This is a genomic window from Paractinoplanes toevensis (assembly GCF_018332695.1).
Taxonomy (GTDB): Bacteria; Actinomycetota; Actinomycetes; order Mycobacteriales; family Micromonosporaceae; genus Actinoplanes; species Actinoplanes toevensis.
Genome location: NZ_BOQN01000058.1, coordinates 1 through 57,422 on the forward strand (window position 1 = coordinate 1; position 57,422 = coordinate 57,422).

The 57,422-nt window shown below is 69.9% G+C and carries 49 protein-coding genes (1 of these 49 running past the window's edge); 21 read left to right on the forward strand and 28 right to left on the reverse strand.

The window, feature by feature from the left end; translation table 11 throughout:
* From Ato02nite_RS21525 to Ato02nite_RS21545, 5 genes are all read right to left on the reverse strand, one after another.
* Nucleotides 1-979: S1C family serine protease (locus Ato02nite_RS21525; protein ID WP_213008400.1), on the reverse strand; the 979-nt coding region annotated here is incomplete at its 3' end.
* Between the two features lie 39 nt (nt 980-1,018).
* Complete coding sequence (locus tag Ato02nite_RS21530; protein ID WP_213008401.1) at nt 1,019-2,590, reverse strand: sensor histidine kinase; 1,572 nt, start codon at nt 2,588-2,590, stop codon at nt 1,019-1,021.
* A 7-nt stretch (nt 2,591-2,597) separates the two neighbouring features.
* Complete coding sequence (locus Ato02nite_RS21535) at nt 2,598-3,311, reverse strand: response regulator transcription factor (RefSeq protein WP_213008402.1); 714 nt, start codon at nt 3,309-3,311, stop codon at nt 2,598-2,600.
* Between the two features lie 107 nt (nt 3,312-3,418).
* Nucleotides 3,419-4,180, reverse strand: a complete 762-nt coding sequence (locus Ato02nite_RS21540; protein ID WP_213008403.1) for a lysophospholipid acyltransferase family protein — start codon at nt 4,178-4,180, stop codon at nt 3,419-3,421.
* The gene (locus Ato02nite_RS21545; RefSeq protein ID WP_213008404.1) at nt 4,177-4,938 is read right to left on the reverse strand and encodes a GNAT family N-acetyltransferase; all 762 of its coding nucleotides are present in this window, start codon (nt 4,936-4,938) and stop codon (nt 4,177-4,179) included. The genes Ato02nite_RS21540 and Ato02nite_RS21545 overlap by 4 nt, the downstream gene beginning before the upstream one ends.
* Before the next feature lie 151 nt (nt 4,939-5,089).
* Here Ato02nite_RS21545 and Ato02nite_RS21550 point away from each other — a divergent pair, with 151 nt between their 5' ends.
* The 5 genes from Ato02nite_RS21550 to Ato02nite_RS21570 all read left to right on the forward strand — a co-directional run bounded on the left by Ato02nite_RS21550 (nt 5,090) and on the right by Ato02nite_RS21570 (nt 11,645).
* Nucleotides 5,090-6,007, forward strand: coding sequence for an ABC transporter ATP-binding protein (locus Ato02nite_RS21550; protein ID WP_213008405.1), 918 nt, complete (start codon nt 5,090-5,092; stop codon nt 6,005-6,007).
* Nucleotides 6,004-6,822, forward strand: a complete 819-nt coding sequence (locus Ato02nite_RS21555; RefSeq protein WP_213008406.1) for a DUF2705 family protein — start codon at nt 6,004-6,006, stop codon at nt 6,820-6,822. Before Ato02nite_RS21550 ends, Ato02nite_RS21555 begins: the two co-directional genes overlap by 4 nt.
* Before the next feature lie 145 nt (nt 6,823-6,967).
* On the forward strand, nt 6,968-10,678 hold the full coding sequence (locus Ato02nite_RS21560) for a multifunctional oxoglutarate decarboxylase/oxoglutarate dehydrogenase thiamine pyrophosphate-binding subunit/dihydrolipoyllysine-residue succinyltransferase subunit (protein ID WP_213008491.1): 3,711 nt from the start codon (nt 6,968-6,970) through the stop codon (nt 10,676-10,678).
* A 57-nt stretch (nt 10,679-10,735) separates the two neighbouring features.
* Nucleotides 10,736-10,915: a DUF6104 family protein gene (locus Ato02nite_RS21565; protein ID WP_213008407.1), complete on the forward strand. Its 180-nt coding sequence runs from the start codon at nt 10,736-10,738 to the stop codon at nt 10,913-10,915.
* Nucleotides 10,902-11,645 (forward strand): AAA family ATPase, encoded by a 744-nt coding sequence (locus Ato02nite_RS21570; RefSeq protein ID WP_213008408.1) that lies wholly within the window; start codon nt 10,902-10,904, stop codon nt 11,643-11,645. Before Ato02nite_RS21565 ends, Ato02nite_RS21570 begins: the two co-directional genes overlap by 14 nt.
* A gap of 29 nt (nt 11,646-11,674) precedes the next feature.
* Here the strand turns inward: Ato02nite_RS21570 and Ato02nite_RS21575 are convergent, their stop codons facing one another.
* Together Ato02nite_RS21575 and Ato02nite_RS21580 are read right to left on the reverse strand one after the other, a co-directional pair.
* Entirely contained in the window at nt 11,675-12,340 is a 666-nt protein-coding gene (locus Ato02nite_RS21575; protein WP_213008409.1) for a helix-turn-helix domain-containing protein, read from the reverse strand.
* Nucleotides 12,341-12,609: 269 nt separating this feature from the next.
* Complete coding sequence (locus Ato02nite_RS21580) at nt 12,610-12,873, reverse strand: hypothetical protein (protein WP_213008410.1); 264 nt, start codon at nt 12,871-12,873, stop codon at nt 12,610-12,612.
* Between the two features lie 1,414 nt (nt 12,874-14,287).
* Between Ato02nite_RS21580 and pta the strand changes: the two genes are divergently transcribed.
* Both pta and Ato02nite_RS21590 read left to right on the forward strand, forming a co-directional pair.
* Entirely contained in the window at nt 14,288-16,366 is a 2,079-nt protein-coding gene (gene pta, locus Ato02nite_RS21585) for a phosphate acetyltransferase (protein ID WP_213008411.1), read from the forward strand.
* Nucleotides 16,363-17,478 carry an acetate/propionate family kinase gene (locus tag Ato02nite_RS21590; RefSeq protein WP_213008412.1) on the forward strand — a complete coding sequence of 372 codons (1,116 nt, stop codon included), beginning with the start codon at nt 16,363-16,365 and terminating at the stop codon, nt 17,476-17,478. The genes pta and Ato02nite_RS21590 overlap by 4 nt, the downstream gene beginning before the upstream one ends.
* Here Ato02nite_RS21590 and Ato02nite_RS21595 read toward each other — a convergent pair whose 3' ends face one another.
* Nucleotides 17,479-17,643 (reverse strand): hypothetical protein, encoded by a 165-nt coding sequence (locus Ato02nite_RS21595; RefSeq protein ID WP_213008413.1) that lies wholly within the window; start codon nt 17,641-17,643, stop codon nt 17,479-17,481.
* A gap of 133 nt (nt 17,644-17,776) precedes the next feature.
* On the opposite strand from Ato02nite_RS21595, the gene Ato02nite_RS21600 reads away from it, so the two are divergent.
* Both Ato02nite_RS21600 and Ato02nite_RS21605 read left to right on the forward strand, forming a co-directional pair.
* A complete protein-coding gene (locus Ato02nite_RS21600; RefSeq protein ID WP_213008414.1) occupies nt 17,777-19,252 on the forward strand; it encodes an alpha/beta hydrolase in 1,476 nt (491 codons plus the stop codon).
* A gap of 162 nt (nt 19,253-19,414) precedes the next feature.
* Nucleotides 19,415-20,377, forward strand: a complete 963-nt coding sequence (locus Ato02nite_RS21605) for an alpha/beta hydrolase family protein (RefSeq protein ID WP_213008415.1) — start codon at nt 19,415-19,417, stop codon at nt 20,375-20,377.
* Between the two features lie 7 nt (nt 20,378-20,384).
* Here Ato02nite_RS21605 and Ato02nite_RS21610 read toward each other — a convergent pair whose 3' ends face one another.
* From Ato02nite_RS21610 to Ato02nite_RS21620, 3 genes are all read right to left on the reverse strand, one after another.
* Nucleotides 20,385-21,335: a zinc-binding dehydrogenase gene (locus Ato02nite_RS21610; protein WP_213008416.1), complete on the reverse strand. Its 951-nt coding sequence runs from the start codon at nt 21,333-21,335 to the stop codon at nt 20,385-20,387.
* Nucleotides 21,336-21,674: 339 nt separating this feature from the next.
* On the reverse strand, nt 21,675-22,913 hold the full coding sequence (locus Ato02nite_RS21615; RefSeq protein ID WP_213008417.1) for an NAD(P)-dependent malic enzyme: 1,239 nt from the start codon (nt 22,911-22,913) through the stop codon (nt 21,675-21,677).
* A 139-nt stretch (nt 22,914-23,052) separates the two neighbouring features.
* A complete protein-coding gene (locus Ato02nite_RS21620; protein WP_246607289.1) occupies nt 23,053-23,361 on the reverse strand; it encodes a S26 family signal peptidase in 309 nt (102 codons plus the stop codon).
* Between the two features lie 86 nt (nt 23,362-23,447).
* On the opposite strand from Ato02nite_RS21620, the gene sodN reads away from it, so the two are divergent.
* Genes sodN through Ato02nite_RS21635 form a run of 3 tightly spaced genes read left to right on the forward strand, consistent with a single transcriptional unit; the run spans nt 23,448 to nt 24,773 of the window.
* Nucleotides 23,448-23,852, forward strand: coding sequence for a superoxide dismutase, Ni (gene sodN, locus Ato02nite_RS21625; RefSeq protein WP_213008419.1), 405 nt, complete (start codon nt 23,448-23,450; stop codon nt 23,850-23,852).
* Nucleotides 23,849-24,358, forward strand: coding sequence for a GNAT family N-acetyltransferase (locus Ato02nite_RS21630; protein ID WP_246607290.1), 510 nt, complete (start codon nt 23,849-23,851; stop codon nt 24,356-24,358). Before sodN ends, Ato02nite_RS21630 begins: the two co-directional genes overlap by 4 nt.
* Nucleotides 24,359-24,368: 10 nt before the next feature.
* Nucleotides 24,369-24,773: an ATP-binding protein gene (locus Ato02nite_RS21635; protein ID WP_438873061.1), complete on the forward strand. Its 405-nt coding sequence runs from the start codon at nt 24,369-24,371 to the stop codon at nt 24,771-24,773.
* Here the strand turns inward: Ato02nite_RS21635 and Ato02nite_RS21640 are convergent.
* Nucleotides 24,751-25,473 carry a FadR/GntR family transcriptional regulator gene (locus Ato02nite_RS21640; protein ID WP_213008420.1) on the reverse strand — a complete coding sequence of 241 codons (723 nt, stop codon included), beginning with the start codon at nt 25,471-25,473 and terminating at the stop codon, nt 24,751-24,753. The genes Ato02nite_RS21635 and Ato02nite_RS21640 overlap by 23 nt on opposite strands.
* A gap of 38 nt (nt 25,474-25,511) precedes the next feature.
* Entirely contained in the window at nt 25,512-25,907 is a 396-nt protein-coding gene (locus tag Ato02nite_RS21645; RefSeq protein ID WP_246607291.1) for a hypothetical protein, read from the reverse strand.
* Between the two features lie 52 nt (nt 25,908-25,959).
* On the opposite strand from Ato02nite_RS21645, the gene Ato02nite_RS21650 reads away from it, so the two are divergent.
* Together Ato02nite_RS21650 and Ato02nite_RS21655 are read left to right on the forward strand one after the other, a co-directional pair.
* The gene (locus Ato02nite_RS21650) at nt 25,960-26,910 is read left to right on the forward strand and encodes a diacylglycerol/lipid kinase family protein (RefSeq protein ID WP_213008421.1); all 951 of its coding nucleotides are present in this window, start codon (nt 25,960-25,962) and stop codon (nt 26,908-26,910) included.
* Between the two features lie 406 nt (nt 26,911-27,316).
* Entirely contained in the window at nt 27,317-27,571 is a 255-nt protein-coding gene (locus tag Ato02nite_RS21655; RefSeq protein WP_093619131.1) for a WhiB family transcriptional regulator, read from the forward strand.
* Between the two features lie 439 nt (nt 27,572-28,010).
* Here Ato02nite_RS21655 and Ato02nite_RS21660 read toward each other — a convergent pair whose 3' ends face one another.
* The 3 genes from Ato02nite_RS21660 to Ato02nite_RS21675 form a co-directional block, all read right to left on the reverse strand.
* A complete protein-coding gene (locus tag Ato02nite_RS21660) occupies nt 28,011-28,823 on the reverse strand; it encodes a sirohydrochlorin chelatase (protein WP_213008422.1) in 813 nt (270 codons plus the stop codon).
* On the reverse strand, nt 28,805-29,557 hold the full coding sequence (locus Ato02nite_RS21665; protein WP_213008423.1) for a phosphoadenylyl-sulfate reductase: 753 nt from the start codon (nt 29,555-29,557) through the stop codon (nt 28,805-28,807). The genes Ato02nite_RS21660 and Ato02nite_RS21665 overlap by 19 nt, the downstream gene beginning before the upstream one ends.
* 151 nt (nt 29,558-29,708) lie before the next feature.
* The gene (locus tag Ato02nite_RS21675) at nt 29,709-31,400 is read right to left on the reverse strand and encodes a nitrite/sulfite reductase (RefSeq protein WP_213008424.1); all 1,692 of its coding nucleotides are present in this window, start codon (nt 31,398-31,400) and stop codon (nt 29,709-29,711) included.
* Between the two features lie 325 nt (nt 31,401-31,725).
* On the opposite strand from Ato02nite_RS21675, the gene Ato02nite_RS21680 reads away from it, so the two are divergent.
* Entirely contained in the window at nt 31,726-33,165 is a 1,440-nt protein-coding gene (locus tag Ato02nite_RS21680; protein WP_246607292.1) for a glycosyltransferase family 39 protein, read from the forward strand.
* 31 nt (nt 33,166-33,196) lie between these two features.
* Here the strand turns inward: Ato02nite_RS21680 and Ato02nite_RS21685 are convergent, their stop codons facing one another.
* The 6 genes from Ato02nite_RS21685 to Ato02nite_RS21710 all read right to left on the reverse strand — a co-directional run bounded on the left by Ato02nite_RS21685 (nt 33,197) and on the right by Ato02nite_RS21710 (nt 47,876).
* Complete coding sequence (locus Ato02nite_RS21685) at nt 33,197-33,667, reverse strand: SUKH-3 domain-containing protein (protein WP_213008425.1); 471 nt, start codon at nt 33,665-33,667, stop codon at nt 33,197-33,199.
* Complete coding sequence (locus Ato02nite_RS21690) at nt 33,646-34,185, reverse strand: hypothetical protein (protein WP_213008426.1); 540 nt, start codon at nt 34,183-34,185, stop codon at nt 33,646-33,648. The genes Ato02nite_RS21685 and Ato02nite_RS21690 overlap by 22 nt, the downstream gene beginning before the upstream one ends.
* A gap of 10 nt (nt 34,186-34,195) precedes the next feature.
* Nucleotides 34,196-40,807: a polymorphic toxin-type HINT domain-containing protein gene (locus Ato02nite_RS21695; protein WP_213008427.1), complete on the reverse strand. Its 6,612-nt coding sequence runs from the start codon at nt 40,805-40,807 to the stop codon at nt 34,196-34,198.
* A 14-nt stretch (nt 40,808-40,821) separates the two neighbouring features.
* Nucleotides 40,822-45,099: a LamG domain-containing protein gene (locus Ato02nite_RS21700; RefSeq protein WP_246607302.1), complete on the reverse strand. Its 4,278-nt coding sequence runs from the start codon at nt 45,097-45,099 to the stop codon at nt 40,822-40,824.
* Nucleotides 45,100-45,264: 165 nt separating this feature from the next.
* A complete protein-coding gene (locus Ato02nite_RS21705) occupies nt 45,265-46,812 on the reverse strand; it encodes a sensor histidine kinase (RefSeq protein ID WP_213008429.1) in 1,548 nt (515 codons plus the stop codon).
* 26 nt (nt 46,813-46,838) lie between these two features.
* Nucleotides 46,839-47,876, reverse strand: a complete 1,038-nt coding sequence (locus Ato02nite_RS21710) for an SIS domain-containing protein (RefSeq protein ID WP_213008496.1) — start codon at nt 47,874-47,876, stop codon at nt 46,839-46,841.
* Between the two features lie 153 nt (nt 47,877-48,029).
* Between Ato02nite_RS21710 and Ato02nite_RS21715 the strand changes: the two genes are divergently transcribed.
* Nucleotides 48,030-49,553 (forward strand): tetratricopeptide repeat protein, encoded by a 1,524-nt coding sequence (locus tag Ato02nite_RS21715; protein WP_246607293.1) that lies wholly within the window; start codon nt 48,030-48,032, stop codon nt 49,551-49,553.
* Here Ato02nite_RS21715 and Ato02nite_RS21720 read toward each other — a convergent pair.
* A complete protein-coding gene (locus tag Ato02nite_RS21720; RefSeq protein WP_213008431.1) occupies nt 49,550-49,765 on the reverse strand; it encodes a biotin/lipoyl-binding carrier protein in 216 nt (71 codons plus the stop codon). The two genes, Ato02nite_RS21715 and Ato02nite_RS21720, sit on opposite strands and share 4 nt — an antisense overlap.
* A 127-nt stretch (nt 49,766-49,892) precedes the next feature.
* Between Ato02nite_RS21720 and Ato02nite_RS53305 the strand changes: the two genes are divergently transcribed.
* A complete protein-coding gene (locus tag Ato02nite_RS53305; RefSeq protein WP_369814844.1) occupies nt 49,893-49,967 on the forward strand; it encodes a 50S ribosomal protein bL37 in 75 nt (24 codons plus the stop codon).
* Between the two features lie 46 nt (nt 49,968-50,013).
* Here Ato02nite_RS53305 and rsrA read toward each other — a convergent pair whose 3' ends face one another.
* From rsrA to Ato02nite_RS21745, 5 genes are all read right to left on the reverse strand, one after another.
* On the reverse strand, nt 50,014-50,301 hold the full coding sequence (gene rsrA / locus Ato02nite_RS21725; RefSeq protein ID WP_203812518.1) for a mycothiol system anti-sigma-R factor: 288 nt from the start codon (nt 50,299-50,301) through the stop codon (nt 50,014-50,016).
* 6 nt (nt 50,302-50,307) lie between these two features.
* Complete coding sequence (locus Ato02nite_RS21730) at nt 50,308-51,087, reverse strand: sigma-70 family RNA polymerase sigma factor (RefSeq protein WP_213008432.1); 780 nt, start codon at nt 51,085-51,087, stop codon at nt 50,308-50,310.
* A gap of 67 nt (nt 51,088-51,154) precedes the next feature.
* Nucleotides 51,155-51,757 carry an alpha/beta hydrolase family protein gene (locus tag Ato02nite_RS21735; RefSeq protein WP_213008433.1) on the reverse strand — a complete coding sequence of 201 codons (603 nt, stop codon included), beginning with the start codon at nt 51,755-51,757 and terminating at the stop codon, nt 51,155-51,157.
* Between the two features lie 33 nt (nt 51,758-51,790).
* On the reverse strand, nt 51,791-52,186 hold the full coding sequence (locus Ato02nite_RS21740; protein ID WP_213008434.1) for a WhiB family transcriptional regulator: 396 nt from the start codon (nt 52,184-52,186) through the stop codon (nt 51,791-51,793).
* A 192-nt stretch (nt 52,187-52,378) separates the two neighbouring features.
* The gene (locus Ato02nite_RS21745) at nt 52,379-53,059 is read right to left on the reverse strand and encodes an SOS response-associated peptidase (protein ID WP_213008435.1); all 681 of its coding nucleotides are present in this window, start codon (nt 53,057-53,059) and stop codon (nt 52,379-52,381) included.
* Between the two features lie 78 nt (nt 53,060-53,137).
* On the opposite strand from Ato02nite_RS21745, the gene aroA reads away from it, so the two are divergent.
* The 4 genes from aroA to Ato02nite_RS21765 form a co-directional block, all read left to right on the forward strand.
* Nucleotides 53,138-54,430: a 3-phosphoshikimate 1-carboxyvinyltransferase gene (gene aroA, locus Ato02nite_RS21750; RefSeq protein WP_213008436.1), complete on the forward strand. Its 1,293-nt coding sequence runs from the start codon at nt 53,138-53,140 to the stop codon at nt 54,428-54,430.
* Nucleotides 54,431-54,432: 2 nt separating this feature from the next.
* Nucleotides 54,433-55,503 (forward strand): ribosome small subunit-dependent GTPase A, encoded by a 1,071-nt coding sequence (gene rsgA, locus Ato02nite_RS21755; protein ID WP_213008497.1) that lies wholly within the window; start codon nt 54,433-54,435, stop codon nt 55,501-55,503.
* 259 nt (nt 55,504-55,762) lie between these two features.
* Entirely contained in the window at nt 55,763-56,566 is an 804-nt protein-coding gene (gene hisN, locus Ato02nite_RS21760) for a histidinol-phosphatase (RefSeq protein ID WP_213008437.1), read from the forward strand.
* Between the two features lie 145 nt (nt 56,567-56,711).
* On the forward strand, nt 56,712-57,422 hold the 5' portion of the coding sequence (locus tag Ato02nite_RS21765; protein WP_213008498.1) for a hypothetical protein. Its footprint extends 156 nt past the window's final position; the window shows 711 of its 867 coding nt (coding positions 1-711); the start codon lies at nt 56,712-56,714; its stop codon lies beyond the right edge, outside the window.

The window sequence follows — 57,422 nt, forward strand, 5'->3', positions numbered from 1 at the left end:
CCAGCACGGTGTCGCCGACCTGCATGTCGGAGCTCTTGCCGAACTTCGCGGCCTTAAGGCTGGAAACGCCGGTGGCCTTGACCACGGCCAGGTCGGTGCGGGGGTCGGTGCCGACGATGGTGGCCGAGGCCTTCTTGCCGTCGGCGAAGATGACCGTGACGGTCGAGCCGGTCGCGGTGGCGACCACGTGGTTGTTGGTCACGATGTAGCCGTCGGCGGTGAGCACGACACCGGAACCCTCACCGGAGTCGGTGGTGATCGAGACGACGCTGTCCTGCACGGCCGAGGCGATCTGGGCCAGCGAGGAACGGTCGACCACCCGGGTCGTCGACGAGTTGCCGGTCTGCACGGTCGGGCTGTTGCTGTCGTTGTCGAAGGCCAGTGCCGTCGCGGCGCCGACCCCGCCCGCGCCCAGCGCGATCAGCACGGCCGCGGCGCCGGCCACGAAAATCTTGCGACCCCGGCCGGAGGACGGTGGGCGCTGGTCGGTGCCGACCGGCGCGGCCCAGGCCGGCAGGCCGGTCTGCTCGGTGGACTGCCAGTCCGGCTGCCCCTCGACGGCGGGCTGCGCGGTGGTCTGGGTGGCGGCCGACCAGCCGTTCGCGTAGGCCGGCTGCTGAGCGTACTGCTGGTAGGGGTGCTGCTGGCCGTAGCCGGCGGGCTGCTGGTAACCCGGGTGCTGCTGGCCGTAGCCGGGCTGCTGCGGGTAACCCGGGTGCTGTTGGTAGCCGGCCGGCTGCTGCCACGGGGACTGCTGCTGCCACGGGGTGCCGGATTGCGGGGCGGCCGACGCCGGCGACGCCGACGCCGGAGCCACCGACGCCGGAGTGGCCGACGGTGCGCTCCACTGCGGGGCGGCCGGCGCAGGTGTGGCGGCCGGCTGCGCGGCGGCGGCCGGCTGCTCAGACTGTCCCCGCTCCGCGCTGCTGCTCTCGGAAGCGGCGTCCGCGGGCCGCGGTTCGGTCTCGTTCTCGTTCATGGCACTCACTTTGCCCCGCTGTGCTCGTATCAGACTGTGTTACGGCTGGATGTTTTCTGTGAAGCTTTTGTCGGGATTCAAGGCGGGCAAAGTGACCTTGAAGGTCGCTCCACTGCCCTTTTCACTGATCACCTCGACGGTTCCGTGGTGTGCCCGGACGATGGCCGCCACGATGGCCAGCCCGAGCCCGGTGCCGCTCGCCTCCCGCTCGGTGTGCCGGGTGCGCGCCTCATCGGCCCGGTAGAACCGCTCGAAGACGTGCGCTTTCTGCTCGTCGCTCAGGCCGGGGCCGGTATCGGAGATCTCCACCACCGCCCGGTTGCCCGACTCGGCGTAGATCCGCAGGGTGATCGACGTGTCCGGCGGCGTGTGCACCAGCGCGTTGGTCATCAGATTGCCGATGACCTGGCGCAACCGGGCATCGTCGCCGTACGCCACCAGCTGCTCCGGCTCGTCGCGCACCTCGAGCTCGATCCGGCGTTCCGGTGCGATCGCCTCGGCCGCCTGCACCGCGTCGAGGCCGAGCACCGGCAGCTCGACCGGGGCCAGCGTGAGCGGCCGCTCCCGGTCCAGCCGGGCCAGCAGCAACAGGTCCTCGACCAGGAGGCCCATCCGGGACGCCTCGTCCTCGATCCGGCGCACCAGACGGGCCACGTCGGCCGGATCGGCGACCGCACCCTGGCGGTACAGCTCGGCGAAGCCGCGGATGGTCGTCAACGGCGTACGCAACTCGTGCGAAGCGTCCGCGACGAACTGCCGCATCTTGGCCTCGGAGGCCAGCGCCCGGCTCTCGGAGAGGCGGGCGGCCTCGGCCGCCTCGCGGGCCGCCGTCTCGGACTGCGCCCGGGCGATGAAGGCCGCCTCGATCTGGGCGAGCATCGCGTTCAGGGCGCGGGAGAGCCGGCCCAGCTCGGTGGTCGGTTCACCCCCGTTCTCCTCCGGGTCGGGCACCCGCTGGGTGAGGTCGCCGGCACCGATCGCGGCGGCGGTGCGCTCGATCTGCAGCAGCGGGATCAGGCTCTGCCGCACCAGCGCGGCGCCGACCGCCGCCAGCGCGATCAGCACCCCCACGCCGACCAGCACGTCGGCCCGGACCAGCCGGGCGATGGCGTCGTCGATGCCGGTCATCCGCTGCCCGATATGCAGCACCGAGTCGTTGCTGAGGCGGATCACCAGCATCCGCCACATGTACTTACCGTTGGTCGAACGCGCCGTGTACGGCGTGCCCGCATGCGCGCTGATCTGGTCGAGGCCGGACAGGATCTTCGGCAGATCGGCGGCGGTCAGGTTGCCACCGGCGTAGACGTCGCCGACCCCGGTCACCGATTTCACCGAGGCGAGGTAGTCCGGCGGCACAACCACCCAGTAGTGCGTCAGCGCCCGGTTGTTGGTGGCGGCGGTCTCGACCGAGGTGTCCGCGAACGAGCGCAACTGCTCGTCCATCCGCGAGATCAGGTAGCTGTGCAACGCGTACGTGCTGGCCAGGCTGATCAGGGTGAGCGCCGCGAAGACCAGCACGAGCACCGACGCCACCAGCTTGGTGCGCAGGGACACTCGGCGCAGGCTGGGCTGCGGCGGGATCGCTGTGCGAACCCGCTCGGTCAGCGTCACGGCGGGCCTAGACGGCCGGTTTGCGAAGTACGTAACCCACGCCGCGCAGCGTGTGGATCAGGCGCGGCTGCACGTTGTCGACCTTGCGCCGAAGGTACGAAATATACGACTCGACGATGTTGTCGTCACCGCGGAAGTCGTACTTCCACACGTGGTCGAGGATCTGCGCCTTGGAGAGCACCCGGTTGGCGTTGAGCATCAGGTAACGCAGCAGCTTGAACTCGGTCGGCGAGAGCTGCACGCGGTTACCGGCCCGGTAGACCTCGTGCGTCTCCTCGTCGAGCTCGAGGTCGGCGAAGACCAGCCGGGACGGCTCCTCCTCGCCCTGGGTGGTGCGGCGCAGCACGGCCCGGATGCGGGCGGTGAGCTCCTCGAGGCTGAACGGCTTGGTCACGTAGTCGTCGCCGCCCAGCGTCAGGCCCCGGATCTTGTCCTCGGTGCCGTCGCGAGCGGTCAGGAAGACCACCGGAGTGCGCTGGCCGCCCTCGCGCATGAGCCGGATGACCTCGAAACCGTCGAGGTCGGGCAGCATGACGTCGAGAACGACCAGGTCGGGTGTCGCGTTCTTGGCCGCGCTCACGGCGGCACTGCCACTGGTCGCGGTGCTGACGTCGAACCCGGCGAAGCGGAGGCTGGCGGAAAGCAGCTCGAGAATGTTCGCGTCGTCCTCGACGACGAGGAGCTTTGCCTCGCTCTGCTTGGGCTGGGTCTGGATGGCCATGACGGCCATTGTTTATCAGTACGCTGCAGCTTCGCTGCACACTGGCTGAAAGTTGTCTGGGAGGATGGCCTTCAGTCCGCCCAAGGAGGTGGCGGGGCCGGTGGGGGTCAGGCGGCGAGCCTGTAGCTGGATGGTCCCAGGGAGGACTGGACGGCCCGGGCCAGGGTGCGGCGGTCGGCCTCGCCGGTGGGGCGCAGGGCCGGGGCGGTCACCAGGGTCACCGTCAGCGACCGTAGCGCAGCCACCCGCCGGACCGAAGCCCAGAGCGTGTCCTCGCCGATGAACGCGGCCGCGGTGCTGTCGTACCGGATCGAGGCGGGCACCACCGGCGCGTTCGCGTCGATCGCCGCCTGGAACAGAGCGGGACGGAAACGCCCGTTCTTGGCACCGCAGAACGTCGTACCCTCCGGGAAAGCCGCCACCGACCGCCCGGCCTTCAGCGCGGCAGCCACCTCGGCCACCGTCTGGGGCAGCGCCTTCGGGCGCGACCGATCGATGAAGATCGCTCCGGAGAGGCCGGCCAGCGCGCCGATGCCCGGCCACGCGCCCACCTCGCCCTTCGCCACCAGCCGGACCGGCGCCACCGCGAGCAGCACCAGGATGTCCAGCCAGGAGACGTGGTTGGCGGCGAGCAGGCTGCCCGGCCGCAGGGCCGGGCCCTGCCGGACCAGCTTGATCCCGAGGACCGCGAGCATGGTGCGGGCCAGGGTCCGCAGCGCGCCGCCGCGCAGGAGCGGCACCATCAGAAAACCACCGAGGAGTACGCCGGCCAGAGTCACCACGCGCAAGGTCGCCACACCCCGGAACGCGCGTACGTCGGCGCCGTCCCGGCATTCGTCTCCGCATCCGGAGACCGGTTGCCACATCATCGGGCCGCTCCCAGGAAGTGCCGGCGGTACCGCGGGTCCAGCCGGTCCATCGAGAACAGGACGTAGAAGTCGGCGCACTCGAAGTCCGGATCGTAGGCCGGCTCGCCGCAGATCCAGCTGCCCAGTCGCAGGTAGCCCTTGAGCAGCGCGGGGGGCTGCGTCTTCGGGTCGCCGACCAGCTCGGTGCCCGCCAGCCAGCTCAGCCGCGGGGTGACCCGCAGTGCCGGCGGCGCGAGGTGTTTCGCCTGCACCCGGGCCCAGACGCCGGCCGCGGTCGCGCCGCCGTCGGCCAGCGGCACCGAGGCGCACCCGCCGAGCCAGCGCAGGTTCTTCAGGTGCATGTAGCGGGCGATGCCGGCCCACATCAGGTTGACCACGGCGCCGGTGCGGTGGTCCGGGTGGACACAGGAGCGTCCGGTCTCGACCAGTTGGTCGCGCAGCGGGCGCAGGGCGCTCAGGTCGAACTCACCGTCGCCGTACCGGCGGCCCGCCTGCTCGGCCGCCTTGGGGGGAAGCATCCGATAGGTCCCGACCACCTCGCCGGTCGCGTCGTCGCGCACGATCAGGTGGTCGCAGTGCTCGTCGAACTCGTCGACGTCCCGTCCGTCCACGGCGCCGGTCAGGTGGGCGCCGAGTTCGCCGGCGAAAACGTCGTGGCGCAGCCGCTGCGCGGCGGCGACCTGGCTGGGGTCGTCGGCGATGAGCAGGGTGTAGCCGCTGGTCCCGGTAGATGCGGGGGCGGTCAGTAGAACTGCCATGTGATCTGTGTAAGGGCGAGAACTGCCGATGGAATGTCGGCCTTGGTGGGGATGAATGGCCGAAACATGAACGCCTTGTGCTTTCCGCCACGGGCCCACGCGGATGGCGCTCAACTAGTACGTTGATCCCTTTCGAGAAGGGGGCTGCTCGATGACCGGGCCAGCGAGCGACGCGATAGTCGTCGATCACCTGAGCAAGCAGTACAAGAAGCTTCGAGCCGTCGACGACCTGAGCTTCAGCGTGCGGTCCGGGCGGGTGACCGGTTTCCTCGGCCCGAACGGCGCCGGCAAGACCACCACCCTGCGCATGTTGCTGGGTCTGGTCACGCCGACCTCGGGCAACGCCACCATCGGCGGGGAGCGCTACACCGAGCTGCACGAACCGATCAAGCACGTCGGCGCGGTCCTGGAGGCATCCAGCGCGCACCGCGGCCGCACCGGCCGCAACCACCTGCGGATGATCTGCCGGGCCGCCGGCCTGCCCGACTCGCGGGCCGACGAGACGCTCGAGTTGGTCGGGCTCACCCCGGCCGGCAAGCGCAAGTTCAAGGGCTACTCGCTCGGCATGAAGCAGCGGCTCGGCATCGCCGCGGCGATGCTCGGCAACCCGCGGGTGCTGATCCTCGACGAGCCGGCCAACGGTCTCGACCCCGAGGGCATCCGCTGGATGCGCGACCTGCTCAAGGCGCTCGCCGCCGAGGGCCGCACGGTGCTGGTCTCCAGCCACCTGCTCGGCGAGATGCAGGTGCTCGCCGACGACGTGGTGATCGTGGCGGCCGGCAAGCTGGTCCGGCAGGGCCCGGTCGACGAGGTGCTCGGCTCGATGGGCACCTCCCAGGTGCGGGTGCGCACCCCGCAGCCGGCCGAGCTGACCACCGCGCTGACCTCCCTGGGGGCGTCCGCGACGCCGCAGGCCGACGGGTCGCTGCTGGTCAGCGGCGCGGAGGCGGCCGCCATCGGGCACGCCGCCTTCACCGCCTCGGTCGAATTGCACGAACTGGTCGCCGAGCGCGGCGATCTCGAACAGGTCTTCCTGCAGCTCACGGCCGGAATGGCGGGCATCCGATGAACCTGATCAACGCCGAGCTCTTCAAGCTCCGCACCACCGCGATCTGGTGGATCATGGGCATCGTCCTGCTCCCGCTGTACGCGGCGAGTGTGCTGGCCAACTGGGCCCAGTTCGCCTCGACCAACCCCGACCAGGTCAGCGATCCCGACCAGGCCGAGCAGGTCCGGGCGGCGCTCGAGCCGATCAACGTGGCCACCACGCTCTACACCAGCGGTCAGTACTTCGGCGTACTGATCGTCCTGTTGCTTTCGGCGATCATCGTGACCAGTGAGTTCTTCCACCTCACCGCGACCGCCACGTTCCTGGTCACTCCCAAGCGGGAATCCGTCATCCTGGCCAAGTTCGGCGCCGCGGTGATCGTCGGCGTGCTGCTCTGGCTGCTCACCACCCTGATCAACCTGATCGTGGTGCCGCCGATCATGAGCAACCTCGATCTGAGCAACCAGCTCGGCGAGCCCGCGGTGTGGCGGGCCATCGGGCTCAACCTGCTGGCCTTCGTGCTGTGGGCGGTGCTCGGCGTCGGGCTGGGTGTGCTGATCAAGAATCAGCTCGCGGCGACGCTCATCCTGGGCATCGTCTACGTGGTCGGCACCTCGGCCATCGGGCTCATCTTCTTCCTGCTCACCGAGTACGTGGCGCAGTGGTTCGAGAACCTTCAGGTGCTGATCCCGACGAGCGCGTCGCAGCTCATGATCTCGGGTACCGATCTGCCCGGTAACCCTCCGCGCTGGGTCGGTGCCGTCGTGCTGATCGGTTACGCGGTGGTCGCCGGCTTCTTCGGTACGTGGCTCACCAAGCGCCGCGACATCAGCTAGCGCAACATAATCTTTAAGTGTCCGTAGAGCCGACGCGGGGGCGGATCTTGCCCCCGCACGGCGTAGCCTTGACACCGAATTCTTCCCGTCCCATGTGACGACCCGGTCGCGTGCTGACAACATGGTGAAAGAGGCGAACACGAAAGTGTCGACCCAGCAGACTTCGCATGACAACCCACTCGCGGACTTCGGCCCCAACGAGTGGATCGTCGATGAGATGTACCAGCGCTACCTGGCCGACCCGACCAGTGTTGACCCCGCCTGGCACGATTTCTTCGCCGACTACAAGCCGGCGATGGCAACGGGTTCGATCGTCACCCCCGACGAGGCGAAAGCGGCCAACGCCACCGCCTCGGCGGCCAAGGCCGGCACGGACGCCCCCGCCGCCACCACCGTCGCCCCGGTGAAGCCGACAGTTCCCGACGCTGCGAAGCCTGCATCGAAGCCCGCGCCGGCCGCCAAGCCGGCTCCGGCCGCCGCCTCCAACGGCAAGGCGCCCGAGGGTGCGAAGGTCACCACCCTGCGCGGGGTGGCCGCCAAGATCGTGCAGAACATGGACGCGTCGCTCGAGGTGCCCACCGCCACCTCGGTGCGAGCCGTCCCGGCCAAGCTCATGGTCGACAACCGCATCGTGATCAACAACCACCTCGCCCGCGGGCGCGGTGGCAAGGTCAGCTTCACCCACCTGATCGGGTGGGCGCTGGTGCGGGCGGTCATCAAGCACCCCGAGATGAACAACTCGTTCGCCCAGATCGACGGCAAGCCGGCTCTGGTGCAGCCCGAGCACATCAACCTCGGCATCGCCATCGACCTCGCCAAGAAGGACGGCAGCCGCACCCTGGTCGTGCCCTCCATCAAGAACTGCGAGCAGATGGACTTCCGCAAGTTCTGGCAGGCCTACGAGGACGTCGTGCGGCGGGCCCGGCGCAACGAGCTCACCATGGACGACTACTCCGGCACCACGATCTCGCTGACCAACCCGGGCGGCATCGGGACGGTCCACTCGATCCCCCGCCTGCTGCAGGGCCAGTCCGCGATCATCGGTGTCGGCGCGATGGAATACCCCGCGCCCTACGCCGGGATGAGCGACGAGACGCTGACCGACCACGGCGTCAGCAAGGTCACCACGCTGACCAGCACCTACGACCACCGGGTCATCCAGGGCGCGCAGTCCGGCGAGTTCCTCAAGGGCATGCACGAATACCTGCTGGGCGACCACGGGTTCTACGACGAGATCTTCACGTCGCTGCGCATTCCGTACGAACCGGTCCGCTGGGTCCGCGACGTGGCCCGCACGTCCGAGGGGCAGATCGACAAGGCCGCGCGGGTCGTCGAGCTGATCCACGCCTACCGCGTGCGCGGTCACCTGATGGCCGACACCGACCCGCTCGAGTTCGAGATCCGCCGGCACCCCGACCTCGACGTGCTCCAGCACGGCCTCACCCTGTGGGACCTGGACCGCACGTTCCCGGTCGGCGGCTTCGCCGGCAAGCAGCGGATGAAGCTGCGCGACGTGCTCGGCGTCCTGCGGGACACCTACTGCCGCCGGGTCGGCATCGAGTACATGCACATCCAGGGCCCCGAGGAGCGGCGCTGGATCCAGGATCGCATCGAGATCAAGTACACCAAGCCGGACCAGGACGAGCAGAAGCACATCCTCAACCGGCTGAACGCCGCCGAGGCCTTCGAGACCTTCCTCCAGACCAAGTACGTCGGTCAGAAGCGGTTCTCGCTGGAGGGCGGCGAGTCGCTGATCCCGCTGCTCGACGCCGTCCTCGAGTCGTCGGCCGAGGCCGGTCTCGACGAGATGGTCATCGGCATGGCCCACCGCGGCCGCCTCAACGTGCTGGCCAACATCGTCGCCAAGCCGTACGAAAAGATCTTCAGCGAGTTCGAGGGCCAGATGGACCCGAAGTCCTCGCACGGTTCCGGCGACGTCAAGTACCACCTGGGCCAGACCGGGAAATACACCACGCCCGACGGCGAGCACTCGACCACCGTCAGCGTGGTGGCCAACCCGTCCCACCTGGAGGCCGTCGACCCGGTCCTGGAAGGCATCGTCCGCGCCAAGCAGGACCGCCTCGACCTGGGCCTGCACGGCTACACGGTGCTCCCGCTGCTGGTGCACGGCGACGCCGCGTTCGCCGGCCAGGGCGTGGTCGCCGAGACGCTCAACCTGTCCCAGCTGCGCGGTTACCGCACCGGCGGCACGGTCCACGTGATCGTCAACAACCAGGTCGGCTTCACCACCGCCCCGGAGTACAGCCGCAGCTCGATGTATTCGACCGACGTGGCCCGGATGATCCAGGCGCCGATCTTCCACGTGAACGGTGACGACCCCGAGGCCGTCGTGCGGGTCGCCAAGCTGGCATTCGAGTACCGCCAGGCGTTCAACAAGGACGTCGTTATCGACATGGTCTGCTACCGCCGCCGTGGTCACAACGAGGGCGACGACCCGTCGATGACCAACCCGCGGATGTACCAGATCATCGACACCAAGCGCTCGGTCCGGAAGCTCTACACCGAGGAGCTGATCGGCCGCGGCGACATCACCGTCGACGACGCCCAGGAGCAGCTGCGCGACTACCAGTCGCAGCTGGAGCAGGTCTTCAAGGCCACCCGCGACGCGGCCGGCACGCCGCCCCGCCCGCGGGTCATCTCCGAGGAGCCGGAACCGCAGGTCGACACCGCGATCGACGCTGCCGGGGTCGGCGCGGTCGGCCAGGCCCACATCGAGCTGCCCGAGGGCTTCACCCCGCACAAGCGGGTGCAGCAGCTGCTCGAACGGCGCGCCAAGATGGCGAACGAGGGCGGCATCGACTGGGCGTTCGGCGAGCTGATCGCGTTCGGATCGCTGCTCGCCCAAGGCGTCACGGTTCGCCTCGCCGGTCAGGACTCCCGCCGTGGCACGTTCGTGTCCCGGCACGCGTCGATCGTCGACTCGAAGACCGGCAAGGACTTCCTGCCGCTGTCCACGCTGGCCACCGGCAACTCCCGGTTCTTCGTCCACGACTCGCTGCTCAGCGAGTACGCGGCGATGGGCTTCGAGTACGGCTACTCGGTGGAGAACCCGGACGCTCTGGTTCTCTGGGAGGCCCAGTTCGGTGACTTCGCCAACGGCGCCCAGTCGATCGTCGACGAGTTCATCTCCTCCGGCGAGGTGAAGTGGGGCCAGCAGTCGTCGCTGGTGCTGCTCCTGCCGCACGGCCAGGAGGGGCAGGGCCCCGACCACTCGTCCGGCCGCCCCGAGCGGTTCCTGCAGCTCTGCGCGCAGGACAACATGCGGGTGGCCAACGTGACCACCCCCGGCAACTACTTCCACCTGCTGCGCCGCCAGGCCCTGTCCAGCAAGCGCAAGCCGCTGGTGGTGTTCTCGCCGAAGTCGCTGCTGCGGCACAAGCTGGCGGTGTCGCCGGTCGCCGACTTCACCACCGGCACGTTCCAGCCGGTCCTCGGTGACGCCGGCGTCAACGGCACGCCGCTGGACGCCGGCTCGGTGAAGCGGGTCCTGCTCTGCTCGGGCAAGGTCTACTACGACCTGTTCCAGGCCCGGGCCGAGCGCGGCATCACCGACACGGCGATCATCCGGATGGAGCAGATCTACCCGCTGCCGGTGGCCGAGCTCAAGGCGATCCTCGCCCAGTTCCCGAACGCGGAAGACTTCGCCTGGGTGCAGGAGGAACCGGCCAACCAGGGCGCCTGGACGTTCGTGGCGCTCAACCTGCTCGAGCATCTCGAGGGCGTCCGGCTGCGCCGGATCTCCCGCCCCGCGGCGGCCGCTCCCGCGGTCGGCTCGGCCAAGATGCACGACGCCGAGCAGTCGGCACTGATCGAGGCCGCTCTTCCGCGCCCTTGATGTTGATTTGAAGGGGGCGCTCCGCTTCGGCGGGGCGCCCCCTTTTACTATCCGGTCATGTACTTCACCGATCGGGGCATCGAGGAACTGGTCGAACGGCGCGGCGCGGAGACCGTCACGCTGGAGTGGCTGGCCGACCAACTGCGCACGTTCGTCGACATCAACCCCGAGTTCGAGACCCCGATCGAGCGCTTCGCCACCTGGCTGGCCCGCGCCGACGAGGATGACGAGGAGTAGCGCGCCGCCCCCGATCCGCCGGATCGAGCCGGCGCCGGACGTCCCCTACGACCGGAACGCCTGGTGGGCGAAGATCCCGGCGGTGGCGGCGGTCCTCGAGCACGGCCTCAACCTTCCCGCCGGGGTGACTTTCCTGGTGGGCGAGAACGGCTCGGGCAAGTCGACGCTGATCGAGGCGCTGGCCGGCGTGCACGGCCTGAACCCGGAGGGCGGCTCCCGCGGCGCCATGCACTCCACCCGGGTCACCGAGTCGCCGCTGGCCGACGCCCTGCGGGTGATCCGAACCCCCGGCAAGCGGGCCAACTCGTACTTCTTGCGGGCCGAGACCATGCACGGCTTCTACACCTATCTCGAAGGTCTCCCCGACTCGCCGGACCACGACCTGCACGACCGCAGCCACGGCGAGGGCTTCCTGACGCTGCTGGAACGCAAATTCCGCGGGTTCGGCTTCTATCTCATGGACGAGCCGGAGGCTCCGCTCTCGTTCACCTCGACGCTGCGCCTGACCGCCCACCTGGACACCCTGCGGCTGGCCGGCGCCCAGGTGATCGTGGCCACCCACTCCCCGCTGCTGACCGCCCTGCCCGGCGCCACCATCCTGGAACTGGGCGATCACGGCATCCGCCGGGTCACCTGGACCGACCTGGAGCTGACCAACCGCTGGCGGCTGTTTCTCGCCGACCCGGAAACATACCTGCGGAGAACCTTGAACAGCGGCCCACCGCGATGATGCGGAGGGCCGCGGTCCGGTGCTGCGTTCTACGGCGCAGGGTCGGTGCCGAGTGCCTCGCGAAGCAGCTTGTATTCACTGGATTCTTGGTTCCAGCCTTCGATGGACTCGGCGTCGGGAGCGGCGCCGCCGGGTTCCATCGCCATGTGCCAGCCGACGTGCCGGGTGTTGTCGACGACCCAGGCTCCACATTTCGGGCAGGTGTGGCCGACCGGACCGGCCGCCGCGAGCTCGGCGCCGGTGGCCGGCGACTCGGTCACGCCCATCGAAGGACCGCGGCCCTTCTGGCGGTAGGTATCCGCGGCGATCCACAGCGGATGCCACTCCTGGGTCAGCACCGACTGCGGAACACGAAACTCGACCGCGAGCTTGCGAACCAGCGCCCAAGCCGGCTGCATCTTCCCGTTGAACACCTTCGACAACGTGGCTTTGCTGTAGCCCACCGAACTGCCGAGCGTGTCCAACGACGGTTTGCCCGCCTGCTGATGGGCGAATCGGAGCCGATCGGCGAGATCAGTGCCGGCCGTCTCGCCGTCCATGAACTTGGCCTTCATACGCGCCAGTTCGTGCTCACGGGCAGCGGGCGAGGCTGCCCGGTCGGCGCGAGGCGGCGAGGGCGTCGACACCTGTCGCGCCAGCTCGATTCGCACCGCGGCGAGACGCGCTTCCGCCCGGGCGGCCTCGCTCGCGGCCATGCGCGCCCGGTCCTCCAAGGCTTGAACATGTGCTTCAAGTTCCGCTGCGCGGCTTTCCCGAAGACGGAGTTCGACAAGGCGGTCCTCAAAGGTTCGCCGAGACCTCGGATCGAGAATTCGGGTCGGCGCCGCAAGCGGGTCGCCGGCCCCCGCTCGACCCGGGCCGGGTTGCTCGTCTCGGATCACGCCGGCGGGCTTGATGGCGGCCGGGTCGGCCCGGTGGCGAGGGCCACCAGGCCGACCCGGGTCGGGCGTTGCCCCAACCTCAGTCACGGGCGCGGTCCCGGGTAAATGGATCCGATTGCCGGCAGCGGTACGTCATCGATCACCCATCGAGCGATAGTCGCGGCGGCCAGGCCCACCCCGAGCAGAGTGAGCAGGACGGTTTGCAGATCTCGGCCGGCGCCGAGCAGCACACCGCCGAAGAGGATCACGACCACGAAGATGATGATGCGTCGCCGGGCGCGCCGGTCCGCGAGGCCCGGGGACGGATCCCATTGGCGGTAAGGCATCGGCAGGTGCTTGTGGGGCATGAATATGCCCACCTTTCTGTGCTTGGTTGATCCCTGGGCCGAAGTCCAAAGAATTGCGTAATAGCAGCGCTGACGCCCCGTTGGGTAGGCCAGGCATCAGCGCCGGGAAGACATTCTGCCGCATCGGGACGACGGAAACCAGCACAGAGCAGCGCGGAACGGGAGATCAGGAAACGGCCCTCTCGTGCAACTTGCACGGAAGCCACGGATGAGGTGAGATGCGCCCGCGAGCTCCGTTTGATCAAGGCCCGGGATAATCCGAACAGGGCTCGGGTTCCGGGAAATAAATAAGGGGCCGGCGCAGACATCATTGATGCCGCACCGGCCCCTTACTCTTTTCCCCGGAGAGTGGCCTACCACAGCTCTTTCCGGGTCTTGCTATCCGAACCGGCCCAGGGATCAAACCAGACACAAGATCGGATTAGGAGGACCGAGCCCTCCTGCTTTTAGCGTACCGGGAAGCGATCCCTCCCGCTAGATGATCAACGCCATCGACCACTCACACGATCGAACTCCCCCGCAGGCGCTAACGAGAGGGTGCTGGTGTGAGCCACTCGCGCGCCAGAGTTAGGAAACAACGCGAACCTCGGGCCGGACGAACTCGGCCCCCTGCCTGCACCAACTCCAGCAAGATGATCGTCCCGGTACGAAACGCTACGAAACAGTAGGGAACAAAACTAAAGGCGAAACCGAAAGTGGTAGGCCTTTAGTGCATGCGAAGCTGCCCGATCAGACCACCCCCGAGAATAACTCGACACCCGCACCATCCTTCCGAATCGGATGATCAATTACAGCGGCGATCACGCCTCCTTTGGGAGGCGTTTGATTTGAGCCGCTTTATTCAATCACGAGATTCCTTCACGTCGCCGTGCTGCAAATTGCAGGAGAATTGCGCTACCGTGGGCGCGGCCCGAACAATGAGAAGCATCGATCACACACCCGGTGGCGCGACCGGATAAATGCCGATTATCGAAGTGGCGGGCCGTCGCATTATTTCGGACATAAGGTTCATACTGCGCATTTGGTTCTAATAGCTTTGTAAGGGAGATAATGGCCACTATTGCGGAGGCCGAATCGACGCCCACGAGGTCCGCGTTTCGGCACACGTTTCCTTGTTGAATAGGTTCCCTGTGGGCGTGTCGCGAAATCCGGCCGCGCGGGAACGCTCCCACGACATCCGCCGCATATAGATCATTACGCTTTGAAATTTTAGGTCAGTTTAGAGATAGATTTCCCAGCCATCGCCAAGCGCTGGCCTGACCGCACGGTAATCGAGCTCAGTCGGCGCCGGGCGTGCCGAGCTCCAGCCTGTGGATAACAGGTGTACCAGTGCCTAGTGTGCACTGGACAAGCTCCGTCCACAAGAGGACTTTTGGCCCGGCGGGCTTCGTCCTCTCGCCGGTAGCTTGAACACGTGGCACGAAGCGTTTATGTGGCCGGGCTCGGGCCTGGCGTCGGCAAGAGCACCGTTGCACTCGGCCTGGTCGAGTTGCTCTCTCGCCAGGTCGCCCGCATCGGGGTGTTCCGCCCGCTGCTGTCCGGCCCCGGCGAGGACACTCTGCTGACCCTGCTCACCGAGCGATACCCGGTGGTGGCTCCCTACGCCGACTCGTTCGGCGTCACCGCGGCCGAGGCCGGTCAGCTGGTGGCCGACGGCAAGTGGGAGGAGCTGATCGGCCGGATCGTCGAGCGCTATCGCGAGGTGGAGCGGCGCAGCGCCTCGGTCGTCGTGATCGGCAGCGACTTCGCCGGCAGCCCGGCCGGCGGCGGCGACGAGATGCCTCGTGAGCTGGGCTTCAACGCCCGCCTGGCGACCGAGTTCGGCAGCGTCGTGATCCCGGTGATCAGCGGCGAGGGGCGCGGTGAAGAGGCAATCGGCGCGGCCGCCCGAAGTGCGTACCATTCGCTCGTCGACCTCGACGCCACCGTGCTGGCGGTGATCGCCAACCGGGTGCCGTCGGGGGTTCCGCTCCAGCCGGCTGCCGGCCTGCCGGTGCCGATGTGGTCGATTCCCGAGGTCGCGGCCGTGGCCGCGCCGACCGTTGCCGAGGTGGCCGCCGCACTCGGCGCCACCGTGGTCAGCGGCTCGGAGAACGCCCTCGACCGCGACGTGCTCGACTACGTCGTCGGTGCCGCCCACGTGCCCGCCCTGCTGGAACACCTGACCGACGGCGCGCTGCTGATCACCCCCGGCGACCGGGCCGACCTGCTGGTCGCCGCGAGCGCCGCGCACGCGGCCGGCAACGTCACGTTGTCCGGGCTGGTGCTGACCCTCGGTGAGGCGCCCGACCCGCGCGCGGTCGCGGTGATCGAGAAACTCAACACCGGGCTCGCGATGCTGGTGGTCGACTCCGACAGCTATCACACGATCGCCTCGGCCTCCCGCATCGAGGCCCGGCTGAGCACCGGCACGCCGCGCAAGGTCGAGGCCGCGCTCGGCGCGTTCGAGGAGAATGTCGACACCGCCGAGCTGGCCCGCATCCTCGACGTGGCCCGCTCGGCCCGGGTAACCCCGCTGATGTTCGAGAACGATCTGATCGACAAGGCCCGCGCCGAGCGACGCCACCTGGTGCTGCCCGAGGGCACCGACGAGCGCATCCTGCGGGCCACCGAGACCCTGCTGCGCCGCGGCGTCGCCGAGCTGACCCTGCTCGGTGACCGCGCCGAGATCACCCGCCGGGCCCGCGAGCTCGGCGTCTCGATCGGCGGCGCCAACCTGGTCGACCCGGAGACCAGCGAGTGGCGCGACCGCTTCGCGTCGCGCTACGCCGAGCTGCGCAAGAAGAAGGGCGTCACGCTCGATCTGGCCTACGACGTGGTCCGTGACGTCAACTACTTCGGCACCCTGATGGTGGAGGAGGGTTACGCCGACGGCATGGTCTCCGGAGCCAACCACACCACGGCCGCCACCATCCGCCCGGCCTTCGAGATCATCCGCACGGTGCCCGGGCTGACGGTCGCCTCCAGCGTCTTCTTCATGCTGCTGGCCGACCGCGTGCTGGTCTACGGCGACTGCGCGGTAAACCCCGACCCGGACGCCGCCCAGCTCGCCGACATCGCACTCTCCTCGGCCGACACGGCCGCCGCGTTCGGCATCGAGCCCCGGGTGGCGATGCTTTCCTATTCGACCGGCAGCTCCGGCGCGGGCGCCGACGTGGAAAAGGTCGCGGCGGCCACCGCGCTGGTCCGGGAGCGCCGGCCCGACCTGCCGGTCGAGGGCCCGATCCAGTACGACGCGGCGGTCGACCCCGCGGTGGCGGCCACCAAGCTGCCGGACAGCACGGTCGCCGGCAAGGCGACGGTCTTCGTGTTCCCCGACCTCAATACTGGGAACAACACCTACAAGGCGGTTCAGCGGTCGGCCCATGCGGTCGCCGTCGGGCCGGTCATGCAGGGGCTGCGACGGCCGGTCAACGACCTGTCCCGCGGTGCGACGGTCAAGGACATCGTCAACACGGTGGCGATCACGGCGATTCAGGCGGCGGCTCGATGACCAGGATTTTGGTGCTCAACAGCGGTTCCTCGTCGGTGAAATACCGACTCTTCGACGGCACCGAAACGCTGGCGAAGGGGCTGGTCGAGAAGATCGGCGAACCGGGCGGCAACACCTCCGACCACCGCGAGGCGCTCCAGAAGATCATGTCGGAGACCGATCTGGACGGCCTGGCCGCGGTCGGTCACCGGGTCGTGCACGGCGGTTCCGACTTCACCGAGCCGACCGTGGTCGACGACGAGGTCGTGGCCCGCATCGAGTCGCTGATCCCACTGGCGCCGCTGCACAACCCGGCGGCGGTCACCGGCCTCGAGGTGGCCCGCAAGCTGCTGCCCGACGTGCCGCAGGTGGCGGTCTTCGACACGGCGTTCCACGCGACCATCCCGCCCGAGGGCGTGACCTGGGCGATCGACGCCGAGTTGGCGGCCAAGTGGCAGATCCGGCGATACGGATTCCACGGCACCTCACACGCGTACGTTGCTCGCCGCACCGCCGGGATCCTCGGCCGTCCCGTCGAGGACACCAACGTGATCACCCTGCACCTGGGCAACGGCGCCAGCGCGGCCGCCATCCGGGGCGGCCTGAGCGTGGCCACCTCGATGGGGCTGTCGCCGTTGGACGGCCTGGTGATGGGCACCCGCAGCGGCTCGATCGACCCGACCGTGATCTTCCATCTGCACCGGGTGGCCGGCCTGCCGATCGACGAGATCGAAAGTTCGCTGACCCGGCACGGCGGCCTGCTCGGCCTCTGCGGCGACAACGACATGCGCGCCGTCGCGGAACGCCGCGAGGCCGGCGACCCGGCTGCCACCCTGGCCTTCGACGTCTACATCCGGCGGCTGCGCGAGTGCATCGGCTCCTACCTCGCCGTGCTCGGCCGGGTCGACGCCATCACGTTCACGGCCGGCGTCGGCGAGCACTCCCCCCAGGTGCGGGGCGCGGCCCTGGCCGGCCTCGAACCGCTGGGCATCGCGGTCGACCCGGCCCGCAACGAGGCCGCCGAGAAGATCATCTCCCCGGACGGCTCGCGCACTGCGGTGTGTGTGGTCCCCACGGACGAGGAGTTGGAGATCGCCAACCAGTCTCGCGCCGCTCTCGGGCTGGCCGACTGATCAGGAAACCAGCCAGACGATCAGGGCGATGAGCACGACGGCGACGACCACGCCGGTGACGATCAGCGGGGTCTTGGAGGCTGCGGCGGGCTCCTGCGGGGTGTCCTGAGTAAAGGCCCGGAACGCCTCGGTGTTGCCGCTCGGATCGACGCTGTTGTCAGACATGGCCAAGACCATAGCGAAAAGAAGCCCGTCCGCCGACCACCCCACCCCCGCGACCATGTCGCCTACCAGTAGCGATGCACCCGGTCCGGCAATTTCACCCCTTCGTGGGAGTGTTGCGCCGTAACGTCGGATCATGGGAACGCGGCGGCTGGCGGGCACGGCGGTGACCCTGATTCTCGCTCTGGCGGCCGGCGGCTGCTTCAGCGAACCCGCCCAGCGACAGCCGATCTCCCGGCCCGCGCCACCTCTGCTGGTAGCGCCCCCCGCGCCGACCGCCCACCCGGTCTGGCCGGTCGGCGTCCGAACGCTTGACCTGCAGCGCGGCCCGAACCGCCCACTGCCCACCCTGGTCTTCTATCCCGCCGCCGCCGACCCCGACCAAGCCGAACTCACCAACCGCCGGCGCCTCCCCCGGCCCACCGACGGCCTGTTCGCCCCAGCAAGCCGTCCCGAACAGACCACCCCTCCAAATGCCGTCCCCCCAGCCGATTTCGCGGCCCGCCCGAAGGTTGCCGCCTTGGCCGAGGTCGCGACGCGCCCGCAAGCCGCTGGCAGGGACGAGCTCACGGCCCGACCGAAAGCCGCCGCCAAGGACAAGGTGGCGGCTCAGTCAAAGGGCACCGCCACAGGCGAGGGAGCGGTCCGCCCGAAAGCCACAACCCCGACTGACCTCGGGGCCCATCCGAAAGTCGCCGCCAAGGACAGGCACGCCACCCGAACCGGCCAGACCGCCAGAACGGCCCGCACCGCCGGCGCCGAACGCACCGCCCAGGCCGAACGCACCACCCAGGCCCGACGCACCGCCAAAGCCGAACGCACCACCCAGGCCGGACGCGTCCAGGCCGGACGCACCGCCCGGGGCGGCGGTTCTGGGCGGGTCAGCCGTCCGGTTCCGGCTGACCTCGTTGCTCGGGTTGCGGCCTCTGCTCGAGCCGGGCTTGCGCCGGCGACCGGGCGCTTTCCGTTGGTGCTGTTCAGTCACGGGCTGTCCGGGTCGCCGGAGCGGTATGCCCCGGCGCTGGCCGCATTTGCCGCGGCCGGTTTTGTTGTGATCGCGCCGACCTACCCGAACACCAGCGAGTTTGCTGTTCGGTTCCGGCGGGCCGATATCGTGCGTCAGCCAGCTGACGCTCGCTTTGTGCTGTCTCGGGTGTTGCGCCTCAACTACACGGCGGGTGATCCGCTCTGGCATCGGATCGACGCCGAGCACATTGCGGCGGTCGGCCACTCGGCCGGGGGCTACACGACGACCGGGCTGTTCACGGCGGGGCACGACCCTCGGCTGCGGGCCGGGGTGGTCATGGCCGGGTGGGCGGCGCCGGGTGCGTTCGCAGGTGCGCCGGCCAGCATGCTGTTTCTCCAGGGTACGGCCGATCCGGTGGTGCCGATGGCGGTGAGCCGGGCGGCCTGGAAGCAGGTGCCGTGGCCCAAGGCCTACGTGCTGCTGCGCCGCAACTCGCACTCCACCTACCTGCAGCCGGGCGATCTCGGTTACCCCACCATGAAGTCCACAGTGATCGACTTCCTGCGCTGGACCCTGAACGGCGACGAGTCCGCCGCCCACCGCCTGCCCCGCATGGTCTACCCCGGCCCAACGGCCAGGAGGTAACTCCCGGCCCGGAAACAACCAGCCAGCCCGAACGCAACCGCCAGCCCGAGGAACCCAACAGCCCGGTGGCTGCGGCCACGGCAGCCTGCGGCGGCAAGCAGGCGCACGGGTCGCGGTCGCAGATCGGCGGGCTCCACAGGTAACGACGGCACAATGGGCCGGGTGCATCGGCGTACCGTGATCAAGGCCCTTGTCGTGGCCGGCGCAGCCGCGTCGGCCGGCGCATGTTCGACGAGCGCGCAACCGGCAACCGACCAGCCGAAAGCGTCGCCCAGCAAATCAGCGCCGGGCACAGGCTCGCCCGGCGGCACGACACCCACACCCGGCACCACCCCACCCGGCGCCACCCCACCCGGCACCACCGCACCCGGCACAGCACCCGCTGGCACCGCCCCGACCAGGACTTTCTCGCTCAAGACCAGCCAGGTCGCATTCAGCCGCGGCGACCGGCCGCTGCCCACGACGATCTGGCAGCCGAGCGGGAACGGTTCCTTCCCGCTGATTCTGTTCAGTCACGGGCTGACCGCTCGCCCGCGCGACTACGCCGAGATGATCACCGCCTGGGCGAAGGCCGGCTTCGTGGTCGCGGCGCCGGCCTATCCGTTCACCGCCGGTGGGGTCAGTGACTTCAACCCGCTCGACGTGGTCAACCAGCCGGCCGACGCCAGCTACGTGATCACGCGGGTGCTCGAGCGGCTCGGCGGGGCGGTCGACGCCGGACGGATCGCTGCGGCCGGGCATTCGGCGGGTGGGATGACGACGCTTGGCATGTTCAGCGGCAACCGGGACGCTCGGCTGCGGGCCGGTGTGGTGCTGGCCGGGCGGCAGATCGTCGCGACCCCGTTGACGGGCGCTCCGTCGCCGTTGCTCTTCGTGCACGGCAAGCTTGACAACACGATCGCCTATGCCGATGGCCGGTCGGTCTTTGACGCCATGAGCTGGCCGAAAGCCTTCCTGACGTTTCCTCGCGGCGGTCACGTGGCCACCGGGCGCTCACTCGACGTCATCTCCGCTACGAGCCGGGATTTCTGGCGGTGGAGCCTCTACGGCGACCGTTCCGCGAAAGCGCGCCTCGGCCAGGACGCCGCCGCAAACGATCTGGCCACCTTCACCAACCGCCTGTGACGACCGCTCAGTGCAGGAAGTCCAGCGCGACCTTGCCGAACACGTCACCCGACTCCAGGTGCGCGAACGCGTCCACCACCGCGCTGAACCCGTAGGTCGAGTCGATCACCGGTCGGATGCCCTTCTCGATCATCAGGTCCATCAGCGCGACCAGTTCCGGAAGCGTGCCCATCACGCTGCCCAGCAGTTCGAGCCGCATCGCGAACAGCCGCCGCAGGTCAACGGTCGCCAAATGCCCGCCGGTGGCCCCGCACACGACGATCCGGGCGCCGGGCGCCGCGCACTTCATCGAATGGTCGAAGGTCGGCTGCCCCACCGACTCGATCACCACATCGACCCGTTCCGGCAGGCGCCCGCCGGGCTCCACCGCCACCGCGCCGAGCGCCGCGATCTTCTCCCGCTTGCCGGGATCACGGCTGGTCACATAGACCGTCTTGCCCATCGCCGCGGCGAGCACCACGGCCGCCGTCGCCACCCCACCGCCGGCCCCCTGCACCAGCACCGACGACGCGAGATCGACCCGCCCGCGGGTGACCAGCATGTTGTAGGCCGTCAGCCAAGCGGTCGGCAGGCACGCCGCATCCAGGAACGACAGCCCGGCCGGTTTGGGCAGCAGATTGTCCCGGGGCACCGCGACCCGCTCGGCGAGCGTCCCCGGAAACCGCTCCGACAGCAACGACATCCCGCGCGGATCCCCCCGGTCCGCCACGACCGGATAGATCACCACTTCGTCACCCTCCGGAGTAACTCCGGCGGCATCGCACCCGAGAACCATCGGCAACCGATCCCCCGGCAACCCGACGCCGCGCAAGGACCACAGGTCATGGTGGTTGAGCGAGGCCGCCCGCACCTCGACGGCAACCCACCCCTCCGGCACCTCCGACTCCGCAACCTCACCCACGGTGAGTGCGCTCAGCGGCCGATCCGGCGAGGCGGCAGAAGCAAAGGCAGCACGCATCCTGCGACCCTATAAGCCAATCCAAACCTTTCGAGTACGCGCGACCCCGCCCCCAACCGCAACTACCCCCGACCCACCGCGCAGGCCGGGCCATAGCCACTCACCCTCCCCGGTCCGCCGCCGGGCGGAGTGCGTGGACGGCCGCCGCGGGCGGCGGGGGCGCTTTGCGGCCTGCCTCCGGCTTCGCGCGAGAGGCGCGCTATGGCCGGTTGTGGCAGGTGGTCGCGCTGCTCGGCGGGGCCCGTGGGTTGGGCGGATGGGTGCTGCCCGTACCGGAAAAGGCCCGGATATGACGGAAGGCCCGGCGGAATCGCCGGGCCCCCGTTGCAGGAAGCGATCTCAGTGGGTTGGTGTGGGCGCTGCCTGGGTTGCGGCGGCGGGGACCTCGCGGCGGGCCACGCCGTCCTTCATCGCGGCTGCCGCGACGGCCGCGGCGACCGCCGGGGCGACGCGCGGGTCCAGCGGGGACGGGACGATCGCCTCGGCTCGGAGGTCGTCCGCGACGATTTCGGCGATGGCTTCGGCCGCGGCGACCTTCATCGCGGGGGTGATCGTGGTGGAGCGGGAGTCGAGGGCGCCGCGGAAGATGCCGGGGAATGCCAGGACGTTGTTGATCTGGTTGGGGAAGTCGCTGCGGCCGGTGGCGACGATCGCGGCGTACTTGTGGGCGATCGTTGGGTGGACCTCGGGGGTGGGGTTGGCCAGCGCGAAGATGATGCCGCCGGGGGCCATGCCGGCCAGCGCGCTCTCCTCGATCGCGCCGCCGGAGACGCCGATCAGGACGTCCGCGCCGATCAGCGCCTCGGCGATGCCGCCGCTGCGGCCGGAGAAGTTGGTGGTGGCGGCCAGTTCGGCCTTCTTGCCGGTCAGGCCCTCGCGGTCGGCGTGGATGATGCCGCGCGAGTCGCAGACGATCACGTTGGCGCCCTGGACGCCCGCCGCGATCAGGGTCTGGGTGATCGCCACCCCGGCCGCGCCGGCGCCGCTGATGACGATGCGCAGGTCGGCGAACTGGCGGCCGAGCAGCTTGGCGGCGTTGCGCAGGGCGGCCAGCGTGACCACCGCGGTGCCGTGCTGGTCGTCGTGGAAGACCGGGATGTCGAGCTCCGCGTCCAGGCGCTGCTCGATCTCGAAGCAGCGCGGGGCGCTGATGTCCTCGAGGTTGATGCCGCCGAACGACGGCGCCATCGCCTTGACCACCGCGATGATGCCCTCGACGTCCTGGGTGTCCAGGCAGATCGGGATCGAGTCGACCCCGCCGAACTGCTTGAACAGGATGGCCTTGCCCTCCATGACCGGCATCGCGGCCTTGGGGCCGATGTTGCCGAGGCCGAGCACCGCCGAGCCATCGGTGACGACGGCGACCGTGTTGGCGGTCCAGGTGTAGTCGGGGTAGAGCTCGGGGTCGTCGGCGATGGCCTCGCAGACCCGGGCGACGCCTGGGGTGTAGGCCATCGACAGGTCGTCGCGGCTGGCCAGCGAGACGGTCGGGCTGATCGACATCTTGCCGTGTTTGTGCAGGTCGAAGACCGGATCGGCGGCAAGCGAGGGATCGAGTTCAAAGCTGAAGAAAGACATGGTGACTCCACACGGCATCGGCGTTGACACGGTGCACCGGCTCGGTCCTCGGTCGCGAATGGGCGCCGAGCGGCGGTGCGATGCGGGGATCACCCGGGGTAGCAACCGCTGCGCGGGTGTGCGCTGCGGTGTATGGACCCTAACTTAGCCGACCTACGCGCGGGTAGTAGCGAATTAAGACTCGGCCGATGACATCAGCCACTCCGTACGCTCGGGAATCGTCCTCGATGAGTTGGTTGTCGCCCTGGATCCACCAGCCGCCGTCCTGCTCGCGTATAACCCGCTTGACCACCAGCAGGTCAGGCCGGGTGCGGAAGCGGGCGACCACGACGTCCCCGGGACGCACCCGTCCCCCGCGCCGCACCAGCAACGCGTCGCCGGAGCGGAGCGCGGGCACCATCGACGGCCCGTTCACCAAGACTGCGAACAGTGGTAATTGCCATCTCAAGGCATCAGTCCTCCGTTGCGTTACTGGCGAGATGTAAGGGGTAGTGTCAACCGCGGATCATCGCAAACCCGTATGGAGGAGTCCTCATGCGACTTCCGCGTTTCTTCACACCGCGGACCGTGGTCAGCGCTCACTGTGACCTGCCCTGCGGTGTCTACGACCCGGCGCAGGCCCGGATCGAGGCGGAGTCGGTCAAGGCGATCGCTGAGAAGTACCAGGCGAACACCGACCCCGAGTTCCGCACTCGCGCCATCCTGATCAAGGAGCAGCGGGCTGAGCTGGTCAAGCACCACCTGTGGGTGCTGTGGACGGACTACTTCAAGGCTCCGCACTTCGAGAAGTACCCCAACCTGCACCAGCTGTTCAACGAGGCCACCAAGCTCGCCGGCGCTTCGGGCGCCAAGGGCTCGGTCGACCCCGCGGTCGCCGACCAGCTCCTGGCCAAGATCGAGGAGATCTCCAAGATCTTCTGGGAGACCAAGCAGGCGTGAGCTTCACCGCAACGGTACGGCCGGTACGTCCCGAGGACGTGCCGGCCGTTGTCGCGATGGTGCACGAGCTGGCCGATTTCGAACGCGCGGCCGACCAGTGTCACCTCACCGCCGAGCAGCTCGAAGCCGTGCTGTTCGCCGAGCCCACGGTCTTCGGGCACGTCGCGGTCGACGCTTCCGATCGTCCCGTCGGGTTCTCGCTCTGGTTCCTCAAGTTCTCCACCTGGACCGGCACGAGCGCGATCCACCTGGAGGACCTCTACGTCCGGCCGGAGGCCCGCGGCACCGGGGCGGGCGGCGCGCTGCTGGCCGCGCTCGCCGAGATCTGCGTGCGCCGCGGCTATCACCGCCTGGAGTGGGTGATGCTCGACTGGAACCCGGCCGCCGAGTTCTACGCCGCGATCGGCGCCGAGGTCACCGCCGACTGGGTGCCGTACCGTCTGTCCGGCGATGCTCTGCACCGGCTGGCCGAACGCGCCTCCCCGCCGACCCCGGTAAGCAGATAGGCTCAGGTTCGTGACTTTGACGCACCCGGATCCGGCGCTCGGCGACGACGTCGTTCTGCTCACGGTCCCGGCCGACGGCGGTTATCTGGGCGTGCTGCGGACGGCCACCGCCGGTCTCGCGGCCCGGCTGCACTTCGCGCTGGACGAGATCGAAGACCTGCGCATCGCCGTCGACGAGGCCTGCGCGATGCTGCTCGCGATCGCGACCCGCGGCGCCGAGCTGGAGTGCCGCTTCGCGGTGACCGACGACGCGCTGACCGTCGAGGTGAGCGTGACGACCGTGCGCGGCGCCCGGCTGCCGGCCGAGTCGTCCTTCGCGTGGAAGGTGCTCACCGCGCTGACCACCTCGGCATCGGCCGAGGCGAACGGTCAGCACGCGACGATCCGCCTGCTCACCCGGCGTACCGAGGGGTGATCTCCAGGGTCTGGGTCGTCCGCACGATGTAATCGAGGTGCGCGGCCGCGGCTCGGCTGGCCGCCTCGGCGTCCCGGCTGATCAGGCAGTCCAGCAGTTGCCGGTGGTCGACGTCGATCTGCCGCCAGTAACCCTCCGGCAGGTTGGCGGTGACCTCCTCGCCGTACGTGGCGTTGTAGAGCGGGCGCACCACCAGCTCGAACAGCGGGTTGCCGGTGGCCTTGGCGACCGCCAGGTGGAACGCGGCGTGCGCGGCCAGCATGATGTCGAGGTCGTCCAGAGCCGGGTCGAAGAGCGCGCTGCGGATCTCCAGCAGGTGATCGTCGTCGCGGCGCAGCGCGGCCAGCCCGGCGGCCGGCACCTCCAAGGCGCGGCGCAGCTCGAGCAGATCGGCCAGGCCGACCCCGTCGGAGTTGGTGAGCAGGGTGAAACCGGTGGCGAGACCGTCGGCCAACTGTTCCGCGTCGGGGTGGGAGACGAAGCTGCCCCCGGTCACTCCCCGCGTGGTGACGATCAGGTGCTGACTCGCCAGCAGGCGTAGCGCCTCCCGGACCGTGCTCCGGCTGACCCCGGTCTTCACGCACAGCTCAGGCTCCGGTGGCAGCCGTTCACCAGGCTGAAGCCGGCCCGACGTGATGTCCGCTCGCAGCTCGTCCGCCAGCAGTTGATAGGCGGGAGGTCGCACCGTAGATCCGGTCACCTACACAGGGTAGGCCCTGAGCAACGGTTCGAGGGTGACTAATCGACGCCGAGCGCTCTCGTACTTGGCGGAACCACGGCGAGTACCCCGGTCAGGGCACCGATAATCATCAGAATTATTCCCAGCCAGAGCGGACCGACCTGGACCAGGAAGCCGCCGGCCGCGATGACGAACAGCTGCACGACGATCGACGGCCCGCGGGCACCCCGGGCGCGGCGGGCCAGCGAGCGGGCGAGGAAGAAGACCACCACAGCGGCGAGCGCGGTCATCACGGTCAGCGAGACCGCCACGCCGACCTCGAGCGTTTCCGCGGTCAGGTCCCGATAGACCAGGTACGCCGTGAGGCCCGTCAGCCCGGCGCACTCCAGGTAGAGCAGCCAGACGGCGAATACCAAGGTCCGGGGGTTGTCAACGACTGCATTCTCACCGGCCACTTGTGCACCATACCGACAGCTCAGAAGCCGCTCGACGGGTACAGTGCCGCGCATGCGGGCGTTACTGGTGGTTAACCCGAAAGCCACCACTACCAGCGAGCGCAGCCGAGACGTGCTGGTCCGGGCCCTGCGCAGCGCGGTCAGTCTGACCGTCGAATACACCACCCGTCGCGGGCACGCGGCGTCCCTGGCGCGCGCCGCGGCGGAGAGCGGCGTCGATGTCGTGGTCACCCTGGGTGGCGACGGCACGGTCAACGAGGCGGTCAACGGACTGATGACCGCGCGCTCCGCACTGGACGGTATCGCCGGTCCGCGCGCCCAGGCGCTGCCGGCGCTCGCCGTTGTACCGGGCGGTTCCACCAACGTCTTCGCCCGCGCGCTCGGACTGCCGCGCGACTGGGTCGACGGCACCAGCATGATCCTCGACGCGTTGCGCGACGGCCGGCACCGGGTGATCGGGCTCGGCCGCGCCGACGACCGCTACTTCACCTTCGCCGCCGGGGTCGGCCTGGACGCCGCCGTGGTGCGCCGGGTCGAGCAGGCCCGGTTGCGCGGCCGCAAGTCCACGCCGTCGCTCTACTTCCGATCGATCGTCGGCCAGTTCATGGTCGGCGACGACCGCAAGATCCCACCGATCTCCATCGAGCGGCCCGGCGAACCGGCCGAGATGGACCTCGGGACGGTGATCGTGCAGAACACCGCGCCGTGGACCTATTTGGGCGATCGCCCGATCAACCCGAGCCCGGCCGCCTCGTTCGACCGCGGGCTCGATGTGCTCGCGCTGCGACGGCTGGCGGTGACGAGCACCACACGAACGCTGGCCCAACTGGCCACCCGCAAGGGCGATCCGCACGGCAAGCAGGTGCTCCAACTACATGACCAGGCCGAATTCACGGTGGTGGCGAACCGGCCGCAGGCGTTCCAGTTGGACGGCGACTATCTCGGCGAGCGCCAGAAGGTGCACTTCGTGTCCGTCCCGGAAGCTCTGCGTGTGATCTGCTGACCGCCGGGTATCAACGCTCACGATCCGTTACAGAAAGACGGGCAAAAGAGCGGCAAGGCGGCCGAGACCGTACTACATTGATGGGAGCGTTCGTCATCCGGTCCTGAAAGTCGCCCGAAAACCGGACAAAGGGGTCGTGAGCCAGCTCACCCGCGCGGAGAAAGTTCCGCCGCTACCCTTGACATCGCAGGAGTTCGTGAAAGCATTCACAAGCGATAAGAAGTAACCCGTTGCTGCTTGCGCGCGTTCCTAATCCAGAAGCGCTGAACGGCACGGAGTAAGACCAAAAGCTTGCTGACGCACCGGCGATCAGACGGGCCCCCGCCCGACGATCGCCACCGCGCACGCATAGGTAATACCAGTAGTCGATTCATTAACCCCATCCGAAACAAGGAGTGTTGCCGCCATGGACTGGCGTCACGATGCGATCTGCCGCGACGAGGACCCGGAGCTGTTCTTCCCGATCGGGACGTCCGGCCCCGCGCTCCTGCAGGTCGAGCAGGCCAAGGCCGTGTGCCGGCGGTGCCCCGTGACCGAGGAATGCCTCTCGTGGGCACTCGAGTCCGGTCAGGACGCCGGCGTCTGGGGCGGGATGAGCGAAGATGAGCGACGCGCAGTGAAGCGTCGTGGCGGCCTCCGGGTCGGCGCTCCTACCGCCTGAACCAATCCCCCAAAGAACCACTCACAGCATTTGCGCCCCGGGCCGATCGGCACCGGGGCGTCTTGCTGTTCCCACCCAATTACCGAAGGCTCATATTCCTGAGAGGTTTATGAGAGTCGTTCCGGAGAGCACTAATTGGATCACGTTCGGTTTGATCGAGATTCATGAAATGATCTCGAAATTGCGCGCCGCACACTGGTCCTCACCCTCCGCTGTGGAACTTGACGACCGTCTACAGCGCTACATGATCCAGTTACTCTCCGCAACGAATGGAGAGAAAGATCAAATTCAAGTGCTTCATGTCGTAGCGGGGTGGTGGGTTCAGACCGCAGCTCCCGCCGAGGCCGGGCGGGGCCCAGCTGCGCTGGCCCTGCCCTTCATTCTGCGTAAGTGGTTGCGCCCAAAACCCAACCCGCGGGCCGCTCAGGTCGCGGGCCGCTCAGGCCGCGGCGGATGCCCGGGTGGCGACTGTGTTCACTCGGGCTGCTACCAGGTTGACCAGCTCGGGGGCGTCGGTCAGGGGGGTGGCGATCGTCACCGCGCCGGCTGTGCGGGCCGAGTCGGCGGCCAGGTCGTAGAGGTGGCCGGGGGCCAGGAAGTAGGCGGCCATGCCGATTCGCCGGGCGCCCGAGGCCCTCAAGAGATCGACAGCCGCGCCTGGAAGCGGCGAGGCGGCCGAGGCGTAGGCAACCGTGCATGGAAGGCTCAGACGGCCACTGAGGGCGTTTGCCGCCCATTCGACGGTTGCGCGCGCGGCCGGGTTGCGGGTCCCGGCTGCGGCCAGCACGACAGCGTCGAGCCCCGTCGCGGGTAGCCGGCGGATCAGGCCGTCGATCAGAAGCGACGGCACGGCACCGGGCGGCGGCGTCCGGTGGGCGGGTACCGCGGGCCGGGCCGGCGTCCGGAGCGGCGCCGGCTGGGGGCCGAGCACCTCGGCCAGGGTCACCGAAACGGGTAGATCTTGGGCGGCCTCGACGACGGCCGGGATGTCCACGCGGCCGTGGTAGGCCTTGGTCAGCAGCAGCGGGACCAGGACGGCCCGGCGGCCCGGTGCCAGGCCGGCCAGCACGTCCAGCGGGCGCGGGCCGGCGTGGTCGAGGTAGGCGGCGTGCACGTCCCACGACGGGTGGGCCCGGCGCACCGCCCGGGCCAACGCCTCGGTGGCCGCGGCGGCCCGGGGATCGCGGCTGCCGTGGGCCACCAGGAGCACGGCGAGCCGGTCGCGGGACGGGATCAGACGTGCAGGCCGCATTCGGTCTTCTCGAACATGGCCCAGCGGCCGGCTCGCGGGTCCTCGCCGGCCTTGGTGCGCCGGGTGCACGGCCAGCAGCCGATCGACCCGTAGCCCTTCTTGAACAGCTCGTTGACCGGCACGTTCCACCGGCTGATGTAGCGGTCGACGTCGGCCTGGGTCCAGGCCGCGATCGGGTTGACCTTGACCTTGCCCTTCTTGGCGTCGAACGTGACGACCGGCGTGTTGGCCCGGGTCGGCGACTCGTCGCGGCGCAGGCCCGTGGCCCACGAGTCGTACTCGACGAGGGCCCGCTCGAGCGGCTCCACCTTGCGCATGAAGCAGCACTCGTCGGGGCTGCGCGCGAACAGCCGCGGGCCGAACTCGCCGTCCTGCTGGCCGACGGTCATCTGCGGGCGGATCGAGCGCACGTTGACGTTCATGGTCGCGGCGACGATGTCGCGCACCCGGAGCGTCTCCGGGAAGTGCAGGCCGGTGTCGAGGAAGACCACGTCCACGCCGGGCGAGACCCGGGAGAACAGGTGGGCGACGACGGCGTCGGCCATCGAGCTGGTCACGCAGAAGCGCGCGCCGAACGTGTCGGTCGCCCACTTGGCGATCTGCTCGGCCGGAGCACCCTCGAGCGCGACGGCGGCGTCGAGCGCGAGTGCCTTGAGCTCCTCGGGGGTGCGCCGGCCTTCGATCACCGAAGGGCCGAGGCCGACGAGGTTGAGTGAGGTGGCCATGACTGTCATCGGTTTACTCCCTTGGACAGCAACCCGTTGAACTTGACCGTGAAGACTCGAGCGCAGGAGTGGCACTCCCACGCGCCGTGCGAAGCCTCGTTGGGGCGGAGGTCCTCTTCGCCGCAGTAGGGGCAGTAGAGCGGGGCGGAACGGGCGTCGCTCACTTGAGAAGCGCCTCCTCGGCCCGCATCACCCAGGTGGCGAACGTCTCCCCGGTGGAGCGGCCGTCCAGGTAGTTGCGGGCTACGCGCTCGACGTACTCCGGAAGCTCTTCGGCCGTGGCTTTGAGGCCGCGCAGCTTGCGGCCGAAACCGGCGGTCTCGCCCTTGGCCATGCCGAGGGCGCCGCCGAGGTGGATCTGGAAGCCCTCGACCTGCTCGCCCCGCTCGTTCATGACCAGCTGGCCCTTGAGGCCGATGTCGGCGACCTGGGTGCGGGCGCAGGCGTTGGGGCAGCCGTTGATGTGCACCGAGATGTCCGCGTCGAAGTCCTTCAGCCGCTCCTCGAGCCGGGCGACCAGGTCTTCCCCGAGCGCCTTGGTCTCGACGATGGCGAGCTTGCAGTACTCCAGGCCGGTGCAGGCCATCGTGCCGCGCCGCCAGGCCGACGGCCGCGCCTCGAGGCCGATCTCGCGCAGGCCGCGGATCAGACCCTCGACGTTCTCGTCCACCACATCAAGGACCAGGAGCTTTTGGTACGGGGTGAGCCGCACCCGATCGGAACCGGCGGCCTCGGTCAGGTCGGCCAGCTTCGACAGCTGGGTGCCCGACGAACGGCCGACCACCGGCGCGGCGCCGATGTAGTTGAGCCCGTCGCGCTGCTTGTGCACGCCGATGTGGTCGATCGGGCGTTCCGGCAGCTCCGGCGACGGCCCGTCGATCAGCGCCCGGCCCAGGTATTCCTTCTCCAGGACCTCGCGGAACTTCTCCACACCCCAGTCGGCGAGCAGGAACTTCAGCCGGGCCCGGTGCCGCAGCCGGCGGTAGCCGTAGTCGCGGAAGATGCCGACCACGCCCTCCCATACGTCCGGGATCTCGGCCAGCGGCACCCACACGCCGAGGCGCTCGGCCAGCCGGGGGTTGGTGGAGAGGCCGCCGCCGACCCAGAGGTCGAAGCCGGGGCCGTGGTCGGGGTGCACGACACCGACCAGCGAGATGTCGTTCGCCTGGTACGGCCCGTCGGGCAGCCAGGAGATCACCGACTTGAACTTGCGCGGCAGGTTGGAGTAGGCCGGGTCACCCACGTAACGCTTGACGATCTCGTCGATCGCCGGCGTCGCGTCGATCACCTCGTCGGCCGAGACCCCGGCGACCGGCGAACCGAGCACCACCCGGGGGCAGTCGCCGCACGCCTCGGTGGTCTGCAGGCCGACCGCTTCGAGCCGGCGCCAGATCTCCGGCATGTCCTCGACCCGGATCCAGTGCATCTGGATGTTCTGCCGGTCGGTGATGTCGGCGCTGTCCCGGCCGAACTCGGTGGAGATCCCGGCGATGGCGCGCAGCTGGGCCAGGTTGAGCGCGCCGCCGTCGACCCGCACCCGGAGCATGAAGTACTCGTCCTCGAGCTCTTCCGGCTCGAGGATCGCGGTGCGGCCGCCGTCGATCCCGGCCTTGCGCTGGGTGTAGAGCCCCCACCAGCGGAAACGGCCACGCAGGTCGGCGGGGTCGATCGAGGCGAAGCCCCGGTGCGCGTAGATGTTCTCGATGCGAGCGCGGACGTTGAGCGGGTTGTCGTCCTTCTTGCTGCGCTCGTTGGGGTTGAGCGGCTCGCGGTGTCCGAGCGCCCACTGGCCTTCGCCGCGCGCCTTACGGGGGCGGGCGGTCGGCGTAGCTGGGGTGCTGCTGGGCGCCATGTCGGCGGTCCTCCGGGTGTCGGTGGGCGTGCTCCGACGCTCGCGGCATTTGGAGGACTCGTGACGTCTGTGTCAGGAGAGTGCCGGCGCGTCTCGCACGCCCGGACTCAAATCGGGCGGCGTCAGTAAGCCGGACACATCGCGCTGCGGACGCGGCCGTAATCGACGTGGCGGCGAGCCACGAAGCGGCGGTCAACAGCAGCGGTCATGTCGCTAGCCTCGCACACGGCGGCATTCTGGGCCAGTACGGTCCAGATTCCGGGAGTGTGCCTACCAGCACACCTGAATTTCGGCTCAGCGATCACACCTGGAACCCTGTCCCCTCGTGAGAATCCTTCCGGCCTGGTTGCGCACCCAGTTGTGCTGGGTGCTGCCCGCGCTCGCCGCCGGTTTCGCGGTGAGTTATCAGGCCGCCCGGCCGGGCCCGTGGCGCGACGAGATCGCGAGCTGGAGCGTGGCCACCCGGACCGTCGACCAGATCTTCGCGCTGGGCCGGAACATCGACGGCGTGCTGGTGCCGTACTACCTGTTCCTGCACTACTGGATCGGCTGGTTCGGCGACTCGGCGATCGCCATGCGGGTGCCCTCGATCATCGCGATGACGGGCACCGCCGCGGTGGTGGCGCTGCTCGGCCGGCGCTGGTGGGGAAACACCGCCGGGCTGCTCGGCGGCCTGCTCTTCGCGGTGATGCCGGCGGTGTCCCGCTACGGCCAGGAAATCCGGGGGTACGCGCTCGCCACCCTCTTCGTGGCGCTGGCCACCCTGCTGCTGGCGATCGCGCTGGACCGCTCACGCTGGTGGACCTGGACCGGTTACGGCCTCTGCGTGGCGCTGGCCGGCCTGTCCCACCTGCTCAGCCTGATGGTCCTGGCCGGCCACGTGGTGATGGTGCTGGCCGCGATCTGGCGGAGCGGCCGATGGCGGGCGCTGTGGTGGGTGCTCGCGGTGGCCGGGGCGGCGGGCGTGGTGCTGCCGCTGACCCGCAACGGGCTCGGCCAGCAGTCGAACCAGCTGAACTGGCTGGAGACGGCGACACCGAGGGCTCTCGCGGACGTCGCCGGGTCGGTTTTCGTGGCGCCGATCCTGGGCGGGGCGGTGCCCGGCCTCGCCATCGCCGCGCTGCGGCGGAAACACGCAACCCCGGCGGCGGTGCTCTGGGCGGCGGTGCTGCTGCCGGTCGGTCTGCTTTACGCGTACGACCAGCTGGTCGCGCCGATCTTCGTGTCCCGCTACCTGCTGTTCGCCGTACCCCTGCTGTGTGCCCTGGCCGGCGCCGGCCTGATCGCCCTCCGCCTGCCGCTGGCCCTCGCCGCCGTGGTGGCGCTCGGCGCCATCGGCCTGCCGTCGCAGCAGGGGATGCGCCGGGCCCACTCGTCGTTCGACTTCGCGTCGGCCGCCGATGTGATCCTCGACAACCAGGCCCCCGGCGACGGCATCATCTACGCGCCCCGGGACGGCTGGCAGGCCACCGACCTGGGGGTCGACTACTACCTGCGGGACCGGGCGCCGCGGGACCTGATGCTGGCCTCGGACGAGGTGACCAACGCCTCGCTGTGGGCCACCGAGTGCGCCGACGCGGTGAAGTGCCTCGGCGACACGAAACGGATCTGGGTGATGGCGGCCGACAACATCGACCCGGTCTTCCGGGCAACCGCCACCAACCAGCTCACGTACGGCGAGAAGGCCGTGCTCAAGGACTACGACCAGCTGGCCTTCTGGCGGGTGAGCGGCTTCACGGTCACCCTGTTCGTCCGGGAGGACTGACCCGGTCGTCGACCGTCCGTTCGATCCGCCGTCAGTTGTCCGGGGACAGCTGACGGGCCATGGTGCCCTGGCAGAGGGCGGTCAGGGCGGCGTCGGCCGGGCCGTCGCCGAAGAGACCCAGCCAGTCGGTCACCAGGTAGATCGCGCCGAGCTCGTCCATGCCGAGCGAGAAGCGGCCGTGGTCCAGCTCGCCCAGCGGGTGGAGCGTGCGGCCGAGGAACTCACCCCACTCCGGGAACCGGTCGTCGTCCCCCTCGCACAGCGTTGGATCCAGCTCGAACGGCTCCTTGGCGGCCGTCCTGCCCCAGGCGAAACCGTGGACGTCGACCGTCAGGCCGCCGAACTCAGCCAGGAAGGCCTCGACCGCCGCCGGCATCTCGACGCCCGCCACGACCCCCCGCCAAGGCGCGGTGTCGACCCGCCGGCCGGGGAACCACCCGGACTTGCGCAGCCGGCGTTCGACACCACGCGGGAATCTCCTCAGATCTCCTCGGCCGGCCATCGCCAGGTCCGCCGGTCGCCCTGCACCGCCTCCCGCACGCACTCCCGGACCTGCTCGTCCGGCTCGGCGTCGGCCAGCATCCGCAGGAGTTCCCGGTCGGCGTCCGGCTCGCCGGAGACCCGAAGCAGCAGCAGCGATGCCAGCGATCGGGTCTCCGGGTCAGGATCGTCGAGCAGGTCCCGGACCACGCCGTCGAACCCGTCCAGGGCGCGCTCGACGGCTTCCTCCTCGGCGATGCCGAAGTCCCACTTGCCGCGGTAGGTGCGGGCTTCCGCCCGCAGGTCACGGTAGACGTGGGCGTGGTCCAGCACGTAGATCAGCACGGCGAAGGCGTCGGGCCGCCAGGGCGTGCCGTCCTCGATCAGCCGCCGCACCGCGGTCACCACCCGGTTCGCCGAACCGGGGGTGACCGCGACCGCATCGTCGACCGCCAGGCGGGCCACGTCGTAGGCGATCGAGCGGGCCGCCGCGCGGTCGGTTGCCCCGCGCAGCTGCTCGACGAGCGGTTCGTGCGTCATGCTCGCAACCTCACAGGAACCACGAGATCTTGCGCCAACGCAGCAGGATGTTACAGAGACCACAGGGCGACGCCGGGGTCCGGTGCTGGGCCGCCCGCGTGCTCTGCGGGCGGAACACCTTCAGGGTGCGCATGGTGCCGCCCTTGATTCCCTTGTGGCCTTCCTTCCGGTAAGCCTTGATCAGGCAGCCCACCTCGGCGCAACCGCCGTGGTGCTTCGGCCGGGTGCGGAAGTGGATCCGGTCGAGCTTGCGCTGGATGAACGGCGGGACGGACAGGCCGTGCCCGTTGTAGCTGCGATACACGTTCCCGGAGCGGGAGATGTACTCGGCCGCGTACTCGGTCCCGGGGATGTCCCGGGCCGCGTCCGCCGCGTCGTCCAGCGTCTCCGCGTTCTCGAAGGCCTCCTTGGCCTTCTTGATCGGGCACGCGTCGCCGCCGGTGTTGTGCACCAGCAGCGGGTTCGAGCCGGCCAGCACGAAGTACGTGTGCAGGTCGTCGACCGTGAGGTTGTAGACGGTGGCGAGCGCGTCCCAGGCGACGACGGCAAGGACCGTGACGCGGGAACCGTCCGGCAGGAGCAGCTGCTCCCCGCCCTTCAGGTGCCGCGCGGTCACGAACTTCTGCTGATCCTCGACCCAGAACGGGTGTCCGCCGGTCGCGGTGACCTTGCCGTCGGCCTTCCCGTCGCCGTCGGCGTCGACCGAGACCTTGACCAGGTGCTTGTCACCATGGCCGGTGATCAGCCGGGTGACCGGTCGCGGACCCTCGGTGCCGGTCTCCGGGTCGGCGGCCCACACCTCCTCGTCGAGCTGGACCTCCTCGATCCGCTTGTAGGTCTTGCCGTCACCCAGCAGGACCTTGGTGCCCGGCACGAAGCTGTTGCAGTTGTCGATCGCCTTCTTCGCGACGTTCTTGACCGCACCGGCACCGCGCGCCGCGGTCTTCGCCTGCCGGACCCCCGGCACCATGCCGGCGATGCCGACCGCACAGTCCAGAGCCGCGCCACTGGCACAGCTCTTCGCCGTGTCGATGGCACCGGCCACCGCGGCCACCGCACCCGCTGCCGCCGCGACCACCTGGGCCGGCGGAGGCAGGACCGCGGCCACCATGGCGACCGTGCCGGCCACCGACGCGATCGTGCCGGCGTTGTTGACGACCGCCTTGGCCGCACTGGTGACCCCGCTGGCGACCGAACTGGCCGCCTTCTGGATGCCGTTCTTCAGCGCACCCCAGAACAGGCCGTCGGGATCGGAGAAGGTGGCCGGGTTGTTGTTGGCGTACGCGTACGGATGCAGGCGCTGCGGATCGTATTCGTCCACCTCGGGGTCGACCGAGATGAACGCACCGTTGCGGGGGTCGTAGAACCTGGCCCCGAGCATGACCAGCCCGGTCGGGTCCTCCACGCCGCCGACGAAGCCACGCTGACCGGAGGGCCACTGGGTGGGGGTGGACCGGTTGTTGCCGTACGGGTCGTTGTACTTGACCGTGGAGACCCGGGTGACCGAGTTGATCGCCCAGGCGGCCGAGTCCTGCTGGTCGGCCCCCAGCCAGATGATGTCGCCCTTCTTGCTGGTGCTGTCGGTGCGGGACGCGACCGTGTCGCCGGCGTGCTCGTAGTAGCGGGTCGCGGTGGTGCCCGCCGTCGGCGTGGTCGTGTACTCGTGGCCGTAGATGAAGATGGTGGCCGCGCCGCCCGGGTCGACCCGTGCGATCCGGTTGCCGTCGACGTCGTACACCATGCTGGTGTCGCCGTCCGGCCCGCTGATCTTGGTCAGCTTGTCGTGGGCACTCCAGGTGAACGTCTCGGACTTGTCCCCGACCTTGCGGTATTCGAGATCACCGCGGGCGTTCCAGTCGTAGTGGTCGACCTGGCCGTCGGTGGTCACGGTCTGCAGCTTGTGCGAGGCGTCGTCGTAGTCGTAGGACGACGTCTTGCCGGTGAGCTTGTCGGTCGCGGAGGTCCGGGAGCCCTGCTGGTCGAAGGTCCAGGTCTTCCAGTACGGCGCCTTTCCGCTCGCCGCCGGGGTGCCGCACGTCTCGGCCGCCTGCGACCAGGCCTGCGTCATCCGGCGCAGGTGGTCGTACGAGAAGCACTGCACGTCCTCCTCGCCCGGCCGGACGTTGTTGTCCTCGTCCATCGGCCGGTTCGCCATCGAGAGCACGTTGCCGGCCTCGTCGTACGTGTACTTCAGCGCCGCCACGTTCGGCACGGTGCCGTCGCGGTCGAAGTAGAACTCCTGGAGCCGCCGGGTGGCGTCGTCGTAGACGTAGTTCTGGTACGCCTGCGGCTTGTCCCCGACCGTGGTGCCCAGCCAGCGGTTCAACAGCTCGCCGTAGGGCGAGAAGGAGGTGCGGTCGACGTAGGTGCGCACCGTGCCGGACGGCGACGAGGTCCCGGCCAGCTTCACCACGTTGCCGAGGTCGTCGTAGGTGCGGGTGAGGATCTCCCGCTCCATCGGGCCGACCTTGGGCAGGCTGCTGCGCCACTGCAGGCCGTTGGCCGTGTAGGTGTGCGTGGTGACGTAGGTGCCGGCCAGGGCGGTCAGCCCCGGCATGGACGGGATCACCGATTCCTCGTCGACGACCTGGTACGCGTCGTTGTACTCGTAGACCTCGCGGCTGAAGGAGTAACCGTTGACGATCGAGGTCGACTTGGTCGGATGGCCCTTCGCCACCGTGTCGTACGTCCAGGTGGCCGACTTGGTGCCGTTGAAGAAGCGTTCCTTCTGCCGGCCCAGGTCGTCGTAGGTGGTGGAGACGACGTCACCCTTGGCGTCGGTCGACTTCACCACGTCGTCGGCGTTGTTGTACTCGACGGTCGTGGTGCCCTTGTCCGGGTCGGTGGTCTTGACCTCGCGACCGCGCAGGTCGTACTCGTACTTCCAGGTCAGGCCACCCTTGGTGACCGTGGCCAGGTCGCCGCGCGGGCTGTAGGTGTACTTGGTGGCGTCGTAGTCACCGCTCGGCGCCGGCCCGTGGAACTCCCGCTTCTCGATGACGCTGCCGTCGGGGTCCTCGATGGTGACGGTGGCGGTGTCGCCCTTGGGCGGGGTGACCGCGGTCTGCCAGCCGGCCGAGCTACCGCCGTACGCCGTGCTGGTGGCCCACTTCTTCACGTTGTACGACCAGGTCGCCTCCTCGATCGTCCGGCCCAGCCGGTCGAAGGTGGAGACCGTCCGGTTGCGGTCCTCGCCCGGGGTCACCTGCACGAGGGCGTCGCCCGGCTTGCCGAGCACGTAGTTCTCGTCCGACTCGTACTCGGTCTGGCCGCGGTCGTTGTACCCGATCCCGGTGATGATCCGGGCGTCCTTGCCGTCCTTGGTCTTCTGCGCGTCCTCCTGCGTCTGCACCGACCGGTACAGCGAGTCGAACAGGCCGATCTCGGTGACGTAGTTCCCGTTCGGCCCGAGCCGCTTGGTGGTCACCGCGAGCGGGCCGTTGTTGCGGATCAGGTAGGAGAACTCCATGTTCGGCGTCGCGGTCGCCTTGGCCCGGCCGGGCAGCCACACCTTGGTGAGCCGGCCGAGCGGGTCCCGGGCCAAGTCGGTGCGCTTGCTGTTGGCGTCCAGGATGGACGTGGGCTGGGCCCAGGCCGGGTCCTGGTCGGTGACGATCGCGTGGCCGAGCGGGTTGACCGTCTTGGTCTGGGTCACCGGGCCGGGTCCGGCCGGCGTGTAGGCGGTGGTGCTGACCTTGCCCAGCTCGTCGGTCTCGCTGGTCTTGCGGCCGAGCGCGTCGAACCCGGTCCGGCCGGTGGTGGTGTAGACCCCGGCGCCGCCGGTCCAGCTGTTCAGGGTGTCTTCCCGGGTGGCCTGGCCCTTGGTGGGCGCGGTCCCGTGCGTTTCCGACTTGTCATAGAAGGTCTTGACGTCGGAGATGATGTCGGCCGGCCGGGAGACGGTGGCGGAGCAGGCCTTGGCGACCTTCTCCTCGCGGGAGACCAGTCCGCGCAGCCACGGGTCGTCGTTGCTGACGTACGTGGTGCGGGTGCAGCTCTCGTCGCCACCCTTGGCGGTGTCACCGAGGTCGGCGACCTCGGTGGCGTTGCCCTCGCCGTCGTACTCGGTCCGGGTTTCGGTCTGCTGCCAGACGCCCGCGGTGAGCAGCTTGCGGTTCTTCTGCGCCGACGGCGCGATCAGATAGGCCTTGTCGCTGCCGCCGGTGCGGCTGCGGGATGCGGTCTGCTTGATCCAGTACGCCGTGATCTGCGCCTCGGCGACCGTGTCCCCGTCGAGTTTCGCCTCCTCCAGGGGCGAGCCGGCCAGGGCCGGGTGATCGTTGTACGCCGTTCCGGCCGAGTCCGTGACCTGCACGCTGCGGGTCTTGTCGTCCGGCAGGGGCTGGTCGTCGAGCCCGCGGAAGTAGCGCTTGCGGGTGGTCAGCACCTTGCCGGTATCGGTCTGCCCGACCCGGGTGATGACCTGGGAATAACCACGCCACTGCCCGTACGTGCGGTGCTTCTTCTTGGTGAACTCGCCGTCGTCCCAGCCCCACAGGACGTTGGTGTTGCTGCCGTCGGTGGAGTAGGCGTAGCGGGTCAGGATCGGCGGCTGGTCGGCGGTCCGGTCGCTGTGCGTGATCTCGCGGACCACGTACTTGCGGAACCAGTCCCGAGTCGGGTCGTAGTAGCCGTCCGGCGTCCAGTACACCGGGTAGCAGAGCCGGCTGTTGCTCGCGACGTCCGGCAGGTCACCGGCGTCGCAGTCCGGGTCGGAGTAGGTGACGTGGATGTCACTGCCCGACTCGGTGCGGATGTTGTCGATCCGCCAGCGGGAGTACAGCTGAGCGCCGGCGATCGCGTTGACCTGGTTGGTCAGTTCGACGCCGGTGAAGACCACCGGCGGATCGGTGACCGTGCCGCCGTCGTGGCCGGCGTGGACGATCTGCTTGAGCCACAGCGAGGCCGACGTGGCCGACTTCGGCTCCTTGAACTCCTGGTCCAGCGTCCACGACTCGACCGGCGCGAACGTACTGCCGCTGCGGATCTGCGTGGTGATCTTGGTGAGCCGCTTGATCGAGAACAGCACCGGGGCAAGCTTGTCGGTGCAGGGCTCGGCCGCGCACTCCTTGTCCCACGGGACGTCCGGCCAGTTCGCCTTGACCGGCTTGTCGTCCTTGTAACACTCGGTGGCGAAGCAGCGGTCGGCGGTGCTGAAAACCACCCGGCCGGTCGCGGCCACATCCGGGTACGCGGTGTTCAGGCCGTAGTCGATCCGCTCGAGGTTGCCGCCGCGGTCGAACGAGACCCGGTTGGCCTTGTCACCGGCCGCGCCGTAGTGCCCGGTCTCCTTCTTGTAGTAGTACCGGGTCATGTTGCCGTTGACGTCGACCTGCTTGTCCAGCAGCCAGCGCCAGGCCTGATTGCAGGAGGAGTCCTTGAACGCGTCGGCGTGGCACTTCTCGCCGTCGTGGTTGCCGAAGACCGGCGCGGTCCACCGCGAGTTCGAGGTCGCTACCTCGGAGGCGAAGTAGTTGCGGGTGCCGTCCGGCGTGATGACCGTCCAGCGCTCGGTGGTGGCGTCGCTCTTGGTCGCGGGCGCGCCCTCGTACTCCACCTTCCAGTTGCCGTCCTGAGCCGGCCGCCACTTCCCGGTGGCGTCGTCCTTGATCAGGGTGGCGTTGGTGCCGCCGAGCGAGACCGTGATGTTCGGCGACTCGTCCTTCCAGCACTGGTCGGCGGTCTTCTTGTCCTTGTTGTTGGGCGCCTTGTCGGCGACCTTGTCCAGGTCGTCCTGGCAGGTCACATAGGACCGCTCGACGAAGCCGGGTGAGTAGTCCCAGCCGTCGCCGGCCCAGGACGCCTGGTTGTTGGCGCCCGCCGTACGGCCGTCGACCATCTGCGACGAGTAACTGAGCGCGATTTCCGGCGTCGGGCCCTGGGCCGCCGGCACCGCGATCTTGTTGGTGTAGGTGAAGGCACCGGAACTGTCGCCGGCCGTCCAGGAGCCGCTGGCCTGCAGGTCGCTGGCCTTGTAGTCGCCCTCGCCCGACTCGGTGTCGGCGGCCAGCGCGACCATCGTCGTCGCCGAGCCGGACAGGGACAGCGCGGTGGACAGGGTGTTCCCGTTCCGCCCGGTCTCGATCGGGGTCAGGTCCTGGCATTCCGGCTTGTCCGGCGTGGTCGCCGCGCAGGCCGGGAGCTCGGCCAGGTTCAGCCGGCTCGCCCAGTTGCCGCCGTACAGGCCGGCGAAGCTGTCGAAGTCGACCGTGGTCTCGACGTCACCGGGGGTGTCCGCCTCGACGGCGATCACCGGTCCGGCGAGGCCGAGCCGGCTGGACTGCTCCTCGGGCAGTGCTGTGACGCGTACCCGGGAAGGTGCTTTCTTGCTCTTGACCGGCCGGAGCGTGACCGGGATCGACCCGGCCCGGGCCGAGACGGCCGCGCCGGTCAGGGTGATCTCGGCGGAGCCGGCCGCGGGCCAGCGACCCTTGGCCGGACCGGTCCAGGTGCCGCCGTCCGCGGGCAGCGGCGACTGCTTGATCTTGACGATGCCGAAGTCCTTGGCGGCGACGGACTGCGCGTCCCGTTCGCCGTTGAACTCCTCGGCCACCCAGTGGTAGGTCAGGAACGACGTCAGCATCAGCGCCGCCGTCCCCAGGGCAAAGCTCTTTCGCTTCATCGAGTTCTCCCGGATCAGGCGTGGGCGAAGGTGCCGAAGAGGTCGGGGTCGACCGTGGAGGTCCACACCCGGACGTCGTCGACGAGACCGCCGAGGTAGTTGGATCGGGCGCCCGCGGTCGTGCCGGTGCAGCCGACCGTGAGCGGGCCTGCGGCGTGCCACGGCGCGGCGCTCACCGCGACCTCACCCTGCAGATCGCCGTCCACGTAGAAGCGCAGCTTCTTGGCCGGCAGATCGAAGACGGCCGCCAGGTGGGTCCAGGTGCCGGCCACCGGCGCTGCCTGCGACCGCACCTCGACCAGGGCCGCCGCCGAGGTGTCGGCGCTCGGCATGACGACCCGCCAGCGGCCGGCGTCGGCGAAGTACTCCATCCGGAAGCCCTGCCGGATCGCGCCGGACTGGGACACCACGGTCCGGGTGCCGGTCAGCTCGTCGACCGCGACCCAGGCCGCCACCGAGAACGAGCCGTCGGTGCGCACGGCCGCGCCGGTCGTCTCGGCACACGAGCCCACCGCCAGGGCCAGGCCCAGAGCGCCGTTGCGGCTGGCGGCCCGGTCCTGCTCCCAGGTGTAGGCGCCGGCCACCGTCAGGTTCCGGGCGTTGCCGGAGGTGTCGTCCAGGTTGGTCGGCGAGTCCGAACGCGGACCCTCCAGCGGCCACTGGCCCTCCAGCTTGACCGGGTTGTTGGCCTGCTTGACGGCGGTCGCCGCGGCGTCGGTGAGCGCGCCGCGCCACACCTTCACGTCGGAGATCGCCCCGCGGAAGTAGTCCTGGGTGACCCCGGCGTACTTGCCGCAGCCGATGGTGAGCGGCCCGGCCGCGCTCCACGGCGCGGCGGCCCGGACCACGGTGGTGATCTTCGCGCCGTTCACGAACAGGGTCATCGTCTTGGCCGTGGCGTTGTAGACGCCGACCAGGTGGGTCCACTTGCCGACGGTGGCGGCGAACGCGTCGGTCGTCCCGCCCGCCCACTCGGACGTCGACGTCTCCAGGTCGGACGCCTTCATCGTCAGCGACCAGAACGGCACGCCCTGCCCGTTGGCCCGGGCCTGCAGGTAGAAGCCACTGATCCGGGTGCCGTCGGAGGCGACGATCGTCTGGTTCAACGCGCTGGCGTCGTCGAGCCGGGCCCACGCCGAGACCGAGAACGACTCGTCGCTGCGGATCACCGAACGCGGGCTGGTGGCGCAGCGGTCACCGCTGACGTACCAGGCCGAGTCGGGACGGGCGTACTGGTCGGCGGTCCACTCCATCGGCGGAGCGGGCGGGGTGGTGGGCTCCGGCGTCGGCTCCTCGGTGGGGTCCTCGGTCGGTTCCTCGGTCTCGTCCGGCACCTCCGGAGACCCGGTGGGCTCCGGCTCGTCCGGGTTGCCGGTGTCGGTCGGATCCGGCGTGGGCTCGTCCGTAGACCCCGGCTCCTCCGGCTCCTCGGTCGGCTCCGGCTCCTCCGTGGGCTCGGGCGACGGCGGCGTGGTCGGGACCACCGGCTCGGGGACGGTCAGGTCGTAGCCGTGCTCGGCCCGGTCGGCGCCGGTCCCGCGCAGCGCCCAGGCACCGGCGATGCCGGCCGGCAGCTCGTTGGCGGCCGCCTGGATCTGCGCCTCGCTGAGCAGGCCGCTCCACAGGCCGACCTGGTCGATCGCGCCGATCATCGGCTTGGCGTTCGCCACCGTGGACGTCCCGCTGCAACCGATCAGCGTCCGGTAGCCGGCGTGCCAGGTCGTCACGGTGATCGCGGTCTCGGCGACCATCTTGCCGTTGACGTACAGCCGCAGCAGCTTGCCGACCGGGTCGACGGTGGCCGCGATGTGCTCCCAGGTGTTCACCGCCGGTGCCGCCGCGCTGAGCACCGAGTTCCAGGCCGGTGCGGCGACGTCGGCCGAGGAGACGCCGAGGTTCCACCGGTCCTTGGCCTTGTCGTAGTACAGCGCCAGCGACTGCATGCTGGTGCCGGCCAGGGTCAGCACCCCGCGGTCGGCGGCCTTGTCGGTCAGCTTCACCCAGGCCGAGACGGTGTACGGGGCATCGCTGCGCAGCACCGGCGGAGTCCCGGCGCAACCGCTGCCGTTCAGGTACAGGGCCGCGCCGCCCTTACCGAGGCGGTCGGTGCCGTACGTCGTACCGGAGCCGGCCAGCGCGAGGTCCTTCTCGTTCGCGAAGGGGTCCTCATTGCCGTCGGCGTCGCTGGTGCCGGAGTCGTCCCGCAGGTCGTAGGTCATCCGGTAGACGCCCATCGGCACGACCGGCGTGACCCGCCCGGTGAAGACGTTGTAGATCGCCCGCGCCGAGTAGTTGGCCGCGTTGTCCCGGGCCCACACGTAGACCTGGGTGCGCCCGGTGTCCGGGGTGAAGGTCAGACTCGCCTTGCCGGAAGCCGCGGTGAGCAGCGTCTGCTTCGCGTCCACGCCGATGCCGTACTCGAAGCGCAGCACGCCCGAACCCGCGTCGGTGGAGGCGAAGCTCAGCGTCACCGGCTGCCCCAGCACCGGGGTGCCGGAGGTCCGGGTGATCACCGGCGAGGTCGGCGGGGTGTGGTCCTGCCGGAAGTAGCAGGTGGCACTCCACCCGGTCTTGTCGGTCCCGTCGGTGCCGTAGACCTTCCAGTTGTAGTTGCCGTCGGCCAGCGCGCCGGTGGTCCAGCCCGCCTCGGCGTTGGACGCCACCGCGCCGGAGGTGTGGTCGGCCGGGCTGGTCGGGCCGTTCACGTCGAAGACGATCTTCACCGAGTTGTCGGCGTCGGCGGCCTTGCCGTACAGCGCCGGGGTGCTGTCGTTGATCCACGGTCCGGGCGAGGTCTTGTTGCAGTTGCCGCCGGGCGACGAGCGGACCGCCACCGGCGAGGTCGGCTTCGACTGATATTCCACGGCCAGCTTGACCTTGCCGCGCTCGGCCTTGGCCCAGTGCCCGCCGCTCTCGGTCTTCATCCGCAGGCCGAAGGTGATCGTGCTGGCGTTGCCGTCCGCGGCCACCTGCACCCGGGTCTTCACCCCGGCCGCGTTGAATTTGGCCCAGGACGGCTTCTGCCCGCTGCACCCGCTGTTCGCCTTGACCGTCTTGGTCTGCAGGGCGGCGCCGTGCAGCCACTTGCCCTTCATCCCGTCCCAGGTGGGCGTGTTGCCGTCGATCGCGTTGGTCTGCCACAGCTGCAGCGACTCACCCGCGCACCAGGCGGTGTGGGTCAGGTAGACCTCGACGCTCGGCGTCTTGATGATCCGCTTGCCGCGCAGCGAGGTGACGTCGAACTGGGTGTGCGCGCGCCAGATGTCGCCGTAGCTGTCGAAGTTCGACCCGATCCGGATCACCTCGCGCGGCCAGGCGTTCCCCGACGTCCACTTGGTGTCCGGCCGGGAATCGTTGACCGGGATCCACTTCTGGTAGTACTTCGAGTAGGTCGGGTCGATGTAGATCGGGAACCGCACCGCGCCGTCCAGCAGGGCAGCGTCCGGTTGCACGGTCAGCCGCTTGCCGCTGACCTCGACGTCGACCTCGGCCTGGCGGGCGAGCCCGCCCGGCGCCTCGACGGTGGAGGGGTCGGCCACCGCCGTCTCGGAGGCAAGCCTGCGCAGCGTGCCGGCCGGGTCGGGCTGGGTGCGGGTGGAATCCCAGGCTGCGGCCTTCGGCGCGCCGGCGATGACGCCGCGTGGGCCCTTGAGGACGACCTCACCGTCGGTCTCGGTCACCGCCGCGGAACCACCGATGCCGTACGCCGTTGAGCGCACCTTCGGGTTGGCGGCCGCCTCCGGGGTCTTCACGACCAGCACGTGCGAGAAACCGCCGGCGACCGCCCGCACCACCAGGTCGGCACCCGGGTAGACCTCGGGGTAGGTGACCGCGTCACCGTCGACCACGCCGGCCGGCAGCGCGTCCGGCCAGGTCAGCGTGAAGTCGGCGCCGCCCTCGCGGTAGACGGCGAGGGGGCCGGAGCCGCCCGCGGAGAACGAGACGTCGGCCGCGACGCGTGGCCGCAGCCGCCCGTCGGAGCCGGGCTGCAGGGTGAGGTCGAGGGCCACCCAGCGCGAGTCGCGCTCGACCCGCTGCGGCTCGACATAGGACTCGAGCGAGAAGTTGCCGTTCGGCAGCGCGAGCACCTTGGTGGTTTCGTCCGCCTCGGCGAGCACCTCGACCGGCTTGCCGCAGAGCTCCGCGAGCTGCTGCGCGGCGGCCTCGGTCTCGCGCGCGGGCTCGGCCTCGGCGGTGCAGGCCGCCTCGGCGGAGCTGCTGATTCCTACCGCTGTTATAGAGGTTGCGAGGACCGCTAACGCGGATCCCAGCGCAATCCGGACAGGCGTCATCGACACGTACATGCTCCCCCGTGAACCATGACCGAGTCAGGGTCCAGCATGGGATTCGAGCACAAGGCATCGACGCCCAACCGACCCCGTTTCGGCAAGCGTGAGCCACGAAGCTAGAGCTTTAAGTAGACCTTAGTCAATAGTTAAGGCTGTCTAATTAGACTTTCATCTCTTCCCGAGCGGCACCACGAGAACCGCCTCGGTGCCGCCCCCGGCCCGGTTGCGCAGCTCGATGCTGCCGCGCAGCTCACCGGTGGCCAGCGCACGGACGATCTGCAGGCCCAGGTTGCCGCTCGACTCGGCACGGAAGCCGTCCGGCAGACCCTGCCCGTTGTCGGCCACCGTGACGTGCAGCTGCTTGCGGAACCGGTGTGCGGAGATGACCACCTCGCCGACCTCGGCCCGCTCGGCGTCCAGCGGCACGTCCTGCTCGGAGGCCGGGAAGCCGTGCTCGACCGCGTTGATCAGCAGCTCGTTGACCACGATGACCAGCGAGGTCGCGATCTCGGCCGGCAGTACGCCGAAGGTGCCCTCGCGGCGCATCTTCACGGTGAAGTCGGTGGCCGCCACCTCGGTCGCCGCGGTGGCCACACGGTCGACGATGCCGTCGAACTCGACCGCCTCGTCGCTCGACATCGAGAGCGTCTCGTGGACCAGTGCGATCGAGGCGACCCGGCGCACCGACTCCTGGAGCGCCACCTTGCCCTCCGGCGAGTCGACCCGGCGGGCCTGCAGGCGCAGCAGTGCGGCCACGGTCTGCAGGTTGTTCTTCACCCGGTGGTGGATCTCCCGGATGGTGGCGTCCTTGGTCATCAGGGCGCGGTCCCGGCGACGCACCTCGGTGACGTCGCGGACCAGCACCAGCGCGCCGATCGGCACCCCGGCCGGCAGCAGCGGCAGCGCCCGGGTGAGCACGGTGGCGCCGCGCGCCTCCACCTCCTGCCGGGGCGGGAACTCGCCGCGCAGCGACGCCAGGATCCGCTCGGCCGCGTCGTTGCCCTCCAGCGGGTCGGCGGCCAGTCGGCTGGTCAGCCCGGAGAGCTCCTCGCCGACCAGGTGCGCGTTGAAGCCGAGGCGACGGAACGCGGACTGGGCGTTGGGACTCGCGTAGGTGACCTTGCCGCTCGCGTCGAGCCGGATCAGGCCGTCGCCGACCCGCGGCGCCGAGGTGGTCTCGCCCGGGTGCCGCGGCGGCGGGAACGTCCCGTCGGCCACCATCTGGGCCAGGTCGTCGGCCGTGGTCAGGTAGTTGAGCTCGAGCTGGCTGGGGGTGCGGGCGGTGGACAGGTTGGTGTCCCGGCCGATCACCGCGATGACCTCGCTCCAGCCCTCCTCGCGGTCGGTCTCGCCGCGCAGCCGCACCGGGATGGCCTCGTGCCGGGCGGGAGTATCGCCGTACCAGACCGGGTCGCCCTCCCGCCAGATGCGCTCCTGGGTGAAGGCGATGTCCAGGTGGGCCACCTCCGGCCCGCCGACGATCTTGCCGACCTGGTCGTCCTGGTAGGCCGTCGGCGCCGTCGTCGGACGCACCTGGGCCACGCAGAGGAAGTCGCGCGGCCGGCCCGGATCGCTCCGGACCGGCACCCACAACAGCAGGTCGGCGAAGGACAGGTCACTCAGGAGCTGCCAGTCCCCGGCGAGCCGGTGCAGGTGGTCGATGTCGGCGGGACCGAGGCGGGTGTGCTCCTCGGCCAGATCACGGAGCGTGGACACGCCCCAAGCGTGCCACGTCCATGTTTCTAGAGAGTTGTGGTGACCTTCTTCAGACCCCGCGGCGCGTCGGGATCCTCCCCGCGGGCCAGCGCCAGGGCGAGCGCCAGCTTCTGCAACGGCAGGATGTCGAGCAGCGCGCTGTACCGCTCGTCGGCGACCGCCGGCACGGCCAGTCGGCCGGACGCGCCCTCGACGTCGCTGGCCCCGATGGTGACCACGTCGGCCCGGCGCTCGGCCAGCCGGTTGACCACGTCCCGCATCGACCGGCCGCCCGGCCCGTCGCCGACCACGGCCAGCACCGGCACGTCCGGGTCGGTCATCGCGAGCGGGCCGTGCAGCAGATCGGCCCCGGAGAACGCGAGGGCCGGCAGGTAGGACGTCTCCATCAGCTTCAGGGCGGCCTCCCGAGCGGTGGGGTACGCATAACCCCGCGCGGTGGTGACCATCCGGGAGGCGAACCGGTAGCGCTGGGCCAGGGCGTCGGCGGCCGGGTCGGCCAGCGCGTCCTCGGCCAGCTGGGGCAGCTTGTCCAGAGCCGCGCGCTCGTCCTCCGGCAACCGCCCGTCGCCGGCCCGGACCCCCTCGATGAGCAGCAGCAGCGCCAGCAGCTCAGCAGTGTAGGTCTTGGTCGCGGCGACCGCCCGCTCGTGCCCGGCGGCCACGTCGATGGAGAGCTCGGCGGCCTGGGCGAGCGGTGACTCCGGGTTGTTGGTGACGGCGAGGGTGAGCCCGCCGTTCGCCCGGGCCGCGCTGAGCACGCCGGTGAGGTCGGGCGAGCCGCCGCTCTGGCTGACCCCGACGACGAGCGTGCCGCGGAAGTCGGGCCGCGCGCCGTAGAGGGTGATCGCGCTCGGTGAGGCGCTGGCCACCGGCAGCCCGAGCCGGATCTCGGTGAGGTACGCCCCGTAGAGCGCGGCGTGGTCGGAGGTACCGCGGGCCACGAACATCACGTTCCGTGGCTTTCGGCGGGCCACCTCGGCGGCCACCTCGGCGATCGCGGTCGCGTGCTCGCCATCGAGCAGACGAGCGAATCCGCCCGGTTGTTCCGCGATGTCCGCCGCCATGCCCTGGCCCCGCTGCGTCACGTGTTCCTCCCCTGATGAGCACTTCGCCGCGCAGTCGCTGCGCAGTGTTGCTTACATCCTCAACGTTTCGAGCATGAATGCGCAAGAACTGGGACTGACATTCAGGCCCCTCTTCCCCTACTGTTCTCGTTCGTGGATGCACAACGCGCTCTTGAGCAGGCAAGATCCGCTTTGGCACAGGACGAGCCACAGCAGGCTGCCGACCACCTCGCCGGTGCGCTCAACTACGCGCCCACCCTCCCCGAGGCACACGAGCTGCTCGGTCGCCTCGCCGCGCTGCCCGGCGGCGGCCTCGCGCTGTTCCCGCTGGCCCCGCACGTCTCGGCCGGCGGACTCGCCGCCCGCGCCCACCTGCTCGCCGCCGCCGGCCACCCGGACGAAGCGCTGCCCCTGCTCGCCGCGGCCAGCGGGCGCGCCCCCGGTTCCGACTGGGCCGGCGTGCCCTGGGTCGATGACCCGGCCCTCGGCGTGCGCATCGACCCCGGCCTGCTCGTCCAACTTCTCATGCGGCTGTGCACCGCCGTGGGCGATCCGGCCCCCACCCGCACCCGCACCACGCTGCGGCCCTACCTGACCGTCACGAAGCACGCCGTGCGCGCCAACCCCGATCACGCCATGCTGCTCGGAGCCGGATCGGCCCTGGCCCGCCGGATCGGCGAGACCGCGCTGGCCGTGGAGTGGGCCGCCCGCGGCGCCCGGGCCCGACCGTCCAAGCTCGCCGAGATCTGGCTCGGCTACGCCTACCGCAGCGCCGGCAAGGTGCCCGAGGCCCTGGCCGCCCTGCGCCGGGCCGTCACGCACGACCCCGACGACCTCTCGGTGTACGCGGACATCGCCGGCACCCTCGCCGACAACGGCCGTCTCGAAGACGCGCTGAACTGGGTCGACCGCGCCCTCGAACGCGATCCCGACTACGACTGCGCCGTGCACACCGCGCACCGGCTGCGGCACCGCGCCGACGGCGACCTCGCCCACCTGGTGCGGCTCGCCGACTTCATCCGCGACCACCCCGACGAGTCGCACGAGCACACCGACCTCGCCGACTGCTGCCACGCGGTGCCCTGGCTCAGCGGCACGCCGGCCGCGGCCCCGCTGCCCCGCGGCCTCGCCCGCGCCGCCGACGAGCCGTCCGCCGACGCCGTGCACCGGCTCCGCCAGGTCGCCTCGCTGTCCTGGGCGCACCCCCCGGCGGCCTACGACACGGCGATCCCGCTGATCATGGTCCAGCCCTATGACCTGCTGGCCGTGCTCGCCCACCCGCCGGCCGACGTGGCCGCGGCCGAGATCTGGGCCTGCCTGGGTCTGCTGCACCACGGCGCCGAGGAGCCCTGGCTCGACTCAGCCCGCCGAAAACTGCTGCTCGATCTGATCGACGGCGGGCTCGACCGGGTCACCGAGGCCGCGCTGTTCGCGCTGATCGTCTCGGCCTGGATCGACCCCGAGGCCCGCGCCGACGTGGCCGCGGTCGTCGCCGGCCGGCTCACCGAAGTGGCCGGCCGTCCCGGAGCGCGCTCGGTGGCCGAACTGGCCCTGGCCACCCCCGACCTCGACCCGGCCGCGCGGGCGACAGCGGCCGGCATGGCCCGCACCACCTCGGTGCCCCGGCAGCGCGGTCGCGGCCGGAACCGCCTGCTGCTGCGCTGGCGGCGGCCCTAACCGATCACCGCGATCAGGTCGCCCTCCTGCACCACGTCGCCCTCGTGCACCACCAGCTCGCTGACCGTGCCCTCGGACTCGGCGAGCACCGGGATCTCCATCTTCATCGACTCGAGAATCACGAGGGTGTCGCCCTCGGCGACGGTGTCCCCGGCGGACGCCACGACCTTCCACACGTTGGCCACCATCTCGGCCCGGATCTCGTCCGCCATCGGAACCCTCCTCGTCGAACGTTCGTTCAGGCCATCAAATCACGGATCCCAGTCCGGCCGAGTCCGGCTCCGCCCGGCGCGCCGACTACGATCGGGCCGGGAAACATGCAACGAACAGGAGTTCACCATGGCTAAGAAGTCGCGCAAGAAGAAGGCCCGTAAGAAGAGCGCCGCCAACCACGGCAAGCGCCCCAACAGCTGACACACGAAAGGCCCGGCGAAACTGCCGGGCCTTCGTCGTCTGTCTGTTACGGGAGGTACTCCCGGGTTTCTACCTGCACTTCCAGCTGGTCGAGTTTGATGCGCAAGCGCTCGCGCAGCTCTCGTGGGGCCGTCTCGTCGCCGCAGCAACGGGCCACCAGGGCCTTCACCTCGTGCTCGATGCCGTACTCCCGCAGGCACCGGGTGCAGTCGTCCAGGTGTTTCTGGATCAGCGTCCGCCGGTCCTCACTGCACTCCAGGTCGAGGTAGAGATAAACCTCGTTGAGGACGAAGCCGCAATCAGGCTCGAGTTCCTCGCCGTTCACGCCGCTCATCTCGCCTCACGCCTCCTGCGGTTCCGATGCTGTCCGGGTGATGCCCCGGTCGGCGGCGTATTGCTCGAGGAGCTTACGCAAATTGCGGCGGCCGCGGTGCAGCCGGGACATGACCGTACCGATCGGGGTCCCCATGATGTCGGCGATCTCCTTGTACGAGAAGCCCTCGACATCGGCGAGATAGACCGCGAGTCGGAAGTCCTCCGGCAACTGCTGGAGGGCGTCCTTGATGTCGCTGTCCGGCAGACGGTCCAGCGCCTCGGTCTCGGCCGAGCGCAGACCCACCGACGTGTGCGACTCCGACGAGGCCAGCTGCCAGTCCGTGATTTCCTCGGTCGGAGCCTGGACAGGCTGGCGCTGCTTACGCCGGTAGGAGTTGATGTAGGTGTTGGTCAGGATGCGGTACAGCCACGCCTTGAGGTTCGTGCCCTCCTCGAACTGGTGAAACGCGGAGAACGCCTTCAAGAACGTCTCCTGCACCAGGTCCTCCGCGTCGGCCGGATTGCGCGTCATCCGCAGGCCGGCTGCATATAGCTGGTCCACGAACGGCAACGCGTCCCGCTCGAAGCGCGCGCGGCGCTCCTCCGTACGCTCTGTCTGGGCCACCCTCGACTCTCCCCTCGACTGCGCCGAGGATACGGGTAGTGCCCCAGTAGTCGCTGTGAAAACCGCCGGTGTGCTGACACTCACCAATGGCGTGGATTCGGTCGCGGGCCATTCCGGGGCGGACAACAGCTTCTGCACCCGGTCGACCTCGCGGTCCCTGTACCTGACTTCGGCTCGCACCTGCTCAAACCCCTCTCGCCGGACAAGCTCGCGGGTACTACAACCGTCTGCCTACCGAGCGCATTCCTCAGTTGGCCCAGCCGTTCTTGCGCAGCCAGGCGACGGCGAGGGTGGCCGTTTCCGCTACTCCCTTGCGGAGGTCGTGGGTCGCGCCGGGGCGGATCTCCACCTCGACCATCGCGGTTGCGGTGGGGACGCCGAAGGGGTCGCGGTCGCCGTTGAGGACCAGGGTGGGCACGTCAGCGGGCAGCTCGGCGGCTCGGCTCTTGTCCGGCCTACCCGGCGGATGCAGCGGAAACGCCAGGGCGAGAACCCCCGCGGCACCCAGGGTGGTGGCGGTGCGGCAGGCGACTCGCGCTCCGCTGGACCGCCCCCCGAAGATCAACGGCAGATTGTGTACGCCGTAGTGCTCGATCACCGCGGTCCAGGCCTCGTCGAGCTGGCCGATGGGCGCTGGTGCCCGGCGCCCGGCGACGCGGTAGGGCTGGGTGACGAGCACCACGCGTACGCCCGCCGCCGCGGCCGCCTCGCGCACCGCGACCAGATCGGGTGCGTCGACGCCACCGCCGGCGCCGTGGCCGAGAAAGAGCATGCTGACGGGCGGACCGACCGGTTCGATGATGCGAATCCCGGCAGGCCCGCGCGGCGTCTCGATTTCGGTGCTGGTCACCGCCCTATGAAAGCAGCAGTGCCGACCGGAGGATCAGCGACTCAACGGTATGAGCGTGAGCAGACGGCGATCCTCTTCGTCCGCGTCGTCCTCGACGGCGGTGCCGTCCGGACGAACGCGTTCTCGCCAGGCGACGAGCATCGCGCGGCGCTCGCGCGGCGTGGTGCCGCCCCAGACCCCGTGACAGTCGCCGACCTGAAGAGCCCAGGCCAGACAGGGCCCCTGCACCGTGCACGTCCCGCAGAGTGCGATCGCACTCTCGGACGGCTCGTTAGGAGCCGGAAAAAAGGTTTCTGGATCGACGCTCCGGCAGGCGCCGCGTGTGCGCCAAGCCTCATCGGTGCGGCGTTCCTCGATCGCCTCGAGCAGTCGTGGATCGCGTCGAGCGATAGCCACTTCGTGCGGACGCGGCATACGAGCCCGTGTCATCAGCCCACCTCCCCCGTGGGACCGGTACAGCATGTGGTGGCCTGTCCGCACCGTGCGAACCGGCACCACTCCGGCGCTGGTTTCTATCGCACGGTAGAAGATCAGAACAAGGGGCTTATCTATCTCGAAACAAAGTTCGCCTTTGGAAATGCGTACATATCTCGACAAAGCCCGCTGTTGATCATGAAGAGTTCAGAAGAGCGTTGCCTCCGCGTACGGCTGCACCAGGTGTGGTCCGTTGTTGCGGACATTGCCCACCTCGGGACCCACCGAACGGACATCGATCGCGCTCAGTTCATGATCGGTCATCGGCTGTAACAATCCGTCGGCGTCGCCGCCCCCGGCGAGCCAGTCGGCCCAGCGATCGGGCGGCAGGATCAACGGCATGCGGTCGTGCACCCGGGCCAGGCCGCCGCGCGCGGCGGTGGTCAGCACACTGCAGGTGAGCAGTTTCTCGGGACCCCAGGGCGCCCAGATGCCCGCGAACGCGAGTGCCGAGCCGTCGGCCGGGGTCATGTAGAACGCCTGGCGCTCCTTGCCGCTGCGGATCCACTCGAACCACCCGTCGGCCGGGACCAGGCAGCGGCGGCGGGCGAACGACGGAGCGAAGGCCGGGGAGGTGGCCACCGTCTCGGAGCGAGCATTGATCATTTTCGCGCCGCCACGCAGGTCGGTGGCCCACGGCGGCACCAGCCCCCAGCGCGCGGTGTCGAGCACCCGCTTGCCGTCGTGACTCGCCGAGATGCGCACCAGCGGGACCGGATCGGTGGGCGCGACGTTCCAGCTCGGCCCCAGGCCCTCGGTGACGTCGGTGGCGTCGAAGAGGTCGCTGAGGTCGGCCTCGCTCCGCGTCGTCGCGTACCGCCCGCACATGAGTCGGTACGGTACGCCTTCCGACACGATCCCGGGGGGCGGGAATACGCCGTGGAAGTGTCGTACCCCGCAGGCAGAATGGCCACCGTGACTGCTGAACCTCGCCCCTGGCTCGCACCGACCGCGTCGGCCCCGGTCAGCACGACCGTGCGGCTCCCCGGCTCCAAGTCGATGACCGCCCGTGCGCTGATCCTGTCCGCCCTCGCCGACGGCCCGTCGGTGATCGAGCGGCCGCTGCGCGCTCGTGACACCGAGCTGATGGCGGCCGGTCTGCGCGCGCTCGGCGTCGCGATCGACACCACCGACAGTGAGCGGTGGCCGGTCGAGCCCGGCCCGCTGCGCGGTCCCGCCCGGGTCGACGTCGGCCTGGCCGGCACGATCATGCGGTTCCTGCCCCCGGCCGCCGCGCTGGCCGAGGGCGTGGTCGAGTTCGACGGCGACCCGCACGCGCGCAATCGGCCGCTGCGCCCGATCATCGAGGCGCTGCGCTCGCTCGGCGTGTCGATCGACGCGTCCGCAAGCGGGGGTCTGCCGCTCACCGTGCACGGCGCCGGCCTGGTCGAGGGCGGCGAAGCGGTGATCGACGCGTCGGCGTCCAGCCAGTTCGTCTCCGGGCTGCTGCTGTCCGCGCCACGCTTCACCAAGGGCCTGGTGCTGCGGCACGAGGGCCCGCCCGTGCCCTCCGCGCCGCACCTGCGGATGACCACCCACATGCTGCGCGCGGCCGGGGCCGCGGTCGACGAGTCGGTGCCCGACGTGTGGACCGTCGAGCCGGGCGCGCTGACCGGGCGCACCTGGGTGATCGAGCCCGACCTCTCCGGCGCCGCACCCTTCTTCGCGGCGGCCATGGTCACCGGCGGAGCTGTGACCCTGGCCGGCTGGCCGGCCGAGAGCTGGCAGCCGGTCGGCCGTCTCGCCGAGTTGCTCACCGCGCTCGGCGCTTCGGTGACCCAGGGCCCCGAGGGCCTGACCGTGCGCGGCACCGGCACGCTGCGCGGCATCACCGCCGATCTGTCCGAGGTCAGCGAGCTGACCCCGGTGATCTCGGCGCTCGCCGCGCTCGCCGGCGGCCCCAGTGAGCTGCGCGGGGTGGCGCACATCCGCGGCCACGAGACCGACCGCATCGCCGCGCTGGCCGCCGAGTTGAGCAAGGCCGGCGCCGAGATCACCGAGTTCCCCGACGGCCTGCGCATCGAGCCGGCCCCGCTGCGAGCGACCTCGTTCGAGACCTACGCCGACCACCGAATGGCGCACGCCGCGGCGGTTATCGGACTCGCCGTGCCGGGCATCAACCTGACCGACGTAGCGTGTACGTCGAAGACGTTGCCCGAGTTCCCCGAACTCTGGGCGGGACTCGTGGCGAGGAGCTAGACCTGCCAGGACACAAGCGGGAGTACGACGAGGACGACGTCCGGATCCGGCCGGGCCGTTCGTCGCGCCCGCGCACTCGCACCCGGCCGAAGCACGACGACGCGGTCGACGCGCTGGTCATCACCGTCGACCGCGGCCGATACGGCTGCTTCCGGGAGGACGGCTCTCTCGACGACCCCATCATCACCGCGATGCGGGCGCGCGAGCTGGGCCGCAAGTCGGTGGTGGTCGGCGACCGGGTGGCGCTCGTCGGCGACGTCTCCGGCGCGCCCGGCGCGCTGGCCCGCATCGTCCGGATCAGCGAGCGCACGTCGGTGCTGCGCCGCACCGCGGACGACGACGACACCACCCCCGAGGGCCGCCTGGAGCGGGTGGTGGTCGCCAACGCCGACCAGCTGGTGATCGTCAGCGCCCTGGCCGACCCGCCGCCACGCACCGGCTTCATCGACCGCTGCCTGGTGGCGGCCTACGACGCCGACATCGAGCCGCTCCTGTGCCTGACCAAGGCCGACCTGGCCGGCCCGGCCGCGGTCCTGGACTACTACGCCGAGCTCGACCTGCCGCACGTGCTGATCCATCCCGACAGCGACCTGGCCGAGCTGCGCCGGCGGCTGGCCGGGCAGATCTCGGTGATGGTCGGCCATTCCGGCGTCGGGAAGTCCACGCTGGTCAACCGCCTGGTCCCGGACGCTCTGCGCGCCGTGGGCGTGGTGTCCGCGGTGGGCAAGGGCCGGCACACGTCCACCAGCGCGGTCGCCCTGCGGCTGCCACCGGTGGGCCGCTCCCGCAAGGACCCCGGCTGGATCATCGACACTCCCGGGATCCGCAGCTTCGGCCTGGCCCACGTGAGCGCCGAGAGCCTCCTGCACGGCTTCCCCGACCTGGTCGAGGGCACCCTGGAAGATCAGCCCAACTGCGGCCACACCACGGCCGACGTGGAGTGCCACCTGGACGCCTGGGTGGCCGACGGCAAGGCCGACCCCCGCCGCCTGGCCTCATACCGCCGGTTGCTGGCCTCTCGGGCCGGCGACCTGGACTTCCGAGACCACCCCGAGACCGAGCTTCCGTCCTGACCGTCCCGCGCCCGAGGCCATAGCTTCCGGCCCCACCGGCGCGGCCCCACCGGCCCGACCCCACCGGCCCGACCCCACCGGCCCGACCGGCCCGGCCCCACCGGCCCGAGCCGGCGCGACCGGCGCGGCCTGACCGGGGCGGCCCAGCGATGGCGGGCCCGGCGGCCACCGCGACCCGCGCCGCAGCGGCATGCCGATGGCTGGGACGCGGCGCGGGCGCTGGGGACGGCCGGGCCACGGATCGGCTAGCGTGCCAGCCATGGCCGGATATGCCGACGACCTCTCGCTCGCTCACCTGCTCGCGGACACCGCCGACTCGATCTCGATGGGGCGGTTCCGGGCGCTCGATCTGCGGGTCGAGTCGAAGCCCGACCTCACCCCGGTCTCCGACGCCGACACGGCCGTCGAGCAGGCCATCCGGGCGACGCTGGCCCGGGCGCGGCCGCGCGACGCGGTGGTCGGCGAGGAGTTCGGGCGCACCGAGGCGGCGGCCGGGCCGGGCACCCGGCGATGGGTGATCGACCCGATCGACGGCACCAAGAACTACGTGCGCGGGGTGCCGATCTGGGGCACGCTCATCGCGCTCCTCGAGGGTGACACCCCGGTGGCCGGGCTCGTCTCGGCGCCGGCTCTGGGGCGGCGCTGGTGGGCGGCGCGCGGCCACGGGGCGTACGCCGGGAAGCACCAGCACGCCGCCACCCGGATCAACGTCTCCCGCGTCGGCCGGCTGGCCGACGCCAGCTTCTGCTACGCCAGCCTGAACGGCTGGGCCGACACCGGCCGCCTCGAACCCGTCGTCGATCTCGCGCTCAACGCGTGGCGGAGCCGGGCCTACGGCGACTTCTACGGCTACATGCTGCTCGCCGAGGGCGCCCTCGACATCATGATCGAGCCGGAGCTCTCCCTCTGGGACGTGGCCGCGCTCATCCCGATCGTCACCGAGGCCGGCGGCACCATCACCGACCTGACCGGCCGCCCGCCCGGCGACAAGACCGCGGCGATCGCCACCAACGGCCCACTCCACGAAACCATCCTCACGGCGCTTGCGGCTCCCCGGCGCTGAGCCCCGAAGATCACGCAGCAGGCCCTGATCCCGGACAAATGCCGTCAAAAGCGTTGACGAGGTTAGGGGTTAGCGGCTCGGGGGTGTGGGCAACTCGTCTATCGTGCGTCACGTGGTGACCTCCGGCTGGTTCTTCCTCGCCGCCATGATCTTGGCGTACGGGGTCGCCAACCTGCTGCAATCCGCGGCCGCGGCGCGCACCACCGTGCACCACACCTTCGACCCGGGGCTGCTCGTGCGGCTGGCCGGGCAGCGCACCTACCTGCTCGGCATCGGGTGTCAGGCATTCGGGTTCATCCTGGCCTTCCTGGCCCGGCGAGACCTGCCGCTGTTCCTGGTGCAGGCGAGCGTCGCCGCCGGGCTCGGGGTCACCGCTCTGCTCGGCGTACTCGTCCTGAAGTGGAGCCTGCCCACCGCCGAGATCTTCCTGCTCACCCTGCTGCTGGCCGGCATCACCGCCCTGGTCATGGCGGCGGAGCCGGCGCATTCGCGCCGTCTCGGAACGATCGTCGTGGTCCTGCTCGCCGCGTCGGTCCTGGTGATCGGGATAGCCGGCGTCTTTGCCGTACGTTTGCACGGCGCCCTCGGTTCCGTCGTCCTCGGTTCGCTGGCCGGCATCGACTTCTCGGCAGCGGCGATCGCAGCCCGGCCACTGGCCAACGAACACTCGGCGGCAGGCTTCTTCACGAACCCGCTGCTCTACCTCCTGGTGATCCACTCCCTGGTCGGACAATTACTGCTCGGCCTGGCGATGCAGCGGGGCTCGACCACCGCGGCGGTGGCCGCCATGGACGCGGCCGGCGCGGTCCCGGCCGCCATCGTCGGCCTGCTCCTGCTGGGCGACCGCATCCACGAG

Bases quoted from the DNA above. Each gene is read 5' to 3' on its own strand.
- Ato02nite_RS21695 (WP_213008427.1), bottom strand. From the start codon at position 40,807: ATGAAGCGAAAGAGCTTTGCCCTGGGGACGGCGGCGCTGATGCTGACG.
- Ato02nite_RS21545 (WP_213008404.1), bottom strand. From the start codon at position 4,938: ATGGCAGTTCTACTGACCGCCCCCGCATCTACCGGGACCAGCGGCTAC.
- Ato02nite_RS21650 (WP_213008421.1), top strand. From the start codon at position 25,960: ATGCGGGCGTTACTGGTGGTTAACCCGAAAGCCACCACTACCAGCGAG.
- Ato02nite_RS21720 (WP_213008431.1), bottom strand. From the start codon at position 49,765: ATGGCGGACGAGATCCGGGCCGAGATGGTGGCCAACGTGTGGAAGGTC.
- Ato02nite_RS21700 (WP_246607302.1), bottom strand. From the start codon at position 45,099: ATGACGCCTGTCCGGATTGCGCTGGGATCCGCGTTAGCGGTCCTCGCA.
- Ato02nite_RS21540 (WP_213008403.1), bottom strand. From the start codon at position 4,180: ATGATGTGGCAACCGGTCTCCGGATGCGGAGACGAATGCCGGGACGGC.
- Ato02nite_RS21615 (WP_213008417.1), bottom strand. From the start codon at position 22,913: ATGTCTTTCTTCAGCTTTGAACTCGATCCCTCGCTTGCCGCCGATCCG.
- Ato02nite_RS21535 (WP_213008402.1), bottom strand. From the start codon at position 3,311: ATGGCCATCCAGACCCAGCCCAAGCAGAGCGAGGCAAAGCTCCTCGTC.
- Ato02nite_RS21745 (WP_213008435.1), bottom strand. From the start codon at position 53,059: ATGTGCGGGCGGTACGCGACGACGCGGAGCGAGGCCGACCTCAGCGAC.
- Ato02nite_RS21570 (WP_213008408.1), top strand. From the start codon at position 10,902: ATGACGAGGAGTAGCGCGCCGCCCCCGATCCGCCGGATCGAGCCGGCG.
- rsrA (WP_203812518.1), bottom strand. From the start codon at position 50,301: ATGAGCGGCGTGAACGGCGAGGAACTCGAGCCTGATTGCGGCTTCGTC.
- Ato02nite_RS21555 (WP_213008406.1), top strand. From the start codon at position 6,004: ATGAACCTGATCAACGCCGAGCTCTTCAAGCTCCGCACCACCGCGATC.
- Ato02nite_RS21580 (WP_213008410.1), bottom strand. From the start codon at position 12,873: ATGCCCCACAAGCACCTGCCGATGCCTTACCGCCAATGGGATCCGTCC.
- Ato02nite_RS21685 (WP_213008425.1), bottom strand. From the start codon at position 33,667: ATGGCCGGCCGAGGAGATCTGAGGAGATTCCCGCGTGGTGTCGAACGC.
- Ato02nite_RS21690 (WP_213008426.1), bottom strand. From the start codon at position 34,185: ATGACGCACGAACCGCTCGTCGAGCAGCTGCGCGGGGCAACCGACCGC.
- Ato02nite_RS21550 (WP_213008405.1), top strand. From the start codon at position 5,090: ATGACCGGGCCAGCGAGCGACGCGATAGTCGTCGATCACCTGAGCAAG.
- Ato02nite_RS21595 (WP_213008413.1), bottom strand. From the start codon at position 17,643: ATGTCTGACAACAGCGTCGATCCGAGCGGCAACACCGAGGCGTTCCGG.
- Ato02nite_RS21610 (WP_213008416.1), bottom strand. From the start codon at position 21,335: ATGCGTGCTGCCTTTGCTTCTGCCGCCTCGCCGGATCGGCCGCTGAGC.
- Ato02nite_RS21665 (WP_213008423.1), bottom strand. From the start codon at position 29,557: ATGACAGTCATGGCCACCTCACTCAACCTCGTCGGCCTCGGCCCTTCG.
- Ato02nite_RS21575 (WP_213008409.1), bottom strand. From the start codon at position 12,340: ATGGCCGCGAGCGAGGCCGCCCGGGCGGAAGCGCGTCTCGCCGCGGTG.
- Ato02nite_RS21655 (WP_093619131.1), top strand. From the start codon at position 27,317: ATGGACTGGCGTCACGATGCGATCTGCCGCGACGAGGACCCGGAGCTG.
- Ato02nite_RS21660 (WP_213008422.1), bottom strand. From the start codon at position 28,823: ATGCGGCCTGCACGTCTGATCCCGTCCCGCGACCGGCTCGCCGTGCTC.
- aroA (WP_213008436.1), top strand. From the start codon at position 53,138: ATGGCCACCGTGACTGCTGAACCTCGCCCCTGGCTCGCACCGACCGCG.
- Ato02nite_RS21675 (WP_213008424.1), bottom strand. From the start codon at position 31,400: ATGGCGCCCAGCAGCACCCCAGCTACGCCGACCGCCCGCCCCCGTAAG.
- Ato02nite_RS21710 (WP_213008496.1), bottom strand. From the start codon at position 47,876: ATGGCGGCGGACATCGCGGAACAACCGGGCGGATTCGCTCGTCTGCTC.
- sodN (WP_213008419.1), top strand. From the start codon at position 23,448: ATGCGACTTCCGCGTTTCTTCACACCGCGGACCGTGGTCAGCGCTCAC.
- hisN (WP_213008437.1), top strand. From the start codon at position 55,763: ATGGCCGGATATGCCGACGACCTCTCGCTCGCTCACCTGCTCGCGGAC.
- Ato02nite_RS21600 (WP_213008414.1), top strand. From the start codon at position 17,777: ATGGGAACGCGGCGGCTGGCGGGCACGGCGGTGACCCTGATTCTCGCT.
- Ato02nite_RS21740 (WP_213008434.1), bottom strand. From the start codon at position 52,186: ATGACACGGGCTCGTATGCCGCGTCCGCACGAAGTGGCTATCGCTCGA.
- Ato02nite_RS21565 (WP_213008407.1), top strand. From the start codon at position 10,736: ATGTACTTCACCGATCGGGGCATCGAGGAACTGGTCGAACGGCGCGGC.
- Ato02nite_RS21590 (WP_213008412.1), top strand. From the start codon at position 16,363: ATGACCAGGATTTTGGTGCTCAACAGCGGTTCCTCGTCGGTGAAATAC.